48 protein-coding genes, 1 tRNA gene and 1 rRNA gene are annotated in these 57,079 nt (G+C 72.3%); 28 read left to right on the plus strand and 22 right to left on the minus strand.

The features are described from left to right. The 4 genes from rrf to ACFV9H_RS26740 all read left to right on the plus strand — a co-directional run. Positions 1-93, plus strand: a 5S ribosomal RNA gene (rrf, locus tag ACFV9H_RS26725); the annotation flags it as partial. Between the two features lie 5 nt (positions 94-98). Continuing rightward, a tRNA-Thr gene (locus tag ACFV9H_RS26730) sits at positions 99-174 on the plus strand. Positions 175-263: 89 nt separating this feature from the next. Next, positions 264-902 (plus strand): hypothetical protein, encoded by a 639-nt coding sequence (locus tag ACFV9H_RS26735; RefSeq protein ID WP_385402791.1) that lies wholly within the window; start codon positions 264-266, stop codon positions 900-902. Positions 903-1,045: 143 nt separating this feature from the next. Beyond that, on the plus strand, positions 1,046-1,255 hold the full coding sequence (locus tag ACFV9H_RS26740; RefSeq protein ID WP_385402793.1) for a hypothetical protein: 210 nt from the start codon (positions 1,046-1,048) through the stop codon (positions 1,253-1,255). A gap of 22 nt (positions 1,256-1,277) precedes the next feature. On the opposite strand, the gene ACFV9H_RS26745 is transcribed toward ACFV9H_RS26740, so the two are convergent. After that, positions 1,278-3,860 carry a SpoIIE family protein phosphatase gene (locus ACFV9H_RS26745; protein WP_385402796.1) on the minus strand — a complete coding sequence of 861 codons (2,583 nt, stop codon included), beginning with the start codon at positions 3,858-3,860 and terminating at the stop codon, positions 1,278-1,280. 168 nt (positions 3,861-4,028) lie between these two features. Between ACFV9H_RS26745 and ACFV9H_RS26750 the strand changes: the two genes are divergently transcribed. From ACFV9H_RS26750 to ACFV9H_RS26790, 9 genes are all read left to right on the plus strand, one after another. Continuing rightward, positions 4,029-9,551, plus strand: a complete 5,523-nt coding sequence (locus ACFV9H_RS26750) for a HAMP domain-containing protein (RefSeq protein ID WP_385402798.1) — start codon at positions 4,029-4,031, stop codon at positions 9,549-9,551. A 234-nt stretch (positions 9,552-9,785) separates the two neighbouring features. Next, the gene (locus ACFV9H_RS26755; protein ID WP_329378597.1) at positions 9,786-10,460 is read left to right on the plus strand and encodes a response regulator; all 675 of its coding nucleotides are present in this window, start codon (positions 9,786-9,788) and stop codon (positions 10,458-10,460) included. 296 nt (positions 10,461-10,756) lie between these two features. Next, positions 10,757-13,522 (plus strand): DNA translocase FtsK, encoded by a 2,766-nt coding sequence (locus ACFV9H_RS26760; protein WP_385402801.1) that lies wholly within the window; start codon positions 10,757-10,759, stop codon positions 13,520-13,522. A 168-nt stretch (positions 13,523-13,690) separates the two neighbouring features. After that, a complete protein-coding gene (locus ACFV9H_RS26765; protein ID WP_385402804.1) occupies positions 13,691-14,587 on the plus strand; it encodes a helix-turn-helix domain-containing protein in 897 nt (298 codons plus the stop codon). Positions 14,588-14,713: 126 nt separating this feature from the next. Next, positions 14,714-16,201 (plus strand): 30S ribosomal protein S12 methylthiotransferase RimO, encoded by a 1,488-nt coding sequence (gene rimO, locus ACFV9H_RS26770; protein WP_385402807.1) that lies wholly within the window; start codon positions 14,714-14,716, stop codon positions 16,199-16,201. Beyond that, the gene (gene pgsA, locus ACFV9H_RS26775; RefSeq protein WP_385402809.1) at positions 16,198-16,854 is read left to right on the plus strand and encodes a CDP-diacylglycerol--glycerol-3-phosphate 3-phosphatidyltransferase; all 657 of its coding nucleotides are present in this window, start codon (positions 16,198-16,200) and stop codon (positions 16,852-16,854) included. The genes rimO and pgsA overlap by 4 nt, the downstream gene beginning before the upstream one ends. A gap of 41 nt (positions 16,855-16,895) precedes the next feature. Further along, a complete protein-coding gene (locus tag ACFV9H_RS26780; RefSeq protein ID WP_385402811.1) occupies positions 16,896-17,396 on the plus strand; it encodes a CinA family protein in 501 nt (166 codons plus the stop codon). A gap of 109 nt (positions 17,397-17,505) precedes the next feature. Beyond that, a complete protein-coding gene (locus ACFV9H_RS26785; protein ID WP_030012484.1) occupies positions 17,506-17,886 on the plus strand; it encodes a helix-turn-helix domain-containing protein in 381 nt (126 codons plus the stop codon). A 144-nt stretch (positions 17,887-18,030) separates the two neighbouring features. Further along, positions 18,031-18,345, plus strand: coding sequence for a hypothetical protein (locus ACFV9H_RS26790; protein WP_385402813.1), 315 nt, complete (start codon positions 18,031-18,033; stop codon positions 18,343-18,345). On the opposite strand, the gene ACFV9H_RS26795 is transcribed toward ACFV9H_RS26790, so the two are convergent. The 3 genes from ACFV9H_RS26795 to ACFV9H_RS26805 form a co-directional block, all read right to left on the minus strand. After that, complete coding sequence (locus ACFV9H_RS26795) at positions 18,293-19,063, minus strand: SDR family NAD(P)-dependent oxidoreductase (protein ID WP_385402816.1); 771 nt, start codon at positions 19,061-19,063, stop codon at positions 18,293-18,295. The two genes, ACFV9H_RS26790 and ACFV9H_RS26795, sit on opposite strands and share 53 nt — an antisense overlap. A 36-nt stretch (positions 19,064-19,099) precedes the next feature. After that, positions 19,100-19,900, minus strand: a complete 801-nt coding sequence (locus tag ACFV9H_RS26800) for an Fpg/Nei family DNA glycosylase (protein WP_385402818.1) — start codon at positions 19,898-19,900, stop codon at positions 19,100-19,102. 587 nt (positions 19,901-20,487) lie between these two features. After that, positions 20,488-21,078: a TetR/AcrR family transcriptional regulator gene (locus tag ACFV9H_RS26805; RefSeq protein ID WP_385402821.1), complete on the minus strand. Its 591-nt coding sequence runs from the start codon at positions 21,076-21,078 to the stop codon at positions 20,488-20,490. 93 nt (positions 21,079-21,171) lie between these two features. On the opposite strand from ACFV9H_RS26805, the gene ACFV9H_RS26810 reads away from it, so the two are divergent. Together ACFV9H_RS26810 and ACFV9H_RS26815 are read left to right on the plus strand one after the other, a co-directional pair. Beyond that, a complete protein-coding gene (locus ACFV9H_RS26810; RefSeq protein ID WP_385402824.1) occupies positions 21,172-21,573 on the plus strand; it encodes a VOC family protein in 402 nt (133 codons plus the stop codon). Further along, complete coding sequence (locus ACFV9H_RS26815; protein ID WP_385402826.1) at positions 21,570-22,277, plus strand: NADPH-dependent F420 reductase; 708 nt, start codon at positions 21,570-21,572, stop codon at positions 22,275-22,277. Before ACFV9H_RS26810 ends, ACFV9H_RS26815 begins: the two co-directional genes overlap by 4 nt. Before the next feature lie 58 nt (positions 22,278-22,335). Here ACFV9H_RS26815 and ACFV9H_RS26820 read toward each other — a convergent pair whose 3' ends face one another. After that, positions 22,336-22,998 (minus strand): hypothetical protein, encoded by a 663-nt coding sequence (locus tag ACFV9H_RS26820; RefSeq protein WP_385402829.1) that lies wholly within the window; start codon positions 22,996-22,998, stop codon positions 22,336-22,338. A gap of 166 nt (positions 22,999-23,164) precedes the next feature. Beyond that, entirely contained in the window at positions 23,165-27,754 is a 4,590-nt protein-coding gene (locus tag ACFV9H_RS26825; protein WP_385402832.1) for an ATP-dependent helicase, read from the minus strand. Positions 27,755-27,834: 80 nt separating this feature from the next. Between ACFV9H_RS26825 and ACFV9H_RS26830 the strand changes: the two genes are divergently transcribed. The 3 genes from ACFV9H_RS26830 (at position 27,835) to ACFV9H_RS26840 (ending at position 29,807) form a co-directional block, all read left to right on the plus strand. Further along, the gene (locus ACFV9H_RS26830) at positions 27,835-28,758 is read left to right on the plus strand and encodes an AraC family transcriptional regulator (protein ID WP_385402834.1); all 924 of its coding nucleotides are present in this window, start codon (positions 27,835-27,837) and stop codon (positions 28,756-28,758) included. A 90-nt stretch (positions 28,759-28,848) separates the two neighbouring features. Further along, positions 28,849-29,493 (plus strand): AzlC family ABC transporter permease, encoded by a 645-nt coding sequence (locus tag ACFV9H_RS26835; RefSeq protein ID WP_385402894.1) that lies wholly within the window; start codon positions 28,849-28,851, stop codon positions 29,491-29,493. 5 nt (positions 29,494-29,498) lie between these two features. After that, positions 29,499-29,807, plus strand: a complete 309-nt coding sequence (locus ACFV9H_RS26840; RefSeq protein WP_385402897.1) for an AzlD domain-containing protein — start codon at positions 29,499-29,501, stop codon at positions 29,805-29,807. Here the strand turns inward: ACFV9H_RS26840 and ACFV9H_RS26845 are convergent. After that, on the minus strand, positions 29,776-30,744 hold the full coding sequence (locus ACFV9H_RS26845; RefSeq protein ID WP_385402837.1) for a hypothetical protein: 969 nt from the start codon (positions 30,742-30,744) through the stop codon (positions 29,776-29,778). The genes ACFV9H_RS26840 and ACFV9H_RS26845 overlap by 32 nt on opposite strands. Before the next feature lie 81 nt (positions 30,745-30,825). Here ACFV9H_RS26845 and ACFV9H_RS26850 point away from each other — a divergent pair, with 81 nt between their 5' ends. After that, positions 30,826-31,020 (plus strand): DUF3046 domain-containing protein, encoded by a 195-nt coding sequence (locus tag ACFV9H_RS26850; protein ID WP_033217375.1) that lies wholly within the window; start codon positions 30,826-30,828, stop codon positions 31,018-31,020. 559 nt (positions 31,021-31,579) lie between these two features. Further along, entirely contained in the window at positions 31,580-32,671 is a 1,092-nt protein-coding gene (locus ACFV9H_RS26855) for an AI-2E family transporter (protein ID WP_385402899.1), read from the plus strand. Here the strand turns inward: ACFV9H_RS26855 and ACFV9H_RS26860 are convergent. Then, positions 32,622-33,380, minus strand: a complete 759-nt coding sequence (locus ACFV9H_RS26860) for a Clp protease N-terminal domain-containing protein (RefSeq protein ID WP_385402840.1) — start codon at positions 33,378-33,380, stop codon at positions 32,622-32,624. The two genes, ACFV9H_RS26855 and ACFV9H_RS26860, sit on opposite strands and share 50 nt — an antisense overlap. Before the next feature lie 108 nt (positions 33,381-33,488). Next, positions 33,489-34,259, minus strand: coding sequence for a hypothetical protein (locus ACFV9H_RS26865; RefSeq protein WP_385402843.1), 771 nt, complete (start codon positions 34,257-34,259; stop codon positions 33,489-33,491). Between the two features lie 113 nt (positions 34,260-34,372). On the opposite strand from ACFV9H_RS26865, the gene ACFV9H_RS26870 reads away from it, so the two are divergent. Next, positions 34,373-34,996, plus strand: a complete 624-nt coding sequence (locus ACFV9H_RS26870) for a class I SAM-dependent methyltransferase (RefSeq protein ID WP_385402844.1) — start codon at positions 34,373-34,375, stop codon at positions 34,994-34,996. 11 nt (positions 34,997-35,007) lie between these two features. On the opposite strand, the gene ACFV9H_RS26875 is transcribed toward ACFV9H_RS26870, so the two are convergent. Together ACFV9H_RS26875 and ACFV9H_RS26880 are read right to left on the minus strand one after the other, a co-directional pair. Continuing rightward, a complete protein-coding gene (locus ACFV9H_RS26875; protein WP_385402847.1) occupies positions 35,008-35,181 on the minus strand; it encodes a hypothetical protein in 174 nt (57 codons plus the stop codon). A 20-nt stretch (positions 35,182-35,201) separates the two neighbouring features. Beyond that, entirely contained in the window at positions 35,202-36,389 is a 1,188-nt protein-coding gene (locus ACFV9H_RS26880; RefSeq protein ID WP_385402850.1) for a winged helix DNA-binding domain-containing protein, read from the minus strand. A 182-nt stretch (positions 36,390-36,571) separates the two neighbouring features. Between ACFV9H_RS26880 and recA the strand changes: the two genes are divergently transcribed. The 3 genes from recA to ACFV9H_RS26895 all read left to right on the plus strand — a co-directional run bounded on the left by recA (position 36,572) and on the right by ACFV9H_RS26895 (position 40,900). Further along, positions 36,572-37,681 (plus strand): recombinase RecA, encoded by a 1,110-nt coding sequence (gene recA / locus ACFV9H_RS26885; RefSeq protein ID WP_385402852.1) that lies wholly within the window; start codon positions 36,572-36,574, stop codon positions 37,679-37,681. 3 nt (positions 37,682-37,684) lie between these two features. Then, positions 37,685-38,260, plus strand: coding sequence for a recombination regulator RecX (gene recX / locus ACFV9H_RS26890; RefSeq protein WP_385402854.1), 576 nt, complete (start codon positions 37,685-37,687; stop codon positions 38,258-38,260). A gap of 90 nt (positions 38,261-38,350) precedes the next feature. After that, positions 38,351-40,900, plus strand: a complete 2,550-nt coding sequence (locus tag ACFV9H_RS26895; protein ID WP_385402856.1) for an FtsX-like permease family protein — start codon at positions 38,351-38,353, stop codon at positions 40,898-40,900. 276 nt (positions 40,901-41,176) lie between these two features. On the opposite strand, the gene ACFV9H_RS26900 is transcribed toward ACFV9H_RS26895, so the two are convergent. The 8 genes from ACFV9H_RS26900 to ACFV9H_RS26935 all read right to left on the minus strand — a co-directional run bounded on the left by ACFV9H_RS26900 (position 41,177) and on the right by ACFV9H_RS26935 (position 47,450). After that, positions 41,177-41,572, minus strand: a complete 396-nt coding sequence (locus ACFV9H_RS26900) for a rhodanese-like domain-containing protein (RefSeq protein ID WP_385402901.1) — start codon at positions 41,570-41,572, stop codon at positions 41,177-41,179. Next, entirely contained in the window at positions 41,563-42,096 is a 534-nt protein-coding gene (locus ACFV9H_RS26905) for a cysteine dioxygenase (protein WP_385402858.1), read from the minus strand. Before ACFV9H_RS26905 ends, ACFV9H_RS26900 begins: the two co-directional genes overlap by 10 nt. 79 nt (positions 42,097-42,175) lie before the next feature. Next, positions 42,176-42,262 (minus strand): putative leader peptide, encoded by an 87-nt coding sequence (locus tag ACFV9H_RS26910; RefSeq protein ID WP_311318651.1) that lies wholly within the window; start codon positions 42,260-42,262, stop codon positions 42,176-42,178. Between the two features lie 32 nt (positions 42,263-42,294). After that, positions 42,295-43,893: an FAD-dependent monooxygenase gene (locus ACFV9H_RS26915; RefSeq protein WP_385402860.1), complete on the minus strand. Its 1,599-nt coding sequence runs from the start codon at positions 43,891-43,893 to the stop codon at positions 42,295-42,297. A gap of 153 nt (positions 43,894-44,046) precedes the next feature. Then, entirely contained in the window at positions 44,047-44,940 is an 894-nt protein-coding gene (locus ACFV9H_RS26920) for an amino acid ABC transporter permease (protein ID WP_385402861.1), read from the minus strand. Beyond that, positions 44,937-45,611 carry an amino acid ABC transporter permease gene (locus tag ACFV9H_RS26925; RefSeq protein ID WP_385402863.1) on the minus strand — a complete coding sequence of 225 codons (675 nt, stop codon included), beginning with the start codon at positions 45,609-45,611 and terminating at the stop codon, positions 44,937-44,939. The genes ACFV9H_RS26920 and ACFV9H_RS26925 overlap by 4 nt, the downstream gene beginning before the upstream one ends. Positions 45,612-45,694: 83 nt before the next feature. After that, positions 45,695-46,546 (minus strand): glutamate ABC transporter substrate-binding protein, encoded by an 852-nt coding sequence (locus ACFV9H_RS26930; RefSeq protein WP_385402865.1) that lies wholly within the window; start codon positions 46,544-46,546, stop codon positions 45,695-45,697. Positions 46,547-46,664: 118 nt separating this feature from the next. After that, the gene (locus ACFV9H_RS26935) at positions 46,665-47,450 is read right to left on the minus strand and encodes an amino acid ABC transporter ATP-binding protein (protein ID WP_385402867.1); all 786 of its coding nucleotides are present in this window, start codon (positions 47,448-47,450) and stop codon (positions 46,665-46,667) included. Between the two features lie 352 nt (positions 47,451-47,802). Here ACFV9H_RS26935 and ACFV9H_RS26940 point away from each other — a divergent pair, with 352 nt between their 5' ends. Both ACFV9H_RS26940 and ACFV9H_RS26945 read left to right on the plus strand, forming a co-directional pair. After that, positions 47,803-48,501 (plus strand): response regulator transcription factor, encoded by a 699-nt coding sequence (locus ACFV9H_RS26940; protein ID WP_385402869.1) that lies wholly within the window; start codon positions 47,803-47,805, stop codon positions 48,499-48,501. A 12-nt stretch (positions 48,502-48,513) separates the two neighbouring features. Then, positions 48,514-49,926, plus strand: coding sequence for an ATP-binding protein (locus tag ACFV9H_RS26945; protein ID WP_385402872.1), 1,413 nt, complete (start codon positions 48,514-48,516; stop codon positions 49,924-49,926). Positions 49,927-49,941: 15 nt separating this feature from the next. On the opposite strand, the gene ACFV9H_RS26950 is transcribed toward ACFV9H_RS26945, so the two are convergent. Beyond that, complete coding sequence (locus ACFV9H_RS26950) at positions 49,942-52,080, minus strand: endo-beta-N-acetylglucosaminidase (protein ID WP_385402875.1); 2,139 nt, start codon at positions 52,078-52,080, stop codon at positions 49,942-49,944. A 132-nt stretch (positions 52,081-52,212) separates the two neighbouring features. Next, positions 52,213-53,490 (minus strand): glycosyl hydrolase, encoded by a 1,278-nt coding sequence (locus ACFV9H_RS26955; RefSeq protein WP_385402878.1) that lies wholly within the window; start codon positions 53,488-53,490, stop codon positions 52,213-52,215. 240 nt (positions 53,491-53,730) lie between these two features. On the opposite strand from ACFV9H_RS26955, the gene ACFV9H_RS26960 reads away from it, so the two are divergent. Both ACFV9H_RS26960 and ACFV9H_RS26965 read left to right on the plus strand, forming a co-directional pair. Next, positions 53,731-54,834, plus strand: a complete 1,104-nt coding sequence (locus ACFV9H_RS26960) for a LacI family DNA-binding transcriptional regulator (RefSeq protein WP_385402881.1) — start codon at positions 53,731-53,733, stop codon at positions 54,832-54,834. Between the two features lie 21 nt (positions 54,835-54,855). After that, positions 54,856-55,845, plus strand: a complete 990-nt coding sequence (locus ACFV9H_RS26965; protein ID WP_385402884.1) for an ROK family protein — start codon at positions 54,856-54,858, stop codon at positions 55,843-55,845. On the opposite strand, the gene ACFV9H_RS26970 is transcribed toward ACFV9H_RS26965, so the two are convergent. Then, a complete protein-coding gene (locus ACFV9H_RS26970) occupies positions 55,835-56,830 on the minus strand; it encodes a TAXI family TRAP transporter solute-binding subunit (protein WP_385402886.1) in 996 nt (331 codons plus the stop codon). The two genes, ACFV9H_RS26965 and ACFV9H_RS26970, sit on opposite strands and share 11 nt — an antisense overlap. Positions 56,831-57,079: the final 249 nt, after the last annotated feature.

Here is a 57,079-nt window from a genome sequence, read left to right on the forward strand (position 1 = left end):
ACGCCCGGTTACATTCCGAACCCGGAAGCTAAGCCTTTCAGCGCCGATGGTACTGCAGGGGGGACCCTGTGGGAGAGTAGGACGCCGCCGAACAACCCGCCCTTTTAGCTCAGTCGGTAGAGCGTCTCCATGGTAAGGAGAAGGTCAACGGTTCGATTCCGTTAAAGGGCTCCAATGAAAAGGCCCCCGCCTCATGGCGGGGGCCTTTTTGCGTTTTAGGGCTTGTGTATCCTCAAAATGATCTTTGGGGAGGAAGCGTCGTGATGACGGAAAAGGTAGAGGCCGCCCAGACCGAGTTCGAGAAGGCGTGGGGCGACGCGCGGTACACCCGCGCGGAGCTGCCTCCGGTGGACGTCAATCGCATCCTCCAGGAGCGGTACGTCAGCGAGGAGCCGGTGGTTCTGACCCGGGCCATGCTCTGGGACATGGAAGTGCGGAAGGCCGGCAACCCCGGAGCGTTCATTCCGTACGTCGTCAAAGAAGGCACTGCCTCGGCCTGGGTTCCCGGGCAGGCGGGTGGCGAGCTGGGGGACGAGTTCGTACGGCAGTCGCAGCAGAGGCTGTGGCTGGAGCCCGAGCAGTACGGGCTCGTGCTCGAAGAGGTGTGGCTCGACCACGAACGGCAGGTGGTCACCTTCCTGGGCCGGGCACGGTTCTCCGACGCGCAGGGCGATCCCCTGACCGCGGACACCGGTCAGCCGCTGTTCCACGTGCAGCACGGAGTCGCGGGCACTGATGAGAGCCCGACCAACACCTGGCGGATCGTCCTGCTGACCGACGAGCCGGACGAGCGGATCGTGCAGGTCTTCGACGGGATGGCGGAGAGTCCGTGGCTTCCCGGCTTCGTCGAGAACTACGTCCGTGACGTGCTCGGTATTGGGCTGAGCCGTCGGGACGTCTGACGGACGAGTGACAAGAGGCCCCTGCCGACCGGCGGGGGCCTCTTGTCAAGTCCCGACATTCCGGGCCATGACCAGGGCCGCGGCTCGAGGCGCAATGGGATTCACGAAAGCCCCAGCTCCTCGATTCGCGGAGGGACCCTCTCATGAACATCACAAGGATCCGACGCTTCTTCCTCATGATCGTGACGGCCCTGGAGGGCGAGCGCCTCCCCGCCTCGTCGCCGGTGTCCGTCGAGCGGCGCGTCCCACTGGAGAGCGCCGACCCCGAGGCGGGTGTCGCCAGGATTCCCTGGACCACGGAGATGGCATCGCCATCATTCATGATCTTGTCGGCGCGACCGCCCCTGCGCTAGGGGGCAAGGGACGCCGGCCCGCTCAGTCGCCCGTGCGCTGGTGGGGAACGCGGAAGGCCAGGATGGCCATGTCGTCCGAGGCGGGTTCGGCCGCGAAGCGTTCCACCGCGCGCAGGACCCGGGAGGCTACCGCGCCCGCGGTGAGGCCGGTGCAGGTGGTGAGGACCTCGGCGAGGCCGTCGTCGCCGAGCATGCGGGTGCCCTCGCGGCGTTCCGTCACTCCGTCCGTGACGCAGAGCAGGACGTCGCCGGGGTCGAGGGTCATCGTCTGCTCGTAGAGGTCGAGGTCGTCGATCACGCCCAGCAGCGGCTGCGGGTCCGCGGCCGCGAGTACCTCGCCGTTCGGGCGTAGGCGCAGCGGGAGCGGGTGGCCCGCGCAGACCACCTTCATCAGGGCGCCGCCGTCGGGCTGGGGGTGCAGTTCGCCGTAGAGGAGGGTCAGGAAGCGGCTACGGGCGCCCTCGTCGAGGATGGCCGCGTTGAGGCGCTCGAGGACGGCCGGGCCGCCGAGGCCTTCGCGGGCCAGGAGGCGCAGGGCGTGCCGGGCGAGGCCGGTGACGGCGGCGGCCTCGGGGCCGGTGCCGCAGACGTCGCCGATGGCGAAGCCGTACACGCCGTCGCGGATCGGGAAGACGTCGTAGAAGTCGCCGCCCACCTCGTTGCCCTCGCCCGCCGCGCGGTAGATGACCTCGACCTCCATGCCGGGGACGGCGGGGGAGCCGGGAGGCAGCAGGCTGCGCTGGAGGGAGCGGCTGATCGCGGTGCGCTCCGAGTAGAGGCGGGCGTTGTCCAGGGCGAGGGCGGCCCGGCGGGAGAGGTCCTCCGCGAGTTCGAGGATTTCCTGGCGGAAGTGCTCCTCGGACGGCTTGCCGAGGGTGAGCAGCCCGATGACGCGGTTGCGGGCGAGGAGGGGCAGGACGACGGTTTCCCCGCCGACCGCCAGGGCAGTCTCGGGCCAGGGGCGGGCACCGGCCTCGCGGACCGGTTCGGGCGGGCTGACCCGGGAGAGCAGGGCCTTGAGGCCGTCGATGCGTTCCTCGTCCTCGTGGAGTACGTACGAGAGGTACGGGTCGGAGGTCTGGTCGGCGATCGTGTAGACGGCGCACCAGGTGGCGAGGGTCGGGACGGTCATCTGGGCCATCAGGGCCAAGGTCTGGTCCCGGTCGAGGGTGCCGGCCAGCAGGTCGGAGGCTTCGACGAGGAAGGACAGGGAGCCGCGGCGCAGGCGTTCCAACTCGCCGAGGCGGGCGGATTCGACGGCGAGGGCGATGCGGTCGGCGGCGAACTGGAGGCGCAGGGCCTCTTCGTTGGTGTAACGGCCCGGGGTTTCGGCGGCGACGCCGAGGGAGCCGGTGAGCCGGCCTTCGACCTTGAGGGGGACGGTGACCACGGAGCGCATGCCGGTGGACTCCAGGAGCGGCACGGCTCCGGGGACCACGGCGAGGTCGTCGTGGACGGCCGGCATGCGGGCGGAACCGTAGCGGTTGGTGCCGGCTTCGACGGGGACGCGGGCGAAGCGCTGGCGGGTGGAGGGCAGGCCGGTGGTGGCGCGGACTTCGAGTTCCGTTTCGTCGTCCGTGGCCAGGAGGAGGAAGGCGGAGTCGGCGTCGAGGAGGTCGCGGGCCCGTTCGACGGTGCGCTGGAGGAGGCTGTCGAGGTCGTCGGGGGCGGGGGAGCCGATGAAGACCTCGAAGGGGTCCGCGGGTCGGGGCTCGGTGAGGTGGGCGCTGTCGGTGGGGACCCGTACCGGGGTCTGGAGCAGGGCGCGCTCGTCGTCGTGGACGAGGAGGCAGACGATGGACGGCTCGCCGTGGGCGTCGCGGACCCGCAGGTGGGAGGCGTAGACGGGGATGACGCGGCCGTCGGCGCCGCGGAGCCCGTAGCTGCCCTCCCAGCGGGACAGCCGCAGGGCCTCGGCGATACCGGTGCCGGTGCCGGGGGTCTGCGGCCAGGCGGCGAGCTCGGCGAGCGGGCGGCCCACGACCTTCTCCGCGGTGTAGCCGAAGATGTGCTCGGCGTCCTCGTTCCAGGCGCTGATGCTGTCGGCGGAGTCGATCTGGAGCACGGCGACGCGGACCCGGCTGTCGGCGAGCGGAAGCAGCCGGTCGGGGACGACGGGGCCCGCGGAGCGGGTACCGACCGGCCGGTCCGGAAGGTCGAGGCGGAACCACACGTGTTTGTGCGTGGCGGTGTACTCGACGCCCCAGCGGGTGGCGAGGGCGGCGCAGAGCATCAGGCCGCGGCCGTTCTCCCGGTCGGGGTCGGCGTACGGGCGCTCGCCGGGGTGCTGGAGCGGGAGCTCGCGTTCCGGGTAGCGGTCGGCGACCTCGACGCGTACGCCGTCTCCGGCGCGCAGGCAGAGGACCTCGGCCTGGGTTCCGGCGTGGACCACGGCGTTGGTGACGAGCTCGCTGGTGAGGACCACCGCGTCGTCGACGATGTCCGCGAAGCCCCATCCCTGCAGGGTGTCGCGGACGAAAGCGCGGGCGGCGGCGACGGAGCGCCCCTGGGGGTTGAAGCTGGCAGCCGCCCGAGCCGTGATCACGAGTCTCCTTCGACGCGGTTGGACATCGGGTGCCAGGTTACTTACCTTCGCGGTCGGCATGGTGCCGTCGTTCGGGAATCCACCCGGAGGGTACGGCGGGTGTGCGATGGTGCCGAAGTGTTATGGCCGGGTTCGGCCAGGGTGAAACACTGGGCAGGCTTGCGGAACGGGCTCGTGAAGAGTCAGGTGTCCGGTGGAACAGTGGTCGACCCCTTCGGGAGGGACACGGTGGAGTCTGGCGCAGCGGTGCGGCGTACAGGGACGCGGCCGAAGGGCGGGCGTCCGCGGCGCGGTGGCACGACCGAGGTCGATACCGCCGCTCTGAACCGGCTGCTCACGGCCCTGGTGTCGATGCGGGACGGGAACTTCCGCAAGCGGCTGACGGTGTCCGGCGAGGGCGTGATGGCGGAGATCGCCGCCGTCTACAACGAGGTCGCCGACCGTAATCTGCACCTGACGGGGGAGCTCTCACGGGTCCGGCGGATGGTGGGCCGCGAGGGCAAGCTGAGCGAGCGGCTGGAGACGGGTGCCTGCGAGGGCTCCTGGGCGGCCGCGATCGACGCCTCGAACCAGCTGGTGGACGACCTGGCGCGACCGGTGTCCGAGGTGGGTCGGGTGCTGTCGGCGGTGGCCGAGGGCGACCTGGACCAGCGGATGGACCTGCGGACCCAGGCCGTGGAGGGGGCGGGGCACCCGCTGCGCGGGGAGTTCCTGAAGGTCGGGCGTACGGTCAACAACCTGGTCGACCAGCTGTCCGCGTTCACCGACGAGGTGACGCGCGTCGCGCTGGAGGTGGGTACCGAGGGCAAGCTCGGCGGTCAGGCGCAGGTGCGCGGAATGTCCGGTTCCTGGAAGGATCTGACCGACTCCGTCAACACGATGGCGTACCGGCTCACCGCTCAGGTGCGTGATATCGCTCTCGTCACGACGGCTGTGGCCAAGGGTGATCTGTCGCGCAAGGTCACGGTGCACGTGGCCGGCGAGATGCTCCAGCTGAAGAACACCGTCAACACGATGGTGGACCAGCTGTCCTCCTTCTCCTCCGAGGTGACCCGCGTCGCCCGCGAGGTGGGTACGGAGGGCGAGCTGGGCGGCCAGGCGAAGGTGCCCGGGGTCGCGGGTGTGTGGAAGGACCTGACCGACTCCGTCAACACCATGGCCGGCAATCTGACGGCCCAGGTGCGCGGGATCGCGCAGGTGACGACGGCGGTCGCGAACGGCGATCTGTCGCAGAAGGTCCGGGTGAGCGCGCGGGGCGAGGTCGCGCAGCTGGCCGAAACGATCAATCAGATGACGGAGACCCTGCGGACCTTCGCGGACGAGGTCACGCGCGTGGCCAGCGAGGTCGGGGCCAAGGGAACACTCGGTGGCCAGGCACAGGTGCCGGGGGCCGCGGGGACGTGGAAGGACCTCACCGATTCGGTGAACACGGTCTTCCGCAACCTCACCACGCAGGTGCGGGACATCGCGACGGTGACGACCGCCGTGGCCAACGGCGACCTGTCGCAGAAGGTCACGGTCAACGTGGCCGGCGAGATGCTGGAGTTGAAGAACACCGTCAACACGATGGTGGACCAGCTCCAGTCCTTCGGTGCGGAAGTGACGCGTGTGGCCCGTGAGGTCGGCGTCGAGGGCGAGCTGGGCGGTCAGGCGCAGGTGCCGGGGGCCGCCGGTACGTGGAAGGACCTCACCGACTCGGTGAACACCGCCTTCCGCAACCTCACCGGGCAGGTCCGCAACATCGCCCAGGTGACGACGGCGGTGGCCAACGGCGACCTGTCGCAGAAGGTCACCGTGGACGTCTCCGGCGAGATGCTCCAGCTGAAGAACACCGTGAACACGATGGTGGACCAGCTGTCCTCCTTCGCCGACCAGGTCACGCGGATGGCGCGCGACGTGGGCACGGAGGGCCGGCTCGGCGGCCAGGCCCGGGTGGAGGGGGTGTCCGGCACCTGGAAGGAGCTCACCGACTCCGTCAACTTCATGGCCGGCAACCTGACCTCCCAGGTGCGGCAGATCGCCCAGGTGACCACGGCGGTGGCACGCGGTGACCTGTCGCAGAAGATCGACGTGGACGCCCGGGGCGAGATCCTGGAGCTGAAGAACACCATCAACACGATGGTCGACCAGCTCTCGGCCTTCGCCGAGCAGGTGACGCGGGTCGCCCGGGACGTGGGTACGGAGGGCCGACTCGGCGGTCAGGCGCAGGTGCCCGGTGTGGCCGGCGTCTGGCGCGACCTGACGGACTCGGTGAACGGCATGGCCGGGAACCTGACCTCGCAGGTGCGCAACATCGCGCAGGTCGCCACGGCGGTGGCGCGCGGTGACCTGTCGCAGAAGATCGACGTGGACGCGCGCGGCGAGATCCTGGAGCTGAAGAACACCCTCAACACGATGGTGGACCAGCTCTCGAGCTTCGCGGAGCAGGTGACGAGGGTGGCCCGCGAGGTGGGTACCGAGGGCATCCTCGGCGGCCAGGCGGAGGTCAAGGGGGTCTCCGGTACCTGGAAGGACCTCACCCAGTCCGTCAACTTCATGGCGAACAACCTGACCTCGCAGGTGCGCAACATCGCCGAGGTGACGACTGCCGTCGCCACGGGCGACCTCTCGAAGAAGATCACCGTCGACGCCAAGGGCGAGATCCTGGAGCTGGTGACCACCGTCAACACGATGGTCGACCAGCTGTCCTCCTTCGCGGAGCAGGTGACGAGGGTGGCCCGCGAGGTGGGCTCCGAGGGCATCCTGGGCGGTCAGGCCCGCGTGCGCGGCGTGACCGGCATCTGGAAGGACCTGACCGACAACGTCAACCTGATGGCCAACAACCTGACCTCCCAGGTGCGCAACATCTCGCAGGTCTCCTCGGCGGTGGCCAACGGCGACCTGACGAAGAAGGTCACGGTCGAGGCGCGCGGCGAGGTCGCCCAGCTCGCGGACACCGTCAACACGATGGTGAAGACCCTGTCCTCCTTCGCGGACGAGGTCACGCGCGTGGCCCGCGAGGTGGGTACCGAGGGCATCCTCGGCGGCCAGGCGCACGTCCCGGGCGTCTCGGGGACCTGGAAGGACCTCACCGACTCGGTGAACTTCATGGCCTCCAACCTCACCGGCCAGGTGCGGCAGATCGCCATGGTCACGACCGCCATCGCCAAGGGCGACATGACCAAGAAGATCGACATCGACGCCCGCGGGGAGATCCTGGAGCTCAAGACCACCATCAACACGATGGTCGACCAGCTGTCCTCCTTCGCCGACCAGGTGACGCGGGTCGCCCGCGAGGTGGGTACGGAGGGCATCCTGGGCGGCCAGGCCCGCGTACGGGACGTCGACGGCACCTGGCGGGACCTGACCGAGTCCGTGAACGAGATGGCAGGGAACCTGACCCGGCAGGTGCGCGCCATCGCGGCCGTGGCCACCGCGGTGACCCGCGGCGACCTGAGCCTGAAGGTGGACGTGGACGCGGCGGGCGAGATCCAGGTCCTCCAGGACAACATCAACACGATGATCGTCAACCTGCGCGACACCACCTTGGCCAACAAGGAGCAGGACTGGCTCAAGGGCAACCTCGCCCGGATCTCCGCCCTGATGCAGGGCCGCCGGGAACTCGACGACGTGGCCTCGCTGATCATGAGCGAGCTGACCCCGGTGGTCTCCGCGCAGCACGGCGCCTTCTTCCTGGCGCTGCCGGCCGGCGGGACCACCGAGATCGGGACGGAGGGCGGCGCGGACGGTTCGTACGAGCTGCGGATGCGCGGGAGTTACGCGTACGCCGGAGGGCAGATGCCCACCTCCTTCCGGCCGGGGGAGGGGCTGATCGGGACGGTCGCGGAGGAGAAGCGGACGATCCTGGTGGAGAACACCCCGCCCGGCTACCTGAAGATCTCCTCGGGGCTCGGCGAGGCGCCGCCGGCGCACGTGATCGTGCTGCCGGTGCTCTTCGAGGGGAAGCTGCTCGGCGTCATCGAGTTGGCGTCCTTCACCCCGTTCACGCAGATCCAGAAGGACTTCCTCAGCCAGATCGCCGAGATGATCGGTACGAGCGTCAACACCATCAGCGTCAACTCCAAGACGGAGATGCTGCTCAAGCAGTCCCAGGAGATGACCGAGCAGCTGCGCGAGCGCTCCGACGAGCTGGAGAACCGGCAGAAGGCCCTCCAGGCCGCCAACGCGGAGCTGGAGGAGAAGGCCGAGCTGCTGGCCCGGCAGAACCGGGACATCGAGGTGAAGAACACCGAGATCGAGGAGGCCCGGCAGGTCCTGGAGGAGCGCGCCGAGCAGCTCGCGGTGTCGATGCGGTACAAGTCCGAGTTCCTGGCGAACATGTCGCACGAGCTGCGGACCCCGCTCAACTCGCTGCTGATCCTGGCCAAGCTGCTCGCCGACAACGCGGACGAGAACCTCTCGCCGAAGCAGGTGGAGTTCGCCGAGACCATCCACGGCGCGGGCTCCGACCTGCTCCAGCTGATCAACGACATCCTCGACCTGTCGAAGGTCGAGGCCGGGAAGATGGACGTCTCGCCGACCCGGATCGCGCTCGTGCAGCTGGTGGACTACGTGGAGGCGACCTTCCGGCCGCTGACGGCGGAGAAGGGGCTGGACTTCTCGGTCCGGGTGTCCCCGGAACTGCCGGCGACCCTGCACACCGACGAGCAGCGGCTGTTGCAGGTGTTGCGCAACCTGCTGTCGAACGCGGTGAAGTTCACCGACACCGGGGCGGTGGAGCTGGTGATCCGGCCGGCCGGCGCCGACGTGCCGACGGCGATCCGCGAACAGCTGCTGGAGGCCGGTTCGCTGCGCGAGGCGGACGCGGACCTGATCGCCTTCTCGGTGACCGACACCGGGATCGGGATCGCGGCGAGCAAGATGCTGGTGATCTTCGAGGCGTTCAAGCAGGCCGACGGGACGACGAGCCGCAAGTACGGCGGCACCGGCCTGGGGCTGTCCATCAGCCGGGAGATCGCCCGGCTGCTCGGCGGGGAGATCCACGCGGCCAGCGAGCCCGGCCGCGGGTCCACCTTCACGCTCTACCTGCCGCTGCACCCGAGCGAGCTGCCCCCGCAGGGGTACGCGCCGCCCACTCCCGGCGGCGGCCGCGGCGAGCTGTACCGCAGGGCGGTCGACGGGGCGGCGCGGCCCGCGCTGCCGCAGGCCCCGGCCGCGTCCGTGACCGTACCGGCGGTGCAGGTCCAGCAGGGCCGGCAGGCCCGGCCGGGGCTGCCGGCCGCCGAGCCGGCCGGGCAGGGCTCCTCGGCGCTGTTCCGTCGGCGCCGCAAGAGCCTGGGCGATCCGCTGCCGCGGGTGGAGGTGCCGGGCCAGCCGGAGGCCGACGCGTGGGGCGTGGAGGAGGCGCTGCCGGTCTCGCCGCGGACGTACGACTTCCGGGGCGAGCGGGTGCTCATCGTGGACGACGACGTGCGCAACGTCTTCGCGCTGACGAGCGTGCTGGAGCAGCACGGGCTGGCGGTGCTCTACGCCGAGAACGGCCGGGAGGGCATCGAGGTCCTGGAACAGCACGACGACGTCGCCGTGGTCCTGATGGACATCATGATGCCGGAGATGGACGGATACGCGACGACGGCCGCGATCCGGCAGATGCCGCAGTTCGAAGGGCTGCCCATCATCGCGCTCACCGCGAAGGCGATGAAGGGCGACCGGGAGAAGGCCATCGAGTCCGGTGCGTCCGACTATGTCACCAAGCCGGTCGAGCCCGATTACCTACTGTCGGTCATGGAGGGGCACATGCGCGCAAAGTGATCAACGGGCGGGCGTGATCGGGAGACGCAGAGGGAACCTTCTGCCCTCCCACCACGTTTCCGCATCGTGCACAGTGACATCTCGGTGACAGGGTGTGGCGATCTCGGGACTGGGGCTACGATGACCGGCACAAGGACGGACGGCGCAAGGATGCCGTCCTCTGGGGCGGGGCCCGGCGCACAGGCCGGAGCCTGGAGCCGGGGAGGCCCCATGCCGGGGCGAGGAGGACAGGGCATGGTGCAGAAGGCCAAGATCCTCCTGGTCGATGACCGGCCGGAGAATCTGCTGGCGTTGGAGGCCATCCTCTCCGCGCTCGATCAGACACTGGTCCGGGCGTCGTCCGGGGAGGAAGCGCTCAAGGCGCTGCTGACGGACGATTTCGCGGTCATCCTGCTGGATGTGCAGATGCCCGGGATGGACGGTTTCGAGACGGCCGCGCACATCAAGCGGCGGGAGCGGACCCGGGACATCCCGATCATCTTCCTCACCGCGATCAACCACGGTCCGCACCACACGTTCCGCGGCTACGCGGCCGGTGCGGTGGACTACATCTCCAAGCCCTTCGACCCGTGGGTACTGCGGGCCAAGGTCTCGGTGTTCGTGGAGTTGTACACCAAGAACTGCAAGCTGCGGGAGCAGGCGGCGCTGCTGCGGCTCCAGTTGGAGGGCGGCGGTTCCAACGGCGACGGCAGCAAGGAGACGGCCGGGCTGCTGGCCGAGCTCTCCGCGCGGCTCGCGGCGGTCGAGGAGCAGGCCGAGGCGCTGACCAAGCAGCTCGGCGAGGATTCGGCCGATGCGGGCGTGGTGGCGACCGCGGCGCACCTGGAGCGCAAACTCACCGGACTGCGGCGGGCCCTGGACGCGCTGGAGCCCGGTACCGGAGGAGCGGTGTTGCCCGCGCAGGGCTGAGCCGGTTCGCCGGCGCCGAGCCGAGCGGGCCCGTTCGCGACCGCGCCTCGAACTCCCCCGGCTACCGCTGGGTGGGGGTGCCCCCGGACGGAGTCTGGGGGAGTGCCCCCTGGCGAGGCTGGAATTCCAGCCTCGCCGGCGACCGGCTCCGCGCAGCGGAGGTCCTGGTTTCCAGCGGCGGCTGGTGGGGCGTCAGGTCTGGTGGGGCGTCAAAGCCGGGGCCGAGCCGGCGACACGAACGGGTGAAGGGGTGGGCACGCGTGTCCACCGGGGCGTGCACCGGTAACCTCGGGCGCATGGCCTCAAGTACGTCCGGCAAGGGTTCCCAGAGCACCGCGGGCACCGCGAAGGGCCGCACCGGCCGTACGACGGCGCCGGCGAAGAAGGCGGCGCCCGCGCGCAAGCCTCCCGCGAAGAAGGCCGCGGCGGCCAAGCGCGCCCCGGTCAAGAAGGTCGCGGCCAAGCCCGCGCCGTCCCCGACGGGGGGTGTGGTGCGGCTCGTGCGCGCCGTGTGGCTCGGCTGCGCGCACGCGGTCGGCGCGGTCTTCCGCGGCATCGGCCACGGGGCCAGGAACCTCGACCCCGCCCACCGCAAGGACGGCGTCGCGCTGCTGCTGCTCGCGCTCGCGTTGATCGTCGCCGCCGGGACCTGGTCGAATCTGAGCGGTCCCGTCGGGGATCTGGTCACCATGCTGGTCACCGGTGCCTTCGGACGACTGGATCTGCTCGTGCCGATCCTGCTCGGCGTGATGGCGGTACGTTTCATCCGCCACCCCGAGCAGACCGACGCCAACGGCCGCATCGGCGTCGGGCTCTCCGCCCTCGTCATCGGGGTGCTGGGCCTGGTCCACATCGCCTGCGGAGCTCCCGGCCGCGACGAGGGCACCACCGCGATGCAGAACGCGGGCGGGCTCATCGGCTGGGGCGCCTCGAAGCCGCTGATCTTCACCATGGGCGCTCCGCTGGCCGTGCCGATGCTGGTGCTGCTCACCGTCTTCGGGCTGCTCGTGGTCACCGCGACCCCGGTCAACGCGATCCCGCAGCGGCTGCGCCGGCTCGGGATCAGGCTCGGGGTCATCGCCCCGAACGAGTACGACGAGGGGTACGGGGAGCAGGAGGACGGTGCCCCGGCCGACCGACAGGACCGGCATGATGCCGCTCAGTGGCGGGCCCGCAGCGGCGCCGCCCCCGGCCCGGGATCGGGCGATCCGGCGGACGTCGCCGAGGAGGAGGCACTGGCCCGGCGCCGGCGCCCGCGCAGGGCCCGGACGACCATGGACCGGGAGATGGACGCCGTGGACGTGGCCGCGGCGGCCGCCGCGGCGCTGGACGGGGTCGTCTACGGCGGGATGCCGCCCTCGCCCCTCGTCGCCGACCTCACCCAGGGGATCGGTGTCGAGCGGGAGGGTGTGGAGATCACCGCTCCCGTGCCGCCCGCCCGCGAGGAGCGCCCCGTACCGGCCGCCGAGCAGCCGCACGCCACCACCGCCGCGGCCTCCGGGACGCTGTCGGTGCCCGATCTGACCAAGCCCCCGCCGGAGACCCAGCCGCTGCCGCCGCGCGCCGAGCAGCTCCAGCTGCGCGGGGACATCACGTACAGCCTGCCGTCGCTGGACCTGCTGGAGCGGGGCGGTCCGGGCAAGACCCGCAGTGCCGCGAACGACGCGGTGGTCGCCTCGCTGACGAACGTCTTCATGGAGTTCAAGGTCGACGCGAAGGTCACCGGCTTCACCCGGGGCCCGACGGTCACCCGGTACGAGGTGGAGCTGGGGCCCGCGGTCAAGGTCGAGCGGATCACGGCGCTGGCGAAGAACATCGCCTACGCGGTGGCCTCGCCGGACGTGCGGATCATCAGCCCGATCCCGGGCAAGTCGGCGGTCGGCATCGAGATCCCGAACACCGACCGGGAGATGGTCAACCTCGGTGACGTACTGCGCCTCGCGGACGCGGCCGAGGACGACCACCCGATGCTGGTGGCGCTGGGCAAGGACGTCGAGGGCGGCTACGTCATGGCCAACCTCGCGAAGATGCCGCACGTGCTGGTGGCCGGAGCCACCGGCTCCGGCAAGTCCTCCTGCATCAACTGCCTGATCACCTCGGTCATGGTCCGGGCCACCCCGGAGGACGTGCGGATGGTGCTCGTCGACCCCAAGCGGGTGGAGCTGACGGCGTACGAGGGCATCCCGCACCTCATCACGCCGATCATCACCAACCCCAAGCGGGCCGCCGAGGCGCTGCAGTGGGTCGTACGCGAGATGGACCTGCGCTACGACGACCTGGCCGCCTTCGGCTACCGGCACATCGACGACTTCAACCAGGCGATCCGGGACGGCAAGATCAAGCTGCCCCCGGGCAGCGAGCGGGAGCTCAGCCCCTACCCGTACCTGCTGGTGATCGTCGACGAGCTCGCCGACCTGATGATGGTGGCCCCGCGCGACGTCGAGGACTCGATCGTCCGCATCACCCAGCTGGCCCGCGCGGCCGGCATCCACCTGGTGCTCGCGACGCAGCGGCCCTCGGTGGACGTCGTGACCGGTCTGATCAAGGCGAACGTGCCCTCGCGGCTCGCCTTCGCGACCTCCTCGCTGGCCGACAGCCGGGTCATCCTCGACCAGCCGGGTGCGGAGAAGCTCATCGGCAAGGGCGACGGGCTGTTCCTGCCGATGGGCGCCAACAAGCCCGTCCGCCTGCAGGGCGCCTTCGTCACCGAGGACGAGATCGCCGGGATCGTGCAGCACTGCAAGGACCAGATGGCGCCCGTCTTCCGGGACGACGTCACCGTCGGGCAGAAACAGAAGAAGGAGATCGACGAGGACATCGGCGACGACCTGGACCTGCTGTGCCAGGCGGCGGAGCTGGTGGTCTCGACCCAGTTCGGTTCCACCTCGATGCTCCAGCGCAAGCTGCGGGTGGGCTTCGCCAAGGCCGGTCGGCTCATGGACCTGATGGAGTCGCGCGGAATCGTCGGCCCGAGCGAGGGGTCGAAGGCGCGCGACGTCCTGCTGAAGGCGGACGATCTGGACGCCGTGCTCGCCGTCATCCGCGGCGAGACCGGACCGTAAGGAAACGCCGGGCAACCGTTTCCGTTGGGCCCGCGTCCAGTTGAACGGAGGGGAACTTCCCTCGCCATTCGGATGGCGTAGGAAGTGCACCCTCCGGTTGCTCCACCCTTTCGTCACCCCCCTAGACTGGACATCCAGCAGGTGGCTACACGCTCGAAAGGCGCCCTCGTGTCCATCGGCAACTCCAACTCCCCCGAAGAAGAGCGGCCTTCGACCGACGACCGGTCCGAGGACCGCATCGTCGAACGTTCCGTCGAAGAACCGTCCATCGGGACGGCCCTCAAGAAGGCCCGGATCGCCGCCGGGCTCACAGTCGACGAGGTCAGTTCCACCACCCGCGTGCGCATCCCGATCGTGCACGCGATCGAAGAGGACGACTTCACGCGGTGCGGCGGCGACGTCTACGCCCGCGGTCACATCCGTACGCTCGCCCGCGCCGTGCACCTCGATCCGGCACCCCTGATCGAGAGCTACGACGCGGCCCACGGCGGCCGGCCGGCACCCACCCCCGCCGCGCCGATGTTCGAAGCCGAGCGGATCCGCCCCGAGCGGCAGCGGCCCAACTGGACCGCCGCCATGGTCGCCGCCATCGTCGCCGTGATCGGCTTCGTCGGCTTCACCGCCTTCAGCGGTGGCGACGAGAAGGGGAAGCGGCCGGTGGCGGAAGGTTCCGCCGCGCCGAAGCCCGCACCCAAGCAGAGCGGCGGAAAGCCCGCCGCGCAGCCCCAGCAGACCCCCCAGGCGCCCAAGCCGGAGCCTTCGGACAGCGCCATCGCCGCGGCGCCCAAGGATCTCGTCACGGTCGTCCTGACGGCCGAAACGGGCGAGAGCTGGATCTCCGCGAAGGACCACAGCGGCCGGCTGCTCTTCGACGGCACCCTCACCCAGGGCGAGTCCAAGACCTTCACGGACAAGGAGTCCGTCGACCTCGTGCTCGGCGACGCCGGGGCCGTGAAGCTGTTCGTGAACGGCAAGGAGATCAAGGACGACTTCCAGCCGGGACAGGTGGAACGTCTCACATACACCAAGGCAGACCCGCTCCAGAATCAGCCCCAGGCGGGCTGAGACTGGGCGGCCCTAGGGCGGAATGCTCGAATCCGGATCCCCGGGGTGCTCTTCCGCACCCCGGGGATCTTGATGTAAGGGGACTTGGGGCCGGGGCCGGCGTCGGGACGAAGTAGTCTTGAGTCCATGCCCGAACGCCGTACCGTCGCCCTTGTCACTCTTGGCTGCGCCCGTAACGAGGTGGACTCGGAGGAGCTCGCAGGCCGCTTGGCGGCGGATGGCTGGGAGCTCGTCGAGGACGCCGCCGATGCGGACGTAGCCGTCGTCAACACCTGCGGCTTCGTCGAAGCCGCCAAGAAGGACTCCGTAGACGCCCTGCTGGAAGCCAACGATCTCAAGGATCACGGCAAGACCCAGGCCGTCGTCGCCGTCGGCTGTATGGCCGAGCGCTACGGCAAGGAACTCGCCGAAGCGCTCCCCGAGGCCGACGGAGTCCTCGGTTTCGACGACTACGCCGACATCTCCGACCGCCTCCAGACCATCCTCAACGGCGGCATCCACGCCTCCCACACCCCGCGCGACCGGCGCAAGCTGCTGCCGATCAGCCCGGCGGAGCGCCAGGACGCCGCGGTGGCCCTGCCCGGCCACGCGCAGGAGCCCGAGGCTTCCCCCGCGGACCTTCCCGAGGGCCTCGCGCCCGCCTCCGGGCCGCGCGCGCCGCTGCGCCGTCGCCTCGACAAGAGCCCCGTGGCCTCGGTCAAGCTGGCCTCCGGCTGCGACCGGCGCTGCTCCTTCTGCGCCATCCCGTCCTTCCGCGGCTCCTTCATCTCCCGCCGCCCCAGTGACGTGCTGGGCGAGACCCGCTGGCTCGCCGAGCAGGGCGTCAAGGAGATCATGCTGGTCTCCGAGAACAACACCTCGTACGGCAAGGACCTCGGCGACATCCGCCTGCTGGAGACCCTGCTGCCCGAGCTCGCCGAGGTGGACGGCATCGAGCGCGTCCGCGTCAGCTACCTCCAGCCGGCCGAGATGCGCCCGGGCCTGATCGACGTACTCACCTCGACCCCCAAGGTCGTGCCGTACTTCGACCTGTCCTTCCAGCACTCCGCCCCCGACGTGCTGCGCGCCATGCGCCGCTTCGGTGACACCGACCGCTTCCTGGAGCTGCTGGACACCATCCGCTCCAAGGCCCCGCAGGCCGGTGTGCGGTCCAACTTCATCGTCGGTTTCCCCGGCGAGAAGGAGTCGGACTTCGCCGAGCTGGAGCGTTTCCTCACCCACGCCCGCCTCGACGCCATCGGCGTCTTCGGCTACTCGGACGAGGACGGCACCGAGGCCGTCGGCTACGAGGGCAAGCTGGACGAGGACACGATCGCCGAGCGCCTCGCGCACATGCAGCGACTCGCCGAGGAGCTCACTTCGCAGCGCGCGGAAGAGCGGATCGGGGAGACCCTGGAAGTACTCGTCGAGTCCGTCGAGGCGGTCGACGAGGACGGCGACGGTGCCTACGGGCGCGCGGCCCACCAGGCGCCCGAGACGGACGGCCAGGTCGTCTTCACGGACAGCACGGGCCTGGTCCCCGGGCGTATCGTCACGGCCAAGGTGGTCGGCACCCTGGGTGTGGACCTGGTGGCCGAGCCCCTGGGTGCGGATCTTGAGGAGGCGGCCGGATGACCGGAGTCCCGGCATCTGCGGCGGGCGGGACCGGCCGCCGGCCCGCGCCCGGCGCGAAGCTGGGAGCGGCGGCGGTCAATCAGGCCAGCCTGTGGAACATCGCCAACATCCTGACGATGATCCGGCTCGTGCTGGTGCCGGGGTTCGTGTTCCTGCTGCTGGCAGAGGGCGGGTACGACCCGGCCTGGCGGGCCTGGGCGTGGGCCGCGTTCGCCGTCGCCATGATCACGGACATCTTCGACGGGCATCTGGCCCGGACGTACAACCTGGTCACGGACTTCGGCAAGATCGCCGACCCGATCGCCGACAAGGCGATCATGGGGTCCGCGCTGATCTGCCTGTCCTGGCTGGGCGACCTGCCCTGGTGGGTTACCGGGGTGATCCTGGGCCGGGAGCTCGGGATCACGCTGCTGCGCTTCTGGGTGATCCGCTACGGAGTGATTCCGGCCAGCCGGGGCGGCAAGATGAAGACCCTGGCCCAGGGTACGGCCGTGGGCATGTACGTGCTCGCGCTGACCGGGCCGCTGGCGACCTTGCGCTTCTGGGTGATGGCGCTCGCCGTGGTGCTGACCGTCCTCACCGGTTTGGACTACATCCGGCAGGCGGTCGTCCTGCGCCGCAAGGGTCTCGCCGCGGAGCGGGCCTCGACGTGACGGATTCTGCGGGGGCGGAAGACGGCGCCGGTGTCGTGGGGGTGGCGACGGAGGTGTTGCGCCTGCTCGCGGAGAGTGACGAAACCCTCGCGGTGGCCGAGTCGCTGACCGGCGGCATGGTGGCCGCGGAGCTCACGGCCGTTCCCGGTGCCTCGCGGTCGTTCCGAGGCTCGGTCACGGCGTACGCCACCGAACTCAAGCACCGGGTCCTGGGAGTGGACGCCGAGCTGCTCGCGGCCGAAGGCGCGGTGAACGCGCAGGTCGCGGGGGAGATGGCGGCCGGCGTGCGGCGGGTCCTGGGCTCCTCGTGGGGGATCGCGACCACCGGGGTGGCCGGTCCGGACCCGCAGGACGGGCAGCCGGTGGGCACCGTCTTCGTCTCGGTGGACGGTCCGGTGGGCAGGAAAACGGCTCGGCTGAGGTTGAACGGCTCCCGTGCGGAAATCCGTAGGGAGAGTGCACGGACAGTGCTCGAACTTCTCTCAAGCCAACTCCGTGAGAATGCGCGGAGGCAGGATACGGAACAGAACGGGGGGATTTGATGTTTGCAGCCCTGAGTGAACACGACATCGCTCCCCGCACGGCCGCGGCGCGAGGCGGTACGGTGGGGCGTGAAGGATGCGGCTACACGGTCAGAGGAGGGAGCCACCGATGATTCTGCTCCGTCGCCTGCTGGGTGACGTGCTGCGTCGGCAGCGCCAGCGCCAGGGCCGTACTCTGCGCGAAGTCTCCTCGTCGGCCCGAGTTTCGCTCGGCTATCTCTCCGAGGTGGAGCGGGGGCAGAAGGAGGCATCCTCCGAGCTGCTCTCCGCGATCTGCGACGCGTTGGACGTACGGATGTCCGAGCTGATGCGCGAAGTCAGCGATGAACTGTCGCTGGCCGAGCTGGCACAGTCGGCCGCGGCAAGCGAACCGGTGAGTGTGCCGGTACGCCCGATGCTCAATTCGGTCTCCATGGCTTCGGTCACGGGTGGACCGGAGCGGGTGACCATCAAGGCGCCTGCGGAAGCGGTGAATGTCGTAGCCGCGTGAGCGTGCACGTCAGTGTGTGAGTGTGGCCGGAGCCCCGGCCGGTGCGTCAGGCACCGGCCGGGGCTCCCGGCCGTTCTGGGTGCGGGGTCGCGGGGGGTGCGGGAGGATGGGGCCGTCCGGGTCCAGGCCCTCAGGGAGGTAGCCGTGCGGCGGTTACTGCGCATTCCCGTGGCGTTGGCCCTCGCGGCGGGGGTGCTGTGGTGGTGGGCCGTACTGCGGCTGGTGCTCGAACCGGCGCAGGCCGGGCCCGTGGAGGGTGCGGTGGCCGTGGGCGGCTGGGGACTGGGGCTGCTGCCGGTGCACTGTGTGCCGCGCCCGGTGCGGAGGGCTCGGCGGGGGGTGGCCGGTGGGTCTGCCCAATCGGCCCGTGGGCCTGTCGCATCGGCCGGTGGGTCCGTCGAGGCCGTTACCAGGGCATCGACACTCCGCCGTTCGGGCGAAGGATCTGACCCGTCATGAACGACGAGGCGTCCGAGGCCAGGTAGAGCACGGCCTGAGCGATGTCCTCGGGCTCCCCGACCCGGCGCAGCGGGGACATGCGGACCATCATCGCCTCCGTCTGTTCCTGCACCTCGGGGCTGTGCCGGCCGGTCATCGGGGTGCGGATCCAGCCGGGCGCGACCGCGTTGACCCGGATGCCGTGCGGGCCCGCCTCGGTGGCGAGTGTCTTGGTCAGCTGGACCACGGCCGCCTTGGCGGCGCTGTAGCAGAGCAGACCGGGCTGGGCTGCGTCCACGGCGCCGGAGGCCATCGTGACGATGGAGCCGGGCCGGCCCGCCGCGATCATGGCGCGGGCGGCCTCCTGACAGGTGCGCAGGACCCCCTTGAAGTTGATGTCCAGGACCCGGTCGAGGTCCTCGTCGGTGGTCTCCAGGACGCTGCTGCTGTGCATGATCCCGGCGATCGCGGCGGTCACGTCGAGCGGGCCGGCCGCGGTGACGGCAGCACGGAGGGCGGCCCGGTCGGTGACGTCGAGGGGGTGGACGGTGGCGGCGCCGCCGCCCTTGACGATGAGGGCGGCCGTTTCGGCGAGGCCCTGTTCGTCGCGGTCCGCGCAGTGCACGTGCGCGCCCGCTTCGGCGAGGAGGACGGCGGTGGCCCGGCCTATGCCGCTGGCGGCGCCGGTGACCAGGGCGGTGCGGCCGGTGAGGTCGTACGAGGCTGTGGGTGTGGGCATGTCGGGACCGTACGAGCGGATCTGACGGTGCGTCAACTAGGCGGTCGGGCCCGATTGGCAGCGCGGGCACCAGTACGTGGGACGGCCGTCCTGCGGGGCCTCGCGGACGGGCGTGCCGCAGCGCAGGCAGGGGGCGTGCGTGCGTCCGTACACGAACAGGTCCTGGCCCGGGCGGTGGCTGCCGGTGGTGTTGCGGCGCCGGTGCGTGTCGCCGACGTTGGCGGCGAGCAGCCGGTGGGCGGCGGCGGTCAGCCGGGGCAGTGTGGTCTGCGGATCGGGGAGCTCGCCGACCGGGGTCCAGGGGGTGACCTGGGCGAGGAAGCAGAGCTCGGCCTTGTAGATGTTGCCGATCCCGGCCAGGTTGCGCTGGTCCAGGAGCGCCTCGCCGAGGGGGCGGCCGGGGTCGGAGAGGAGATTGCCGGCGGCGAGGTCGGGGTCCCAGTCCGGGCCGAGGAGGTCGGGGCCCAGGTGGCCGACGGCGCGGTCCTCGTCGGCGGTGCGGATCAGTTCCAGGACGGGGAGGCGGTAGCCGACGGCGGTGTGGTCGGCGGCGGCGAGGATCGCCCGGATCTCGTGGGCGGGGCCGCCGTGCCAGGTCGCTCCCGCGGGGAACACGTACCAGGCGCCGTCCATGCGGAGGTGGCTGTGCAGGGTGAGGCCGCCCTCGAAGCGGGCGAGGAGGTGCTTGCCGCGGGGCGTGACGTCGAGGGTGACGCGGCCGGTGAGGTCGGCGGTGGCGAAGCGGGGGACCCGCAGGTCGCTGCGGGTGAGGGGCTTGCCGGCGAGGGCCGCGTGCAGGCGGGTCGCCGCACGGCGGATGCTGTCTCCTTCGGGCATGCCCTCATTGTGCGTCGGGCGCGGTGACGGCGGGCTGCGGTGGGGGGTGCGTGCCGGGTCTGCGGGCCTGGTGTGCGCGTGGCCCTGATGTGCGGCTCTGGTGTGCTCGTGGCCCTGCGGTGCGCGGCTCTGGTGTGCTTGTGGCCCTGCGGTGCGCGGCTCTGGTGTGCTCGTGGCCGGTGTATGTGCCGGGCCGGGGGTGGGGTGCGGCGGCTGCGTCGGGTGGAGCCTGTGGGGGTGGTTGGGCGCCGCAGCGCGTCTCAGGCCCCGCCCCGGCACCACCGAGCCCCTTTGGCCCTGCCGGGGCGGAGCCCCGGGGCTTTGAGGTGCGCCCGCGCAAAACCCAGCCCCGCCGGCGTTTGAGGCGCGGGGTTCGGGGCGGAGCCCCGGTTTTTGAGGCGCGCCTGCCCACCCGGCCGCACCGGCTGAGCCGGACTCGGCTGGTTCCGCCGGGGCCGGGGCCGCGACGGGGCGTCTCCTCGGGCGCCGAACGGTTCCAGGGGTCGGAGGGCCGAGGGCGGCCCAGTTCGGCGCCCTGCGGGGACGCCCCGGCACACCCCCGTCCCCGTCGGAACCCGCGGGGCGGGTCAGAGTGCCGGGCGGAGGGCGTGGGTGAGGATCGTCAGGACTTCTTCGCGGGTCGGGGGGACGGGGGCCGTCATCGCGTGCAGGCAGAGGCCGGTCATCAGGGGCGGGATCGTCGCGGCGACGACCGGGCCGAGGAGCGGGGTCATGGCCTCGATGCTGGTCTGGGCCGACAGGCTGGCGGCCTCGCGCAGCTCGGGGCGGCGCAGGGCGGCCACGTGGAGCTCGTACTCGACGACCGCGGCCGTGCGGCCCTCGCCGAGGCAGGCCATGACGCTGTCGGCCAGTGCCTCGGCGACCGCTTCGGGGGTGGCGCCGGTGTGGTCGGAGGCCCACTGGCGCACGAAGGCGGCGAAGCGATCGGCGGCCCGCTCGAGGGCGGCGCGGATGAGCGCCTCACGGTCGGCGAAGTGGTACGTGGTCGAGCTGAGCGACACGTCCGCCCGCTCGGCGACGGCGCGGTGGGTCAGGCCCTCCAGGCCGCGCTCGGCGATCAGCTCCTCGGCCACCTGGGCGATCCGCTCGCGTCGGTTCGGGTCGTGCCTGCGCGTCCGTCGCCGGGGGGTGGCTTCCTCGTGAGTCTCTGCGTGCATGGGATCAGCCTCGCACAAGATTATTGGTACGGACGTCCGTACTGATGTTATGGTGGAGATGTCGCCAGGGGGGTCGCGAAACGAGGAGAGAGCATGGCCAGCGCACACCCGCTGAACCTGGTGGACGTCACCGTCCCGCAGGACGCGCACGACGAAGCCCGGCGCTTCTACACCCAGACCTTCGGTTGGACCGTGGAAGTGGACATTCCGGGTTACCCGATCATGGGGACCGGTGAGGGCGGCAGCCAGGTCGGGCTGATGTGGGAGGGGAACCCGCAGTCCGGTGATCTGTCGAAGTTCTGGAAGACCGGGAAGGCGGTCCCGTTCCTGGGGACCGAGGACATCGAGGCCACCCTCGCGGAGGTCGAGCGGCAGGGCGGCAAGGTCGCCGCTCCCGCGCGGCAGACCGGGCCGGTCAAGGTCGCGGTCTTCGAAGACCCCTGGGGCAATGAGTGGTTCCTGTGCGAGTCCGACAAGAGCGGAGCATCGGCATGAAGGTCGCAGTCCTCGGCACCGGCGGCGGAGGTCGCGCGCACGCGGCCCGCCTGCTGGAACTCGGTCACGAGGTGTACGTCGGCACCCGGGACTCCCAGGTCACCCTCGGCCGCACCGAACCCGACTTCATGGGCATCGATCCCTTCGGGCAGTGGGCCGCCGACTATCCGGGCATCAAGCTCAGGAACTTCGACGAGGCCGCGGCGGCGGCGGACTTCGTCATCAACGGGATCGACGGTGCCAACGCCGTGCGCGTGCTCAGCGGGATCGGTGAGCACCTGGCCGGCAAGACCCTGATGGACTACGCCGTTCCGTTCGTCTACAACCCCGAGCAGGCCCACCCATGGCCCACCCCCTGGGGGGTGATGCCCGCTCTGGACCCGGTGGACCACGACAGTCTGGGGGAGCGGATCCAACGCGCCCTCCCGCAGGCCAAGGTGGTGAAGGCGTGCGTCACGCAGGAGCAGGAGACGGCCGTCAACCCGAAGGCCGTGGCCGGCGGCGACCACACGATGTTCGTCGCGGGCGACCACGACGACGCCAAGGCGGAGGTCACCGCCCTGCTGCGGTCCTACGGCTGGCAGGACGTCCTCGACCTCGGTCCGCTCGTCTGCTCGCGCGGCATGGAGATGTACTCCCACATGCACAGCGCGATCCAGTTCGCGCTCGGCGGCGCCCGCTTCGGCGTCAAGGTGATGCGCTGACGGAAAGGCGGGAGCCCCTGCGACGGGCGGGCTTCGCAGGGGCTCCGTGGTGGGAACGTCACTTCCAGACGAGGCCCTTGGAGTTGGTCGAGATGTTGTACGGGTTGCCCCAGTACTCGGCCGCGGCGACCTTCGTCTGAGCCGACGGGGCGAGGGCCACCGCGCAACCGGTCTGCGTCTGGCCGTTGATGAACCCCTTCGGCAGCGACTCGTGCGGGCACTTCTCGAACTTGCCGATGATCGACAGGCCTTGGGCCTCGGTGCCGTCCCCGAGCAGGCCCTTGATGTGGCCGACCGAGGAGTACGACAGGTCGGTGGTGCCGATGTTCTTGATCGTGTACCGGATGTAGTACGGGACCTTGCCGTTCACCTTGTCGCCGAGCTTCAGCGGGTCCAGGTCGGCGGGGTTGCCCTGCTCGATCGCGATGACGGTGAGCGCGATCTCGCCCTTCGTGTCCTTGGTGTACTCGAACGGGATCTGCGCGCTCTCGCCGATCTTGAAGGTCTGGCCGGACTTCGCCATGCCGGGCGCTCCGGCGGGAGCCTCGCTGCCGGCGGCCGAGGGGCTCGCCGGGGCACTGGGGCTGCCCGTGGCGGACGCGGTCGGCTGGGCCGGGGCCGGGTCCTCGTTGCCGTTCTTGCAGCCGGTCAGGACCATGGTGCCGACGACCGCCAGGCCGACCGTGGCAAGGGTGGTCCTGCGCATGCCGATGCTGCTCACTCTTCTTCTCCCCCATGACGGTGCATCGCCGATCCGATGCGTGTGAGGATCTTGATAAGGGATGAGTAAGCGCGTGTTCCAGCTCAGAGGCGGTCGACGACGGTCCTGTGACATGCCCAGGACATGCGCGGAACAGTCGGTACCCGTTCGGCGCAGTCGCAACCCGTCATGAGCGCAGGCGCAGGCCCCTCGGGGTGGCGTGGAAACCGGCCGACTCCAGAGCGGGGCCGAGCGGTGACGTCAGCGACGCCGCCGCGTTGATCCGCTCGACCGTGAGCGCCGGGAGGGTGCCCGCGCGGGAGGCCGCGGCGAGGGCCGCCACGGCCGCCGCCAGGCGGGGATCGGCAGCCTCCGGCCAGGCCAGGAGGGTCTTGCCGCCGCGCTCCAGATACAGGGTCAGCTCGCCGTCGACCAGGACCACCAGGGAGCCCGCCTTGCGACCCGGCTTGTGCGTGGCCCCGGCCGGCGGCTCCGGCCAGGGCAGCGCCGCACCGTACGCGTTCGCCGGGTCGGCCGCGGCCAGGACCACCGCCGCCAGCGGGGGCGGGGTGCGCTCGGCGGCCCGGAGCCGGTCCACCGCGCCGTCCATCGCGAACTGGGCCGCGCCCAGCCCCTCGACCACATAGCCCCGCCGGGCCTGCCCGCTGTCCTCGAAGGCCGACAGGATGCGGTAGACCGCGCTGAAGCCCCCTTCGACGCCTTCCGCCGCCACCGCGCCCCGGGTCACCACCCCGTGGCGGTCCAGCAGGGTACGGGCCAGGGCGTGGGCGCGGTGCGTGGGGTCGGGAGCGTGGGACGGCAGCAGTGACCAGCGGCCCGAGACCGTGGGCGGGCCCGTACGGGACACCGTCGCGCTCAGCGTGCCGTACCGGCCGCGGGGCACCGTCCGCCGCGCTCGGTGGGCGGTCGAGCCCGCGGTGCGACCCGAGCCCAGCAGGGAACGCAGCGGGGCCAGGGTGTCGTTGGTGAGCCGGCCCGACCAGGCCAGGTCCCAGACGGCCGAGGAGAGCTCCAGGTCCGAGGCCTCGGGATGGCCGGCGCGGACGGCCTGCGTGAGCTGACGGAAGAACAGCCCGTACCCGCCGGCCAGGGCGTCCAGAACCGCCTGGTGCAGGGGGCCCAACTCCAGCGGGTGCGGCGGCGGCAGGAGCATCGGGGCCGCGTCCGCCAGGTAGAGCGAGATCCAGCCGTCCTTGCCGGGGAGGGCCCCGGCGCCCGCCCAGACCACCTCGCCGGTGGTGGTCAACTCGTCCAGCAGGCCCGGCGAGTACCCGGCCACCCGCGACGGGAGGATCAGGCGCTCCAGTGCGGACGCCGGAACCGGGGCGCCCTGGAGCTGCTCGACCGCCCGGGCCAGGCCGTCGATGCCGCGCAGGGCTCCGCCCAGGTGCTGCCACTGCGGAAGGAAAGTGGCCAGCGAGGTCGGCGGGACGGGCTCCACCTCCTGCCGCAGCGCGGCCAGCGAGCGGCGCCGCAGCCTGCGCAGCACCGTCGCATCGCACCACTCCTGGCCGATGCCCGCCGGATGGAACTCGCCCTGCACCACCCGGCCGGCGGCCGCGAGCCGGTTCAGGGCGCCCTCGGTCACCGCCGGGCCCAGGCCGAAGCGGGCGGCGACGGCGGCCGTGGTGAACGGGCCGTGGGTGCGCGCGTACCGCGCCAGGAGGTCGCCCAGCGGATCCTTGACCGGCTCGGTGAAGGCCTCCGGGACGCCCACCGGCAGCGCCGTGCCCAACGCGTCCCGCAGTCGGCCCGCGTCCTCGATGGCCGCCCAGTGGTCGGCGCCGCCGATCCGGACCCGGATCGCGCGGCGGGCCGAGGCCAGGCCCGGGGCCCAGCCCGGATCCGCGCCGCGCTCGGCCAGCTCGACGTCCGTCAGCGGGCCCAGCAACCGCAGCAGGTCGGCCACCGACTCGGCGTCCTTGGCCCGCCGCTCCTCGGTGAGCCACTGGAGCTCCCGCTCCAGCTCCTCCAGCACCTGTTCGTCGAGCAGCTCGCGCAGCTCCGCCTGGCCGAGGAGCTCGGCCAGCAGCCGGGAATCAAGCGACAGCGCCGCCGCCCTGCGCTCGGCGAGGGGCGAGTCTCCCTCGTAGAGGAACTGGGCGACGTACCCGAAGAGCAGGGAACGGGCGAAGGGAGAGGGCTCCGGGGTGGTGACCTCCACCAGCCGGACCCGGCGCGCCTCGATGTCACCCATCAGCTCGGTCAGGCCGGGGACGTCGAAAACGTCCTGGAGGCATTCGCGTACGGCTTCCAGCACGATCGGGAACGAGCCGAACTCCGAGGCCACCTGAAGCAGTTGGGACGCGCGCTGGCGCTGCTGCCACAAGGGCGTGCGCTTGCCGGGACTGCGGCGCGGCAACAGCAGGGCGCGCGCCGCGCACTCACGGAAGCGGGAGGCGAACAGGGCGGAACCGCCCACCTGGTCGGTGACGATCTGGTTGACCTCGCCGTGGTCGAAGGCGACGTCGGCGGCGCCCAGCGGGGCCTGCTCGTCATCGAACTCGAAGGCGGGCGCCTTCGTCGGATCGTGATCCAGGAGGTCCATCGACAGCAGGTCCGCGTCCGGGAGGCGGAGCACGATGCCGTCGTCGGCGTGCATCACCTGCGCGTCCATGCCGTACTTCTCGGCGAGGCGGGCGCCCAGCGCCAGCGCCCAGGGGGCGTGCACCTGCGCGCCGAAGGGGGAGTGGACGACGACCCGCCAGTCGCCGAGCTCGTCGCGGAAGCGCTCCACCACGATGGTCCGGTCGTCCGGCACGTGCCCGCAGGCCTCGCGCTGCTCGGTCAGATACGCCAACACGTTCTCCGCGGCCCAGGCGTCCAGGCCGGCCGCCAGCAGGCGCAGCCTCGCGTCCTCGTCGGTCAGGCCCCCGAGCTCGCGCAGGAACGCGCCGACCGCGCGGCCCAGTTCGAGCGGGCGGCCCAGCTGGTCGCCCTTCCAGAACGGCAGCCGGCCCGGCACGCCGGGGGCGGGGGTGACCAGGACCCGGTCACGGGTGATGTCCTCGATCCGCCAGGAGGTGGTGCCCAGGGTGAAGACGTCCCCGACGCGGGACTCGTACACCATCTCCTCATCGAGCTCGCCGACCCGGCCGCCGCCCTTCTTCGGGTCCGAGCCCGCGAGGAAGACCCCGAAGAGCCCCCGGTCCGGGATGGTGCCGCCGGACGTGACCGCGAGGCGCTGGGCCCCCGGCCGGCCGGTGATCGTCCCCGCGACCCGGTCCCACACCACGCGGGGTCTGAGCTCGGCGAAAGCGTCCGACGGATAGCGGCCCGCCAGCATGTCCAACACGGCCGTGAACGCCGATTCCGGCAGCGCCGCGAAGGGAGCGGCCCGGCGCACCAGGGCGAGCAGGTCGTCCAGCTGCCAGGTGTCCATCGCGGTCATCGCGACCAACTGCTGGGCGAGGACGTCGAGCGGATTGGAAGGGATGCGCAGGGATTCGATCGAGCCGGTACGCATCCGCTCGGTGACCACGGCAGCCTGGACGAGATCGCCCCGGTACTTGGGGAAGACGACGCCGGTGGAGACCGCGCCCACCTGGTGCCCGGCCCGGCCCACCCGCTGGAGCCCGGAGGCCACCGACGGCGGGGACTCCACCTGCACCACCAGGTCCACCGCGCCCATGTCGATGCCCAGCTCGAGACTGGAGGTGGCGACGACGGCGGGCAGCCGGCCCGCCTTGAGGTCCTCCTCCACCAGCGCCCGCTGCTCCTTGGACACCGAGCCGTGGTGCGCCCGGGCCAGCAGCGGCGGCGCGCCCTGCGCGGCGCCCGACTGCGCCATGATCTCGGCCGGGGGCCGCCCCTCGGGAAGGCGCTCGCCCACGGCGCGCTCGTACGCGATCTCGTTGAGCCGGTTGCACAGCCGCTCGGCGAGGCGGCGGGAGTTCGCGAACACGATCGTCGACCGGTGCGCCTGCACAAGGTCCGCGATGCGCTCCTCCACATGCGGCCAGATCGACGGCTTGTCCCCACCCTCCTTGCCCTCACTCGCGGGAGAGCCGCCCAACTCGCCCATGTCCTGCACCGGAACGACCACCGACAGGTCGAACTCCTTGGTGGACGGCGGCTGGACGATCCCGACCTTGCCGCGCGGCGCGAGGTACCGGGCCACCTCGTCCACCGGCCGGACCGTCGCTGACAGCCCGATCCGGCGGGCCGGACGCGGCAGCAGCTCGTCGAGCCGCTCCAGGGAGAGCGCGAGGTGCGCCCCGCGCTTCGTCCCGGCGACGGCGTGGACCTCGTCCAGGATCACCGTCTCGATCCCGGCGAGGGCCTCGCGCGCCGCCGAGGTCAGCATCAGGAACAGCGACTCGGGCGTGGTGATCAGGATGTCCGGCGGGCGGGTCGCCAGTGCCCGGCGCTCGGCGGGCGGGGTGTCGCCGGAGCGGATCCCGACCCGGATCTCCGGCTCGGGCAGGCCGAGGCGTACCGACTCCTGGCGGATCCCGGTCAGCGGACTGCGCAGATTCCGCTCCACGTCCACGGCCAGGGCCTTCAGCGGGGACACGTACAGGACGCGGCAGCGCTTCCTCGGCTCCGCGGGCGGCGGGGTCGAGGCGAGCTGGTCCAGGGCCGCCAGGAAGGCGGCCAGGGTCTTGCCGGAGCCGGTGGGCGCGACGACGAGCACGTCCGAACCCTCCGAGATGGCCCGCCAGGCGCCCTCCTGGGCGGAGGTGGGCGTGACGAAGGCCCCCGTGAACCAGGAACGGGTCGCGGGGGAGAACGAATCGAGCGCGGAGCCGGCCATGCCCCCATCGTGCACCCCGCCACTGACAACGGGCCGGACCTGGGCAAACGAGGGTCGGCGACGGGGCGCAGAATGGGGAGATGGGGACGGACGAGGGGCGCCGGGAGTGGGCCAGGCACTGGCGGTACCCGGAGCTGCCCGGGCTGGACCTGCTGCGCGCCCACTACGTACGCCACACCTTCCCGCGCCACGCGCACGACGGGTACGTCATCGCGGCCGTCACCGGCGGCATCGAGGAGATCGGCCTCCCGGGCGGCGTCGTGCGCGCCGGGCCGGGCAGCGTCGTCCTGATCAATCCCGAGGTGCCGCACACCGCGCGCGCGGGGGTGCCCGAAGGCTGGGCGTACGCCACCCTCTACCCCTCCCGCGAGCTGATCACCGAGGTCGCCGCCGAGATCGGCAGCCTGCGCGGGACCCCCGGCTTCACCGCCGACATGGTCGCCGACGAGCAGGGCGCGCGGGCGATCACCGAGGTGCACCGGGCGGCCGAGGCCGGGAACGCGCTGGCCGCCGACACCCTGCTGCGCGGCGTGGTGGCCCGGATGCTGACCCGGCACGCCGGACCGCTGCCCGCCCGTACGGTCCGCGGCGCGGGAGGCGCCGACGCGGCCGCGGCCCGTGCCGTGCTGGAGGAGCGGATGGCCGATCCGCCGTCGCTCGAGCAGCTCGCGGCGGAACTGGGCACGAGCCCGTTCGCCCTCCTGCGGGCCTTCCGAGAGCGGTACGGGATGCCGCCGCACACCTGGCTCACCGACGCCCGGGTCCGCCGGGCCCGCCGGCTCCTCGACACGGGCACCCCGCCGGCGGATGCGGCCGTCGCGGTCGGCTTCACCGACCAGCCACACCTGAACAGGCACTTCACCCGGATCGTGGGGGTCCCACCGGGGGCCTACCGCCGGGAACGGGCCGAGCCGGCCGGGCTGCTCGGCGACCCCGTGCCCCGGCGGAACCGACCCCCCGCGCGCGCAAGAACGTACAAGACGGCCCGACCGGGCCCCGCATAGTTTCGGGGCGTGGGAAAGCAGCGGACGGTCACGGAGCCGGAGACACGAGAAACACCAGCGCCCGACGGGCGGCGGCCGCGCGCGGCCGTCATCAGGGACTCGCTCGGGGTCGGGGTGGCCGTCGGGCTCTCCGGGTTCGCCTTCGGGGTGACCGCCGCCGGGGCCGGGATCAGCACCCTCCAGGCCTGCGCGCTGAGCCTGCTCGTCTTCACCGGGGCCTCCCAGTTCGCGCTGGTCGGAGCACTGGCCGCGGGCGGGAACCCGTTCACCGCCGCCGCCGGGGCCTTCTTCCTCGGGACCCGGAACGCCTTCTACGGGCTGCGCCTCTCGCAGCTGCTCGCGCTGCCCCGGGCCGTACGGCCCTTCGCCGCGCACTGGGTGATCGACGAGACCACCGCCGTCGCACTCGCCCAGGACGGCCGAAAGTCCGCCCGGCTCGGGTTCGCCGTCACCGGCATCACCCTCTACGTGCTGTGGAACCTCACCACCCTGCTCGGCGCGCTCGGCGCCGAGGCCATCGGGGACACCGAGGCGTGGGGGCTGGACGCCGCCGGGCCCGCCGTGTTCCTGGCCCTGCTCGCGCCGATGCTGAAGACCGCCACCGAGCGGGCCGTCGCCGCCCTCGCGCTCGTCCTGGGGCTGGGATTCCTGCCCGTGCTGCCCGCCGGGGTGCCCGTGCTGATCGCGGCCCTGGCCGCGCCCGTCGTGCTGTGGATGAAGGGACGCCGCTCGTGAACGGCATGAACGTCTGGATCGCCATCGGGGTCACCGTCGTCGGCTGCTACGCGGTCAAGCTCGCCGGGCTCCTCGTCCCCGCCGGGGCCCTGGAGCGGCCCCTGGTGCGCCGGCTCTCCGCGCTGCTGCCGGTCGCGCTGCTCGCCGCGCTCACCGCCCAGCAGACCTTCAGCACCGGGCACGAGCTCGTCCTCGACGCGCGGGCCGCCGGGCTCGCCGCCGCCGGGGTCGCACTCCTGCTGCGGGCCCCGTTCCTCCTCGTCGTCGCGGCCGCGGTCGTCGTCACCGCGGGCGTACGGGCCCTGGGCGGGTAGCTCCGGGCGCGGCCAGGCGGCCGTACGCCCGCAGCGTGAGCAGGGCCTCCAGGGTGGCGATCGGCCGCCGCTCCAGCGAGCTGCCCGGCGCCCAGGCCCTGCGGTGCACCGGCCACCCCCCGTCCGGCTGCTGCTCGGCCGCCAGGAAGTCCAGCGAGCGGCGCATCTCCTCGTCGGTGAACCAGCTCCGGGCCAGGGACTCCGGCCGCCGCGCGTAATCGTGCGGGAACAGCTGCTCGCCGGGCGCGTAGCCGGGCGCGGGCGGGTACTCCTCGCGCCGACCCGGGTCGAGCACGGCGAGCCGCCGCTCGCGCACCAGCCGCCCGAGCCGGTCGGCGGCCGCCGCCGCGCGGGACCGGTCGGGAGCACCGTCGAGGAAGGCCACCGCGCCCTGGACCTCGTACGGATGCGCTTGGCGCAGGCTCTCGACCCGGTCCCAGCAGAAGTCCGTGGCCCGGAACAGCCAGGCGTGCCAGACCCGGTTGCGGTGCAGTACCCCGACCACCGGCCCCGTGGTCAGCAGCTCGCCGGGCGGATCGTCGTGCATCGGGTGGTAGGGGGCCGCGGGGTAGCCGCGCGGGGTCGGGAAGACCACCGGAAGCGCGCCGTCCGGGGTGGAGACCCGGGTCAGGTGGCGGCACAGCCGCTCGATGCGCTGGCCGGCGCAGCGGCCCAGGCCGTCCAGCACCCGCAGCGCGTGTGCGGTGTGCAGGGGCTGGCTGAGCGGGCCGCGCAGATCGGGGTCGAGCGCGTGGCCGTAGCCGCCGTCACCGTTCAGGTACGAGCCGAGTGCGGTGTCCACCGCGTCGGCGTCCCCGCCGAGGAAGTGGAACGCGAACCGCCGCTGCTCCAGGACCCGGGCCGTGAGCCAGATGAACTGCTCGGCGCGGGCGAGTGAGGTCGGCGAGATCAGCGGGGAAGCTTCGTCTCCGGGCATGCGTGCAACGTAGGACGCACTACGGGGCGGAGGAGGGCCGAACACGGGCGGTGCACTCTCCCGGGGCGGGATACTGGGGGCATGCGGTTGACGATTTTCTGGGAGCGGATGGCGGAGCACTTCGGTGCGGGCTACGCCGACTCCTTCGCGCGGGACCACGTCATGACGGAGCTGGGCGGGCGCACCGTCCACCAGGCGCTGGACGCGGGCTGGGAGACCAAGGACGTGTGGCGCGCGGTGTGTTCGGCGATGGACGTACCGGCGTCGCTGCGGTAACGCGGCGCGACTCGGCCGGGTGCGCCCGCGCTGTCCGCCGCGCGGGCCGGGGTCCTGCCGGCTACTGCTTGCGCCGTGACGCCGGGCCGGGTGCGGCCGGGCCCTGCCCACTGACCCGGCAGGTGCCGGTCGTCGTCGGCGCGGCCCGGCGCATGGGCGCGGGCCCGGCGCGCGGGCGCGGGACGCCGCTCCGGGGCCCGGGCACGTGGCCGCGGGCAGGCCTCGGGCACCGCTTCGCGGTACGGGGCGCCGGTGGGACAGACTTGGCGGCGTGGCAGCCAGTGATGAGACGACGACCGACCCGACCACCGATGCCCGGGACGCGCCGCCGGGCGGACGATCGACGGGTCCGGATCCCGATCCGGCCGGCGCCACCCCCTCCACGGGGTCCCCGAGCCCCGGCGGCGACGGCCCGGTCCGCGTAGGGCCTCAGCGTGGGCCCGGCGGGGCCGGGAGCCCCGGTGGCGTCGAGGACCCGGCCGGTGTCGGCCCGCAGGGTGGGCCCGGCGGCACCGGGAGTCCGCCGGCCGCTGCCACCCCCGCCGGAGGCGACACGCGGATGCCGCGTTGGCTGCCGCGCGCGGTGGTCCTCGTACTGGCCCTCGTCGCCTGTTTCCAGCTCGGCAGTTGGGCCTTCCACCAGCTGATCGGGCTGCTCGTCAACATCCTGATCGCGTTCTTCCTCGCGCTCGCGATCGAACCCGCCGTGTCCCGGATGGCGGCCCGCGGCATGCGCCGCGGGTTCGCCACCTTCCTGGTGTTCCTCGGGGTGCTCGTCGCGACCGCGGGATTCCTCACGCTGCTCGGCTCGATGCTCGCCGGGCAGATCATCGAGATGGTGGAGGGCTTCCCGCGCTACCTCGACTCGGTGATCGACTCGATCAACTCCACCTTCCGCACCGAGTTCTCCCGGCTGGAGATCCAGGAGAGCCTGCTGCGCTCCGACTGGCTGCGCAAGTACGTGCAGAACAGCGCGACCGGCGTGCTCGACGTGTCCGCCACCGTGCTCGGCGGACTGTTCAAGCTGCTGACGATCGGGCTGTTCTCCTTCTACTTCGCCGCCGACGGACCCCGGCTACGGCACGCGCTGTGTTCCGTACTGCCGCCCGCGAAGCAGTCCGAGGTGCTGCGCGCCTGGGAGATCGCCGTCGCCAAGACCGGCGGCTACCTCTACTCGCGCGGGCTGATGGCGCTGATCTCCGGTGTCGCGCACTACGTCGTGCTCGTGTTCCTCGGGGTGCCGTACGCGCCCGCGCTCGCCGTGTGGGTGGGGCTGGTCTCCCAGTTCATCCCCACCATCGGCACCTATCTCGCGGGCGCGCTGCCGATGCTGATCGCCTTCACCGTCAACCCCTGGTACGCGCTGTACGTCCTGGGATTCGTGGTGATCTACCAGCAGTTCGAGAACTACGTCCTCCAGCCGAAGCTGACCTCGAAGACCGTGGACATCCATCCGGCGGTGGCCTTCGGATCGGTCATCGCCGGCACCGCCCTGCTGGGCGCGGTGGGGGCGCTCATCGCGATCCCGGCGGTCGCCACGCTGCAGGCCTTCCTCGGCGCGTACGTGAAGAGGTACGAGCTGACGGAGGACGCGGCCGCCTCTACTGCCCGTCCGGGGCGCCGCCGAGTACGGATGCCAAGGCTTCGCTGACGGTCGACTCGACGGCGTCCTTGTCCACGCCGAGGCCGCTGAGCAGGCCCTCGCCGTTCTCCTGCTCCAGGAGCGCGAGCAGGACGTGCTCGGTGCCGACGTACGAGTGACCCAGCCGCAGGGCCTCCCGGAAGGTGAGCTCCAGCGCCTTCTTCGCGGACGCGTCGAACGGGATGAGCTCGGGGACCTCCGCCTGGGCCGGGGGCAGTACGGCCGTCACGGCGGCGCGTACGTCATCCGCCGCGATGCCCTGGGCACGCAGGGCGAAGGACGCGAGCCCCTCGGGCTCGGCCAGCAGGCCCAGGACCAGGTGCTCGGTGCGGATCTCGACGCCGCCGGCGGCGCGGGCCTCGTTCTGGGCCGTCATGACGACGTTGCGGGCGCGGGGGGTGAACCGGCCGAAGCCCGCGTTCGGGTCGAGGCCGCCGTCGCCCTCCTTGTCGGGCTTGGGGACGAAGCGCTTCTGGGCGGCCTGGCGGGTGACGCCCATGCTGCGGCCGATGTCGGTCCAGGAGGCCCCGGAGCGGCGGGCCTGGTCGACGAAGTGACCGATGAGGTGATCGGCCACGTCACCGAGGTGCTCGGCGGCGACGACGGCGTCGCTGAGCTGCTCCAGGGTGTCCGTGTGGACCTTCTTGACGGCCTCGATCAGGTCGTCGAGGCGTACCGGATTGGTCATGCGAACGGGTTCCACCGAAGGGTTCGTCATGGATGCAACCGTAGGTTGACAGTCAAATGACTGTCAACCCTTGGTTGTCACCCGGTGGTGTCGACCTCCGTGCCGTGTATCTCCACCCACGCGCCGATCCGGTGGCCGCTACGAGCCCGCGCCCCCGGCCTTCGAGAACTTCTCCCACTGGGCCGTCACCACTTCATCCGGCACCCCGCCGAAGTCCTTCGTGTCGATGACGTCCGACCGGAAGGAGAGGGTCACCGATCCGGAGCGGATCACCGTCAGGTAGTCGTAGAGCTTGATCTCCTTGTCCTTCACGTCCTGCGTCACGATGCGGAAGGCGAGCGCCTCGTCGCCGAGCGCGGGAGCCTTGACCGGCTCCACCGTGAGGACCTTCGCCGACACGGCCAGGCGCTCCTCGGTGTATCCACCCGCGCACTGCCGGCCCGCCTCGGCCAGGCTCTTCATCGCCGAGGCCGCGCCGCCGTCCTTGTAGGAGCGGAGCAGGATCTCGGTATCGACCGCCTGCCACTCACCGGGCACCCCGGTCTTGGCGTACGCCTGGGCCGTGTGGCCGGCCTTGTGAAGGCTGGTCAGCGGCCCGCACACCGCGGGCTCGACGTCGTAGAGGTCGCTCATCGGCTCGTCCAGGATCGGTTCCTCGGCCTCGAACCGCCCCGCCTTCTCGCCCGCGGCGAGCGCCATCGCCTTGAGCCGCTCGACGCTCGGCCCCGCGGGACCGCCCGAGGAAGCGCTCGCGCTCGGGCTCGCGGAGGTCGGCGCCTTGCCGTCCTTGCCGTCCTTGTTCGCCTGGCCGCCCGCGCCGCCGCATGCCGCGGCGCCCGCCAGCACCGCCGCCACGCCGAGCGCGACCGCCGCCGTACGGCGCGTCCTTCCGTCCCCCACCCTGTTCACGTACTGCCGTCCCCTCGAGATCGTGTCGAATCCACGATTGTGCGGGACGCGCGGCGGCGGCGGGCATCCGGGGCCCCGCGGTGCCATGCTGAGAGCGAGACACGGAGGTCGAGATGGGGTTCTACACCGACCGGATCGTGCCGCGGATCGTGAACCTCGCCTGCGGGGCCAAGGTGGCCAAACCGTTGCGGCGCCGGGTCTGCGAGGGTCTGCGGGGCGAGGTCGTCGAGATCGGCTTCGGCACGGGGCACAACGTCCCCTTCTACCCGCCGGAGGTCACGAGCGTGGCCGCGATCGAGCCCTCCGACCTCGGGTGGAAGCTCGCCGCCGACCGCGTGAGAGCCTCACCCGTCCCGGTGCGACGGGCCGGCCTGGACGGCCAGTCGCTGCCCTTCGAGGACGACAGCTTCGACGCGGCCCTCTCTACCTGGACCCTGTGCACCATCCCGGACCCGGGAGCCGCCCTGCGGGAGCTGCGACGCGTACTGAAGCCCGGGGGGACCCTGCACTTCGTCGAACACGGCCTCGCCCCGGAAGGCGACTGGAGCGTGCGCCGCCGCCAGCGACGGCTCGAACCGCTCAACAAGCGGCTCTTCGGCGGGTGTCACCTCACCCGGCAGCCCGCCGACATGCTGACGGCGGCGGGATTCACGATCACGGCGCTCGACGTCTTCTACGAGAAGGGCGCGCCGAAGTTCCTGGCCGCGGACTCCCTCGGCACCGCGATCTCCCTCTGACCGCCGCCGGCTCAGTAGGTGACGAAGATCCGGCGCGCCGGGCCGTCCACCCGGACGCGCCCCCCGACGGGGACCACGAGTTGCGGGTCGGCCGGGGGAAGAGGGCGGGGCAGGCCGGCGGAGGGCGACAGCGCGGCGATCCGGTCCCCGGGGCGGGGCTTGGTCGGGTGAAGGGGATCCGTCATCCGATGATCGTATGTACGGGTCACAGCATCCGTACCTCGGACGCCGGGAGCTTTGCCCACCAATGGTGGTAGCGGCTGTAGACCGCCGTCTCGCGGCCCCCGAGGAAGGCCGTCAGGGACCGCGCCTCCTCGGCGAGTCCGTCCCAGACGGAGGGCCGGAGCGGGTGGAACGCCGTGGCCTCGACGCCGTCTTCCGTCGGGCGCCACACGCCGGCGACGTGCCCGTCCACCAGCAGGGTCGGCAGTACGTCGCCGTTGCGCCGGATCACCAGGGGGCGGTAGGCCGGGGGTATCACCCGGCTGCGGTCGGCGTAGGCCAGCAGGACGCTGTCCCACATGGCCATGAGCCGGGGCGGGGCGGGGGTCTCGGCGGGCGGCCGGGAGGCGCCCGGAAGGTCGTACAGCGTGTCGCCGTCCGGCCCCCGCAGCTCCTCGACGGCGCCGTCCAGGGCGCGCAGCGCCGTGCGGACGGGGGCTCGCTGCACCATGGCGAACTGGGCCACGTCCGCGACGGAGGCGGGGCCGAACCCCGCCAGATACCGCAGGATCAGGGCGCGCAGGGCGTGCGGGTCCACCGTCCGGGCCGCCGGCACGGCGCCGGTTCCGGCGGTTGCGGCGGTTGCGGGGGTGCCGGGGGTGCCGACCGCCGCTTCGGGTCCGGCCGCGATGAAGGACGGTCGGGGACCGAATGACCACGGCGCGTCCGTCGGGGCGTGGTGCAGCGCGGCGTACCCCTTCAGCCCCCACCACGCCGCGTCCTTCTTCTCGGCGCCGACCCGTTCCTCGGCCCAGGCCTGCATCTCCGCCGAGGTCCGGGGCCGGCGGGCGAAGGCCAGCAGGTCCGGCACGAGCGCGTGGGCGTCCGCCGGGGTCAGCCCCGCGGCCGCGAAGCGGCCGCCGAGCCGGGCACCGTACAGCGTGGGCTGCACCGCCGCGCGGAAATCCGGGTAGTCCCCGGCGTGCACGGCGTGCAGCGTGATCCGCATCAGGGTCGCCTTGACCACCGACCGCCCGGCGAAGGCGGCGTCGAGCCCGGCCGGATCGAATCCGGCGAGCCTGTTCCACAGGGCGACGTACGGCGAGGCGGGGTGTTGAGCCTGGAGGGCGACCACGCGCCGCAGCCCGTCGGGGACGGTCAGCGGCTCACGTTCCAGCAGCAGCTGGCGGCTGAGGGTGGCTCGGTTGAGTTCGCGCGCGCTGATGATCACAGGCCTGGATTCTGCCCTGTGGCGCCGTTCGGCGGTGCGGGCGTGGCGCGCTTGACAGGGAAATCGAACATCCATTCTGATGGGTTATCCACAGCCGAACCGGTCGTGGAGGCGCATTGTCAGTGGCAGGCATTAGCGTCAATGGCGTGAAGCGATCGACTCAAGCAAACCGGGTGGAACCCATGGCAGGCACCGACCGCGAGAAGGCTCTCGACGCCGCGCTCGCACAGATTGAACGGCAATTCGGCAAGGGTGCGGTCATGCGCCTCGGCGACAAGCCGAACGACCCCATCGAGGTCATCCCGACCGGGTCGACCGCGCTGGACATCGCGCTCGGCGTCGGCGGGCTGCCCCGCGGCCGCGTGATCGAGGTGTACGGGCCGGAGTCCTCCGGTAAGACGACCCTGACCCTGCACGCCGTGGCCAACGCGCAGAAGGCCGGCGGCACCGTCGCCTTCGTGGACGCCGAGCACGCGCTCGACCCCGAGTACGCGAAGGCCCTCGGCGTCGACACCGACAACCTCATCCTGTCGCAGCCGGACACCGGCGAGCAGGCGCTGGAGATCGTGGACATGCTCGTCCGCTCCGGCGCCCTCGACCTCATCGTCATCGACTCCGTGGCGGCCCTCGTGCCGCGCGCGGAGATCGAGGGTGAGATGGGCGACTCGCACGTGGGTCTCCAGGCCCGTCTGATGAGCCAGGCCCTCCGCAAGATCACCGGTGCGCTCAACCAGTCCAAGACCACCGCGATCTTCATCAACCAGCTCCGCGAGAAGATCGGTGTGATGTTCGGCTCGCCGGAGACCACCACCGGTGGCCGCGCGCTGAAGTTCTACGCCTCCGTGCGTCTCGACATCCGCCGCATCGAGACCCTGAAGGACGGCACGGACGCGGTCGGCAACCGCACCCGCGTCAAGGTCGTCAAGAACAAGGTCGCGCCGCCGTTCAAGCAGGCCGAGTTCGACATCCTCTACGGCCAGGGCATCAGCCGTGAGGGCGGCCTGATCGACATGGGCGTGGAGCACGGCTTCGTGCGCAAGGCCGGTGCCTGGTACACGTACGAGGGCGACCAGCTGGGCCAGGGCAAGGAGAACGCCCGCAACTTCCTGAAGGACAACCCGGATCTCGCCAACGAGATCGAGCGGAAGATCAAGGAGAAGCTGGGCGTGGGCGTACGCAAGGACGCCGCGGCCGACGAGTCGGCGGCAGCGCCGGCCGACGCCGCGGCAGCCGTGCCCGCGCCCGCGACGAAGGCCAAGACGACGGCCAAGGCCGCCGCGTCCAAGAGCTGACCCGTGCGGGAGCAGGAAAGGGGCGGCGGGAGCCGAGGCGGCCGTGAAGGCCGTCAGGAACTGCCGCCCCAGAGCCCCGAGGAGCAGGCGCGGGCCATCTGCCTGCGCCTGCTCACCGGGAGCCCGCGCACCCGCCGCCAGCTCGCGGACGCCCTGCACAAGCGGGGCATCCCCGAGGAGGTGTCACAGCAGGTCCTCTCCCGGTACGAGGAGGTGGGCCTGATCGACGACGCCGCCTTCGCCGGGGCTTGGGTCGAATCCAGGCACCGCGGCCGGGGCCTGGCCCGCCGGGCGCTCGCCCAGGAGCTCCGGACCAAGGGGGTGCACGCCACCCTCGTGGAGGAGGCCCTGGAGCTGCTGGACTCCGAGCAGGAAGAGGAGACCGCCCGGGAGCTCGTGGAGCGCAAGCTCCGCGCCACCCGGGGGCTGGAGCGCGACAAGCGGATCCGGCGCCTCGCCGGGATGCTCGCCCGCAAGGGATACCCGGAGGGCATGGCCCTGCGGGTGGTCCGCCGTGCGCTGGAGGCGGAAGGCCAGGACGCCGACGACGCCGACGAACCGGGGTACCCGGGGGAGTGAGCCGGGGCGCCCGGGGTGGGGGTAGCCCCCGGGTGCGGACGCCGGGGTACGCCAATGTCAGGAGGCGGGCCCGGCGGCAGAGTTGACGGCATGATGCTGCGTTACGCCCTTCAGACCATCAGGGACCGCAAAGCCGGTTTCCTCGGTGCCTTCGTCGCGCTCCTGTGTGCGGCCGCCCTCGTCACCGCCTGCGGCACCCTCCTGGAAACGGGACTCCGCGGGAAGATCGGCACCGAGCGCTACGCGGCCACGCCGGTCCTCGTCTCCGCCGACCAGAACGTCCACGAGACCACGGTCAAGGAGAAGAAGGGCAAGACGAAGACGAAGCACAAGGCCAAGCCCGTCGCCGAACGGGCCTGGCTGCTGGCCGGCACCGTGGACACGGTCCGCGCCGTGCCCGGAGTCGAGCGGGCCGTGCCCGAGCTCACCTTCCAGGCCGTCCCACTGGTTGGAGCCCCGGGCGAGCCGAAGCCCTCGTACGGGCACGCCTGGACCTCCGCCGCGCTCACCCCCTTCACGCTCGCGGAGGGCCGCGCCCCGCAGAGCGGCGGTGAGGTCGTCGTCGACCGTGCGCTGGCCGCCCGCGCCGGGCTGAAGCCCGGCTCCGAGCTCACGGTGCAGTCCACCGGCGAGCCGAAGACGTACCAGGTCAGCGGGATCGCGACCAGTGCCCACGGGGACCTCGGCCGGCAGAGCGCGCTCTTCTTCAGCGACGCCGAGGCACAGCGGCTCGCCGCCCGCGACGGACAGGTCAGCGCGATCGGGGTACTGCCCGCGCCCGGCGTCAACGCCGGTGAGCTGGCCGGACGGGTCGAGCAGGCCCTGCGGGGTACCGGAGCGCAGGTCAGCACCGGGGACGAGCGCGGTCCCGTGGAGTTCCTCGACGCGGCCGGAGCCCGGATCAAGCTGGTTTCCATGGGCGGCGCGATGGGCGGCACCTCGCTCCTCGTCGCGATCCTCGTGGTCGTCGGCACCTTCTCCCTCTCCGTCCAGCAGCGCTACCGCGAGCTCGCCCTGCTGCGGGCCATCGCCGCCACGCCCCGCCAACTGCGGCAGCTGATCGGACGCGAGGCCCTGCTCGTCGGTCTGGCCGCCGGGATCGCCGGTGCCTTCGCCGGATTGCCGCTCGCCGCCTGGCTGTACGGCCGGTTCGTCGACAGCGGGGTCGTCCCCGCCACCCTGGAGCGCACCGCCGGAATCTTCCCGATGTTCGCCGCCGTCGGGGCGAGCCTGCTCGGCGCCTGGGCCGCCGCGCGCATCACCGGACGGCGCATCGCCAGGATCCGCCCCGCCGAAGCGCTCGCCGAAGCCGCCGTCGAGCAGGGGCGACCGCGCCGGCTCCGGACCGCCTTCGGCCTGCTCCTGCTGGCCGGCGGCGCGGTGCTGGTCGTCGTGCTCGGCTCGCTGCGCACCGAGCCGGCCTCGACCCCGGTGACCTTCCTGGCCGTGGTGGTCCTGGCCGGGGCGGTCTCCCTGCTCGGGCCGCTGCTCGTACGAGGTGCCACCGCGCTGCTCGCCGGTCCGCTGCGGCTGGCCGGCGCCGGCGGCCACCTGGCCACCGCGAACCTGCGCGGCAACGCCACCCGGATGGCCTCCGCCGTCACACCGCTCGCCCTGCTGGTCGGCATGACCTGCACCGTGCTCTTCATCACCCCGACCCTCGGGGACGCGGCCCGGACGCAGGCCCGCGAAGGGGTCCGGGCCGAGTGGGTGCTGGCCGCGCGGGGGCCGGGCATCACGCCGGAGACAGCCGCGGCGGTCCGGCGTACGCCCGGGGTCGCGGCGGCCACCGAGATCGTGCACACCTCCGTACGGGTCGGCCTGGCGAAGTACGCCGCACAGGGCGTGACCCCGGACGGCCTGACCCGCACCTGGGACCCCCGGGTCACCGGCGGCAGCCTGGCCGGCTTCGGCGAGGGCGACGCGGCGGTGAGTGAACTCGCCGCCGATCAGCTCGGCCTGAAGCCGGGCAGCCCGCTGAAGCTGACGCTGGGCGACGGGACCCCGGTCACGCTGAAGGTCACCGCCGTGTACGGGCGGGGGCTCGGCTTCGGGGACCTGACGCTGCCGCACGGGTTGGTGGCCGCGCACGTGGACAACCCGCTCGCGAGCAGCGTGCTGGTGGCGACGGAGCCGGGGGCGGGGGCCGGAGCCGAGCGGCTCGCCGCGGCGGTGCAAGGGTTCCCCGGGGTACAGGTGCTGTCCGCGGCGGCCGCCGACGAGGTACGGGCCGAGCGGCAGGACGCCGGGGCGGAGATCAACCTGCTGGCGATGGGGCTGGTGCTGGCCTTCACGGCGATCGCGGTGGCCAACACGCTGGCGATGTCGACCGCCGAACGGGTGAGGGAGTTCGCGATGCTGCGGCTCGCGGGAGCGAAGCGCCGCCAAGTGCTGCGGATGCTGCGGGCGGAGGCGGTCGCGGTGGTCCTGATCGGGGCGGTGCTGGGATCGGGGATCGCGCTGGCCGTGCTCACCGCGTTCAGCGTGGGCATGACGGGGGTGGCGGCGCCGGCCGTGCTGCCGGTGGCGTACGCGGTGGTCGTGGGCGTGGCCGGGCTGCTGGCCCTGGCGGCCACTGCCCTCCCGGGCCGGGTGGCGCTCCGGGTGCGACCGGTGGACGTGGCCACGTCCAAGGCGTAGGCCCCCGGGCCCCCGCGCCTCAAACGCCGGCGGGGCTGGATTTGGCCGATGCCGTCCGCCTACGGAGGCTGGGTTGCCGCGCAGCGGCAATTCCAGCCTCGCCGGCGTTTGAGGCGCGGGTTCGGGCGGAGCCCGGGGAACGGTGGAAGGGCGGGTAGGGGACCGGCTCCGCGCAGCGGCACCCGCACCCGTTCCCGCACCCGCACCCGTTCCCGCACCCGCACCCGTTCCCGCACCCGCCCCCGAGCGTCGGCCACCGGCCGCCCGGCGCCGCCGTCAGGACGGGGAGACGGGGAGGCCCGCGGAGCGCCAGGCCTGGAAGCCGCCCGTGAGGTCGGTCGCCCGGTGGAGGCCGAGGGCGTGGAGGGAGGCCGCCGCGAGGCTGGACGCGTAGCCCTCGTTGCAGATCACCACCACCTGGAGGTCGTGGCTCGTGGCCTCGGCCGCGCGGTGGCTGCCCCGGGGATCCAGGCGCCACTCCAGTTCGTTGCGCTCCACCACCAGTGCGCCCGGGATCAGTCCGTCGCGCTCGCGCAGGGCCTGGTAGCGGATGTCCACCAGGAGGGCCCCGGCCAGCGAGGCCGCGTACGCCTCCTGCGGGTCGATCCGGGTGTAGCCCGCGCGGACCCGCTCAAGCAGCTCGTCGATGCCGACCGGGGCGCTCACTGCCAGTCCGCCGGGCGCTCGACGTGCTCCAGGTGCAGCACCGGGCCGCTGCGGCTGTAGCGGCGGATCAGCGGGAGCGGCGGGTAGTACGCGTGCACGGAGACCGCGTGCTCGGTCGTGGACTCGTTGAGAACCTCGTGTACATGGTGCTCCCCGAACGCCCGTCCGGCGCCCGTGCCCAGCCGGCGGCTGCGGTCCACGCCGGGGGCGAGCTCCAGCGACCGCCAGCCCTCCGAGGGCAGCCGTACGGACAGGGAGTGCTCGGTGAGCCGGCCCCGGGCGGTGGCGAACGCGCCCCGCGATTCGGCGTGGTCGTGCCAGCCGGTGCCGGTGCCCGGCGGCCAGCCGATCAGCCAGGCCTCGCTGCCGCCCGGCCCTTCGAGCCGGATCCAGGTGCGGCCTTCCGGGTCGAGGGGGAGCGAGGCGACGACCTCGGGGTCGGCCGCGGTGCGGAGGGCGAATGCGAGGAGTTCGGCGGCCGTGGGGCCGGCCACGCCCACGAGGGCAGGGGAGTACGCGGGTGCAGACATGAAGGTGGACCGTTCCTGGGTTCGCGGAGGTGCGCGCAGGCCGGAGGACGGCACGGGGCGCGCAGGGGTGTGGGGCGAATCAGCAGGAAGGGCGACACACGCAGCCCGCGTAGCGGAGCAGGTCCATATGGACCCTCCGCCACAGGCGTACGTCGTTGCCGGTCATTCCGCGAGTGAACCACGGAGGCCCGGACACGGTCAATCGATCACCACGGTCGGTGTGGTGGCAGGGGTCGGTGAGGCGGGAGGTGCGATCCGGGCCGCGGGCGCGCCCGCCCGGACCGAGTCCGCCGCCTCGTACAGCTCGGCCGGGCGGACGCCCGCGAACGTCGCGGCCAGGTGCCCGTCCGGTCGTACGAGCAGCACGGTGTGCGCCGGCGCCCCCGGGTAGCCGTCCGCGACCAACAGGTCGGTGCGGACCGGCAGGGCGCTGACCGCCGCCGCGAGGCGGGGCATCAGCCCGGCGCCCAGCCAATGGCGGCGGTCCCAGACCCCGGTGCCGGGGGCGACCAGGACCACCAGCAGCCTGCCCTGCCCCAGCAGGTCGCGCAGCGGCACCGTCGACCCGTCGGGCGCGGTCACCGGGACGTTCGCCACCGCGCCGCCCGGTTCCGTGGCCGTCGGGACCTCCCGTACGGCCATCGGGGGGGCGTACGTCGGCTCCGCGCCCAGCGGGCCCCGCCCCAGGTGGCCGTCGGTGAGCAGGGTTTCGGCGGAACGCGCGGCTCCGGGCAGGTAGGTGCGCAGTGTGCCCCCGGCCCGCAGCGTGGGCATCGCCTGGTCGGCGGCGCGCAACCGGGCCGCGACCGCGGTGCGCCGCTCGCCCTCGTAGCTGTCGAGCAGGGCCTCGGAGGCCCCCTGGTGCCAGGCCAGGGACAGCTTCCACGCCAGGTTCTCGGTGTCCCTCAGCCCCTCCTCGACCCCCTGGGTGCCGAGCGCGCCCAGCAGGTGCGCGGCGTCCCCGGCGAGGAAGGCGCGGCCGTCGCGCCACCGCCGGGCGAGGCGGTGGTGCAGGGTGTGGACGCCGGTGTCGAGGAGGTCGTACGGGGGAGTCGTGCCCTCGCACCACACGGCGAGGGTGTCCCGGATCAGGGTCACGAGCGCGTCCGGGGTGACGAGGTCGCCGCGGGCCGGGAGCAGCCAGTCCAGCCGCCACACCCCGTCGGGCAGCGGTCGGGAGGTGACCTCGACGGGCCCGGACGGCGGGTTGCGGTGCAGCAAGGCCTCGCCGGGCCAGGGCAGTTCGGTGCGCAGCGCGGCCACGGCGTGGCGTTCCACGGCGGTACGGCCCGGGAAGCGGATGCCGAGCAGCTTGCGCACGGTGGAGCGGGCGCCGTCGCAGCCGACCAGGTAACTCCCGCGCCACCACGTGGTCTCGGCGCCCCGGGTGTGCGCGGTGACTCCCCGGTCGTCCTGCTCCAGGGAATCCAGCTTGCTGTCCGTGACCAGCTGGACGAGCGGGTGCGCGGCAGCGGAGTCGCGCAGTCCGCGGGTCAGGGCGTGCTGCGGGACGTGCAGTGGGGCCGGGTGCTCCTCGAAGGTGATCCGCTGGGCCGGCCGGCGGCCGCGCACGGTGCGCCAGGCGGCGAAGTACGCCCCTTCGTCACGCAGCGTCGTACAGCCCAGGCGGTGGGCCATGGCAGCCGTGTCGGAGTGCAGGACGACGGTGCGGGCCGGGCGGATCTCCTCCTTGCCGGGCCCTTCGTCGAGCACGACGGAGGGCACGCCCTGGCCGGCCAGGGCAAGGGCCAGGGACAGCCCGACGGGCCCCGCGCCGACGACGATCACCGGGTCCATGATGTGGCTCCCGGTGTCCGGTATGTGATCACAGAACGTATGCAACCCACTGGAGGTGCCTGCGTCAAGTGACACAGGTCGGGACAACGCCGTGTGGTGCGGCGGATGAGTCCCGCCGCACCACACTTGTCACGCCAGTGTACTGACCAGGTGTCAGGGAGCCTCGCCCACGCCGGCGGCGCCGCCCGCGTCGACCTCGGCCACGTCGCCGGCGACGACCGCGCCGGTGCTCTTGGTCGACTTCCGCTGCCGGCCCTCCAGCCAGGAGGCGAGAGTGGTGAGGGCGAAGTTCACCACGATGTAGAGCAGTGCGATGACGAACAGGGTCGCGATGGTGTTGCTGTAGTTCGCCGAGATCTGCCGGGCCGTCGAGAGCAGTTCACCGAGCCCGAGCAGGGCACCGGCGAGCGCCGTGTCCTTGAGGATCACCACGAGCTGGCTGACGAGCGCCGGCAGCATCGCGGTGACGGCCTGCGGGAGCAGCACGTGGACCATGGCCTGGCCCTTGCGCATGCCGATCGCCTTGGCCGCGTCGGTCTGGCCGCGGGGCAGGGACAGCACACCGGCCCGGACGATCTCGGCGATGACCGACGCGTTGTACAGGACGAGGCCGGTGACCGCCGCGTACAGCGGCCGGACGTCGGAGGGGACGGCGGTGTACCGCGAGTACAGGGCGAAGCCGAAGAGCATCAGCATCAGCACCGGGATGGCGCGGAAGAACTCCACGACCGCGCCGACCGGAATCCGCACCCAGGCATGGTCGGACAGCCGCCCGATACCGAGCAGCGCGCCCAGCGGGAGGGCGATCACCATGGCGATCGCACCGGCCTTTAGGGTCTCCAGCAGGCCGGGGATCAGGAACGTCGTCCAGACCTGGCTGTCGGTGACGAAGGGGGTCCACTTGTCGGCGTCGAGCTGGCCCTTCTCGGCCATGAGGGACAGCGCCCACCACAGGGCGAGCCCCACCAGCACGACGAAGATCCCGCTGTAGATCCAGTTGCGCGCCTTGGCCTTGGGGCCCGGAGCGTCGTACAGCACGGAGGTCATCGCTTCACCGCCACTCGCTTGGCAACCCAGCCCAGCAGCAGGCCGGTGGGCAGGGTCAGCACGACGAAGCCGAGGGCGAAGACCCCGAAGACTGCGAAGAGTGCCTGCGGCTCGTTCTCGATCATTTCCTTCATCAGCAGGGCCGCTTCGGCCACGCCGATGGCCGCCGCCACCGTGGTGTTCTTGGTGAGGGCGATCAGTACGTTGGTGAGCGGCGCGATGACCGCCCGGAAGGCCTGGGGGAGCACGATCAGGGTGAGCACCTGGAAGAAGCTCAGGCCCAGTGCGCGGGCAGCCTCGGCCTGGCCGACGGGCACCGTGTTGATGCCCGAGCGGATCGCCTCGCAGACGAAGGTGCCGGTGTAGGCCGTGAGGCCCAGGACCGCGAGCCGGAAACCGGTCTCCTTGAAGGTGTCGCCGCCGAGTGCGATGCCGAGCGTCTGGCTCAGGCCCAGCGAGCAGGCGAGGATCAGCACGGTCAGCGGCGTGTTGCGCACCACGTTGACGTACGCGGTGCCGAAGCCCCGCATCAGCGGGACGGGGCTGACCCGCATCCCGGCCAGGATGGTGCCCCAGACCAGGGATCCGGCCGCCGAGTAGAGGGTGAGCTGAACCGTCACCCAGAAGGCTCCGAGCACGTCGTACTGCCCGGACTCAAGAAAATCGAACACGATGCCCTGCGCTCTCCCCAGAATGGCCGGCGAGGTGCGCCGCCGCCCGTGACAGGCGGGCGGCGACGCTCCTCACCGATGAATCAGCTGCCTTCGGTGATCTGCGGGGCGGGCTCGGCCTTGTAGCCGGCCGGGCCGAAGTTCGCGTCCACGGCCTTCTGCCAGGCGCCGTCCGCGACCATCTTCTTGAGAGCGGCGTTGACCTTGGTCTGCAGCTCGGTGTCGCCCTTCTTCAGGCCGATGCCGTAGGGCTCGTTGCTGAGCTTCAGGCCGGTCAGCTTGAACTTGCCCTTGTTCTTCTCCTGCGCGGCGTAGCCGGCCAGGATCGAGTCGTCCGTGGTCAGGGCGTCGACGGCCTTGTTCTCCAGGCCGGTGAGGCACTCGGAGTAGCCGGGGAACTCCTGCAGGTCGGCCTCGGGAGCCAGCTTGGTCTTGACGTTCTGCGCCGAGGTGGAGCCGGTGACCGAGCAGAGCTTCTTCTTGTTGAGGTCCTCGGCCTTGGTGATCGAGGTGTCGTCGGCGCGGACCAGCAGGTCCTGGTGGGCCAGGAAGTACGGGCCGGCGAAGTCGACCTTCGCCTTGCGCTTCTCGTTGATCGTGTAGGTCGCGACGACCAGCTTCACGTCACCGTTGGAGATCAGGTTCTCGCGCTCGGCGCTGACGGCCTGCTTGAACTCGATCTGCTCGGGCTCGTAGCCGAGCTCCTTGGCCACGTACTTCGCCACGTCGACGTCGAAGCCCGAGAACTTGCCGTCCGGGGTCTTGAGGCCCAGACCCGGCTGGTCGAACTTGATGCCGATGACGATCTTGTCCTTCTTGTCGCCACCGGTCGCACCGCCGTCACTGCCCGTGTCGCCGTTGCCGCCGCAGGCGGTCGCGGTCAGGGCGAGTGCTACGGCGGCGGCCGCGGCCGCAACAGCCTTGGAGATCTTCATGTGAACTTCCCTCGGATGAGACGTTGTTGAACGAAGAGCGACGCGTACGACGCATGCACGGCCGGTCAGGATCCGATCCGGCAGTGATCCGCCTAGGGATGCCTACCAGACAAGACCCTCAGTGGTGCAGGATCTTGGACAGGAAGTCCTTGGCCCGGTCACTTCGCGGGTTGCTGAAGAACTGCTCGGGCGTGGCCTCTTCGACGATCTTTCCGTCCGCCATGAAGACGACCCGGTTGGCCGCGGAGCGGGCGAAGCCCATCTCGTGCGTGACGACGACCATCGTCATCCCCTCCCGGGCGAGCTGCTGCATGACCTCCAGCACCTCGTTGATCATCTCCGGGTCGAGCGCCGAGGTCGGCTCGTCGAACAGCATCACCTTCGGCTCCATGGCCAGCGCGCGGGCGATCGCCACGCGCTGCTGCTGGCCACCCGAGAGCTGCGCCGGGTACTTGTCGGCCTGAGAGCCGACACCCACACGGTCCAGCAGGGCCCGAGCCTTCTTCTCGGCCGGGGCCTCGTCCGTCTTGCGGACCTTTTGCTGGCCGAGCATGACGTTCTGCAGGACCGTCTTGTGCGCGAAGAGGTTGAACGACTGGAAGACCATGCCGACGTCGGCGCGCAACCCGGCCAGCTTCTTGCCCTCCGAGGGCAGTTCCTTGCCGTCGAGCGTGATGGTGCCCGAGTCGATCGTCTCCAGGCGGTTGATGGTCCGGCACAGCGTGGACTTGCCCGATCCCGAAGGACCGATCACGACGACGACCTCACCGCGGGCAATGCTCAGATTGATGTCCTGAAGCACGTGCAGCGCGCCGAAGTGCTTGTTGACGTTGCTCAGTACGACCAGGTCGTCTGCGGCACCGGCCGCGTCCTGCACGTCCTTGGTCACTGATACTCCGCTCATCGGCTTCTTGCTCCGTCCTCCTCGGTTGGGAGGACAGTAGTGACGTCCCGCGCACACCGTCATCACATCTGAGGGAGAATTGAGCATAACGATCCGGCCTCGCCCGGATACGCTCCGTGTGCCGCGTCGGCGTGGTCGACGATGTGCTCGTACCGGGTGCATAACGGAAGGCGCGCCGGAGCGGAACCCACTTGACGTGGGACTCCGCATCCGCGTGGATGCATGGTGGCCTTGCGTGAGGACACGCGGGGCGCGTGCACGGGACGCTCACGCGATGTGCACAGAACGTGCACACGCTGATGGTGGTGCGCGCCGCGAGCCGGGATACGAGAAGAACGGAGAGGGGGACGACATGAGACTGCTGCTCGTCGAGGACGACGACCACGTCGCCGCCGCCCTGTCCGCGATCCTCGCCCGGCACGGCTTCAAGGTCACCCACGCCCGCAACGGCGAGGAGGCCCTGCAGGCGCTGCTGCCCGCCGGAGCCCCGCCCTTCGGCGTCGTGCTGCTCGACCTGGGTCTGCCCGACCAGGACGGTTACGAGGTCTGCGGCAAGATCCGCAAGCGCACCTCCACGCCCGTCATCATGGTCACCGCGCGGGCCGACGTGCGCTCCCGCATCCACGGCCTGAACATGGGCGCCGACGACTACGTGGTCAAGCCCTACGACACCGGCGAACTCCTCGCCCGCATCCACGCCGTTGCCCGGCGCACCGGCGCCTCCGAGGAGGCCGCCGCCTCCGGCACGCCCGGGCTCGTCCGCCTCGGGCCCGTCAGCATCGAGCTGCCCACCCGCCGGGTCAGCGTGGACGGCGCCGACGTACCGCTCACCCGCAAGGAGTTCGACCTGCTGGCCCTGCTCGCCCAGCGGCCCGGGGTCGTCTTCCGCCGCGAACAGATCATCAGCGAGGTGTGGCGCACCAGCTGGGAGGGGACCGGGCGCACCCTGGAGGTCCACGTGGCCTCGCTGCGCTCCAAGCTGCGCATGCCCGCACTCATCGAGACCGTCCGCGGGGTGGGCTACCGGCTCGTCACCCCGGCCGCCCCCTAGCGGGACCCCTCCGTGCGCGCCCGGCTGCTCCCGCTGCTCGTCATCCTCATGGCGGGCGTACTGCTCGCGCTCGGCCTGCCGCTCGCCGTGAGCCTGGCCGCCGCGCAGCAGCAGCGGGTGGTCGTCGACCGCATCGACGACAGCGCCCGATTCGCCGCCCTGGCCCAGTTCGTCATCGACGCCGAGGGCTCCGGGGCCAGCGGCGCCGACGAGCGTCGCCAGACCCTCCAGCTCGAACTGGCCCGCTACCAGGAGCTCTACGGCATCCGGGTCGGCATCTTCTACCGCGACGACAACGCCATGGCCCGGGCCCCCGGCTGGTGGGAGCTCCCCGAGGGGGGCGAGGGCCGCGAAGCCTTCAAGGAGGCACTGGCCGGGCGGCGCAGCCACGATCCGCCCCAGGTGTGGCCCTGGCAGACCCAGGGGAAGCTGCTCGTCGTTTCCCCGGTCGTCCTCGACGGGGACGTGGTCGCCGTCGTCGCCACCGAATCGCCCACCGACCTGATGCGCGGCCGGATCCTGAAGGGCTGGCTGCTCATCTCGGCCGGGCTCGCCGCCGCCATGCTCGTCGCCTTCGGCGCCGCCCTGCGGCTCACCAGCTGGGTCCTCAAGCCCGTCGGGACCCTGGACGCGGCCGCCCACGGCATCGCCACCGGACGGATGCACTCCAGGGTCGCGGCCGCCGGCGGGCCGCCGGAACTCCAACGCCTGGCCCGTTCGTTCAACGAGATGGCGGACAACGTCGAAGAAGTACTGGAGCAGCAGCGGGCGTTCGTCGCCGACGCTTCCCACCAGCTGCGCAACCCGCTCGCGGCGCTGCTCCTGCGGATCGAGCTGCTCGCCCTCGAACTGCCCGAGGGGAACGAGGAGATCGCCTCCGTGCGCGCCGAGGGCAAGCGCCTGACCCGGGTCCTGGACGACCTGCTGGACCTGGCGCTGGCCGAGCACGCCTCCGCCGAGATCAGCCTCACCGACATCGGCGGCCTCACCGCCGAACGGGTGATCGCGTGGCGACCGTACGCCGAGGAGAAGGGTGTCCGGCTCACCGGGACGGGCCGCAGCGCCGTCACGGGCTGGGCCGATCCCGTCGCCCTGTCCAGTGCCCTCGACGCCGTCATCGACAACGCCCTCAAGTTCACCCCCTCGGGTGAGGAGGTCGAGGTTTCGGTCTCCGTGGCCGGGAGCGCGGTCCAGGTGGTCGTCGCCGACCGGGGGCCGGGCCTCACCGAGGAGGAGCTGCTCCGCGTCGGCGACCGGTTCTGGCGCAGCGGCCGCCACCAGAACGTCAAGGGCTCCGGCCTCGGCCTGTCCATCTCCCGCGCGCTCCTCGCCGCGGGCGGCGGGTCCCTCTCGTACGAGACGAACCCGCCGCACGGGCTGCGGGTGACGGTGAGCGTCCCGCGCACCGACCCCCACGGCGGCTGAGCCGGCCGGGTACGGCTACCAGCGCAGGGTCGTGCGAACCGGCGCGGAGAACTCGTACAGCTCGTCCACGGCCCGCACCTCGAAGGCGGCCGCCCGCTCCGAGCCCGCGCGCACGACCGCCGGGAGGTACAGGGCGGTGCCGCAGGTACCGCCGAGGAAGCGGCGGGTGCCGTCGGGCAGCAGACGGGACACCTCGTAGTGGCGTACCGGCCCCGGCGCCCGGCGCCACGACAGCCGCACCGAGGCCCCGCACCCGTGGACGGCCGAGGCGTCCACGGTCGGCGCGGCCGGGGCCGCAGGGCGGCGGGCGGCTGCGGCGTCGCGCACCGTCAGGGCCCCGAGCCGCCACGACAGGGGCCGCTTCCCGAGCCCCGTGATCCGTACGGCCAGCGCGTACGCCGTCCCGCCGGCCAGTGCCGCGAGCCCGACCCGCGTCGTGCGCCAGCCCCGCCCGCCGGTCGGCGTCCCGGCCTCCAACCAGGTGTACGGGACCGGCTCGCCGGGGCCGGACGGCTCGCGCACGGCCACGCCCACCTCCACCGAGACGGGCCCCGACCCGGTGGCGTGCACCAGCTCCAGCACCGCCGAACGGGTCAGCGGCAACCGCGTGGCGTGCAGCCCCACGGTGACGGGGGCGGACGGCGCGCCGGCGCCGGTGACCAGCAGGCTGGAGCCGCCGCGCCAGGCCCGCGCGAAGTCCAGGGCGACGGAGGGCCGTTCCCCGGCGCTCTCCACCACCCAGCGGCGGCCCGGCAGCCGGTCCTGGAGCCCGAGGTGGTTCCAGGGGGTGTCCGAGACGACCCGGCCCTGCTCGTACCAGCGCTCCCCGTGCCCGGTGTTGAAGGTGCACCCGAACGGCAGCGCGTCGACCGTGGACCGGTCGGCGACTGCCGTGGCGGGAGCGCGCCAGGAGGAGTCGGGCGCGGGCCGGGAGGGATCCAGCGACTCGCCCGTCCAGAACCGGTCGTCGGCACGGTGGAAGGCGGCCGGGGAGCGGTCGGTGAGGTGGTTCCGCGTCCACTCGGGCCGGTAGAAGCCGTAGCTGACGACGTGGTCCCGGTCGCGCGGAATGATCGCGTCCCAGCGGACCTCGGAGTTCCAGCCGTGGGACTCCGTGTCCACGGCCGCCCACAGTTCGTGGCGGGAGCGGCCCAGCCGGTCGGCGAGGGCGCCGGAGGCGGCGAGGGAGTCCGGGGTCCAGCGGAAGTCCACGAACATCGTGTCCGCGACCTTCCCGGCCCGGTCCTCGAAGAACTCCTGGTTGAGCTCGTTCAGCGCGCCCTGCCAGCCGACCCTGCCGGTGGAGTTCAGGGCGTCGTACCAGGTGATGCGCAGGCCGTGGGGCTCGCCGGCCGCCCGCAGGGCGCGCAGGAACTCGTGCGTGCGGGCGGCGAGCGAGCTGTCGCCGCCCTCGGTCTCGGCGTTGACGAACCAGCCGTCGAAGCCGTACGCCCGCGCCACCTGTACGAGCTTCTCGGCGATCGGGAAGCGGCCCAGGGGGTCCCGCTGGACCAGGTCACGCGTCCACTGGAGGTCGCCGCCGTAGGGAACGGGCGGCAGGAACACGTTGCCCATCACGGGGACCCCGTTGCGGTGGGCGGCGTCGACCACCGGCGCGTTCGGGGCGAGCACGATGCCCTCGCCGGCGGAGCCGCCCCAGAAGACCAGCTCGTCGATGTACGCCCAGTGCGTGAGCGCGTAGTGGTCGGCGGTCGCCGAGCCCTGGGACGGGTTCCCGGCGGTGCTCCCGAAGGAGACCAGCGAGGCGATCCGGGCCTGCCCGGCGCGGGCGAGCCGGTTCGCCGGGACGGGGGTGAACCGCTCCGCGAGGGGCACGGTCGCGGCGTTGAAGGCGAGGTCCCGGTCGCACTCGGGGGTCCACTCCCTGAGGGAGCGCCAGGTGATCCCGGGGCCGGGGCTGCCCTTCGGCAGCGAGTCGGGGAACCAGTACGAGGCGTACGGGGCCAGGTCCGGGCCGGCGCTCCCGGGGGCGGGCGCCGCCGCCCGCGCCGCGGTGGCGGCTCCGCCCAGCAGGGCGACCGCCCCGGCTCCGGCTCCGGCCCCGGCCCCGGCCGCGAGCACCGTGCGGCGGGACGGTCGGCGTAACGGGGGGTGCGGGGTACGAGCGTCGACGCCGTCGTCGGTCTCGGACATGCGGGGCTCCTCCGGAGGGGAAGGCGGGCGATGGGCGGTCGGTCCGTCAGGGGCGGGGCGGCGCAGGGCGGTTCAGGACAGGGCGGTTCGGGTCAGGGCGGTTCAGATCAAGGCGGTTCAGACCAAGGCGGTTCAGGTCAGTTCCCGGATGTGGAGCACCTCGGTGATGCCGCGGGCGGACAGGTGTGCCGGGTCCTCCGCCAGTTCGGCGAGGACCACCGCGGGCCGGACCCCGTCCGCGGTCAGCGCCGCCCAGGCCTCGAAGAACGTGCCGCCGGGCGCGCACACCGAGCGCCGCGGTGCCTCCAGGGCCCCACCGACGTCGACCGCGAGCGCGGTGGCCCGTACGGGGGGCCGGTGCTCGCGCCCCCGCCACTCCCGCGCGATCCGGGCGATCGTGGCGCCGGCCGGTTTGGTGCGGCGGTCGTTGGTGAGCAGCCCGAGGCCGTACTCCAGTTCAGGGAAGTCCGCGAGCTCCCGGGACACGTCGTGCGAGCACCACCAGGTCACCCCCCACAGGTCCGGGCAGTCCAGGGCGTTCGCCACGGTGGCCTCCGTGAACCGCGCGGCGTGCTCCGGCCGGATCAGCGGCGCCGGGGCGCCGACCTCCTGGAGCCACACCGGGCGGTGCGGGTCCAGGGCCCAGGCCTTGGAGAGCTCGATCAGGTACGCGGCATGGTGCTCGGTCGCCGTCCCGGTCGGGCCGTGGCGCTGCGCGGTGCCGTTGAACACCCAGGAGTGCACGGCGGTGGCCGCGCCCAGCCGGGCCGCCTGGGCCACGGTGAAGGGATGCCCGTCCCGGTACCAGGCCGCGTCGTACTCGGCGTGCAGGTGGAACCGGCCCGGCGCCCCCTGCTCGCAGGCGGCCAGCATCCGCTCCAGCCAGCGGTCCGCCTGATCCCGCGTGATCCGGTCGGGGTCGGGGTGCGGGGCGTCGGAGAACTGGTTGATCTCGTTGCCGACCGTCATGCCCAGGAAGTTCGGCCGGTCCGCGAGGGCCGCGGCCAGCGTGCGCAAGTACTCCTCCTGCGCGGCGACCACCTCCGGGTCGCTGAAGATGCCCCGCCGGTGCCAGGTCCCCGTCCAGGCGGGCAGGAAGTCGAAGCTCGACAAGTGCCCTTGCAGACCGTCCACGTTGACGTCGAGCCCGCGCTCGGCGGCCGCGTCGGCGAGCGCGACGAGCTGCTCGACGGCGCGCGGCCGGATCAAGGTCCGGTTCGGCTGGAAGACCGGCCACAGCGGGAAGACCCGGACGTGGTCCAGCCCGAGCCCGGCGATCGAGTCCAGGTCGGCCCTGACCTCGTCGAGGTCGAAGTCGAGCCAGTGGTGGAACCAGCCGCGGGTCGGCGTGTAGTTGGCACCGAAGCGGAGCGTTCGGGGGGCATGGCGCATTCGGAGGGCGAGGCGCATGAAAGGTCCCGGAGTTCAGGGGAATCCGCCGGACGGGCCATAACCTGCCGCGCCCCGCACGGGAAAGTCAACAGGGCCTCGCGAGCCTCGGTACTTATGCGCTTCAGTCCCGCCGGCACAAGGGTGGTGGGTGCCGAGGCCGTTCTGGCTAATGCGGTTTAGTCGCGATCGACGTACGAGGCGGCGTGTGGAAATGAAAAGCGGTACGGTCCGGCCATTGGCGTCCGTATCGAAGGATGAATGAGGCAGGCCGTGGCCCGCAGACCCACCATCAAGGACATCGCCCGCCGGGCCGGGGTTTCGGAGAGCGCCGTGTCGTTCGCGCTCAACGACCGGCCGGGCGTCTCGCAGGAAACCCGGGCCCGGATCCGCCGCCTGGCCGAGGAACTCGGATGGCAGCCCAACAGCGCCGCCCGCGCCCTGTCCGGCGAACGCTCCGGGGCCGTGGGGCTGGTCCTCGCCCGGCCCGCGCACACCCTCGGCGTCGAATCCTTCTTCCTCCAGCTGGTCTCCGGCATCCAGGAGGCCCTCTCGGCCGCCCGGACCGCCCTGCTGTTCCAGGTCGTCGAGGACGTCGACGCCGAATGCGCGGTGTACCGGCGGTGGTGGGCCGAGCGACGGGTGGACGGGGTCCTCGTCGTCGATCCGCGGACGCACGACCCGCGCCCGGAGCTCCTGGGCCGGCTGGGCCTGCCGGCGGTGACCGTCGGCGAGTGCGCACCGGAAGCCGCAGCGGAAGCCGCACCGGAATCCGGACCGGAATCCGCACCGGAATCCGGACCGATCCTCTCGTCCGTGTCGGCCGACGACGCCCGGGCCATGCTCCAGGTACTGGACCACCTCCACGGGCTGGGCCACCGCCGGATCGTCCACGTCGCCGGACTCCCCGACCTCGCCCACACGGCCCGCCGGATCGCGTCCCTGCGCACCGAGGCGGCCCGGTTGGGGCTCGGCCCGGACCGGGTGCGTTCGGTGGTCACCGACTACTCCGACACCGAGGGCGCGGCGGCCACCCGCCGGGTCCTCGCCGAGCCCGAGCCGCCCACCGCGCTGGTCTACGACAACGACGTGATGGCCGTCGCCGGCAGCGCGGTCGCCGCCGAGCTCGGCATCCCCGTGCCGGGCCGGCTCTCGATCGTGGCCTGGGACGACTCGGCGCTCTGCCGGGTCACCCACCCCCGGCTCACCGCCCTCGTGCGGGACACCGCCGGATTCGGTCGACTCGCGGCCGAGGAGCTCCTGGCCCTGCTCGAAGGGAACCCGCCCCGGGTCCGGACGAGCGAGCAACCGCGGCTGGAGCCGCGCGAGAGCACCGCGCCGCCCCCGGCGCATACTGAATCCTGACCCCTTCCTGGAGCCGCCACCGTGATCACCCCCACCGCCCCGTTCCCCGTACCGCGAGCCGCCGCGGCGGTCTCCGGCCTGACGGTGGCCATCGACATCGGCGGCACGAAGATCGCCGGTGCGTTCGTGCACCCCGACGGCACCATGACGGCCACGACCCGCCGCCCGACCCCGCGCGGGGCCGACGCGGACGAGGTCATGGCGGCGGTGGCCGAGGTCGTCGCCGAGCTGTCCGACTCGCCGCTGTGGCCCTCGGCGGTCCGCTGCGGGATCGGCAGCGCCGGCCCCGTGGACGCCTCGCGGGGGACGGTCAGCCCGGTCAACATCGGAGCTTGGCGGGAGTTCCCCGTCCAAGCCCGGGTCGAGGCGGAACTCGCGGCGCGCGGGGCCGTGCTGCCGACGGTACTGGCCGGGGACGGCGTGGCGATGACCGCGGCCGAGCACTGGCTGGGCGCGGCCCGGGGGCACGCGAACGCGCTGTGCATGGTGGTGTCGACGGGCGTGGGCGGCGGCCTCATCCTGAACAACCAGCTCCATCCCGGCCCCACGGGCAACGCGGGCCACATCGGCCACATCAGCGTGGCCTTCGACGGGGAGCCGTGCGCCTGCGGCGGCCACGGCTGCGTCGAGTCCATCGCCTCCGGCACGGCGATCGCCCGCTGGGCCCTGGCCCAGGGCTGGACCCCGGCGGACGACGCCTCCGCGGCGGGCGTGGCCGCTGCCGCGGAAGCCGGCGATCCGGTCGCGCTGGCGGCCTTCGACCGCGCGGGCCGCGCCCTGGCCGCCGCCATCGCGGCCACCGCCACCCTCGTCGAGACCGACATCGCGGTCATCGGCGGCGGGGTCGCCGCCAGCGGAGACACCCTCTTCGCACCGATCCGGCGGCACCTGGTCTCGTACGCGACGCTGTCCTTCGTCCAGGAGCTCCAGGTGGTGCCGGCGGCCCTCGGCACCCACGCGGGCCTGATCGGCGCGGCCGCGGCGGCGACGATGCTGCTGCCTAGGGCTTGACCGACCGGTAGTAGCGGCCCGCGCCCTCGTGCAGGTCCAGCGGATCGGTGTAGATCGCCGTACGGAGGTCCACCAGCTGCGCCGCGTGCACCTCGTGCCCGATGCCGTCACGGCTGGCGATCACCGTGCGGGTGAACTGCTCCGTCAGCTCGGGGTCCGTCCCCTCGGTGGTGACCAGCAGGTTCGGCACGGCCAGGGTCGCCACCGCGCTGGTGTTGCGCGCCAGGGCGTACGCGTCCTGCGGCATCACCGCCGCCCGGTAGTACCGCGCCGGGCTGCTGCCGCCCTGCAACTGCTCCACCAGGTCGCCGAGCTGTACGAGCCGGATCTCGAAGCGCTCCGACAGCTCGCGCACCGCGTTGGTCGGCAGGCCGCCGGACCAGAAGAACGCGTCGATCCGACCGGCCTCCAGCTCGGCCGGCATGGTGTCGATGCCGATCGACACGGTGGTGAGGTCGCGGGCCGGATCGAGCTTGGCCGCCGCCAGCAGCCGCTCCGAGATCAGCCGCACGCCGGAACCGGGCTGGCCCACCGCGACCCGCTTGCCGCGCAGATCCCGCGCCGACAGCACCGGGGACCCGGCCGGCACCACGAGCTGCACGTAGTCGTCGTAGAGCCGGGCGCACCCGCGCAGCCGGGCCGCGCCGGGCTTCCCGTCGAGCCGGTACTTGGCGACCGCGTCGGCCGTCGCCACGGTGAAGTCGGCTTCGCCGGAGGCCAGCCGCGCGAGGTTCTGCTGCGAGCCCTCGCTGGGCTCCAGCCGCACCTTCACGCCGGGCATGTCCTGCTTGAGCTGCCGCTCCAGCAGCTCCCCGTAGAGGTGGTAGACCCCGGTCCGGACACCGGTGCTGAAGGTCAGCTCGCCCTTGAGCTCGGGCTCCCCGAAGGGTCGCAGCCACCACACCAACGCCCCGAGCACGGCGAGCACGGCCACCAGGGCCCGCAGGGCATGGCGCCTGCTGATCCGGGGCGGTACGAGAGGCATGCGAGCGATCCTGCCACCCACCCGCCGTCCTGTCACGAAGCACCCGTCCGGGGCCGCTCTCCGTGGGCCCGCCTTCCCAGGCCGACCTTCCCGAGCCCGCCCCCCGCGGGCCGGCCTTCCTTGGCCCGCGTCCCGGAGCCGGCCCTTCCCGGGCCGGCCTCCCGGAGCGCGCCCCTGCGGGCTGGCCTTCCTGGGCCCGTGTCGCGGAGCCGCCCTTCCGGGTTGGCCTTCCCGGGCCTGCTCTCCCGG

Origin of the sequence: Streptomyces sp. NPDC059874 (assembly GCF_042731135.1) — a bacterium.
Lineage (GTDB): Bacteria > Actinomycetota > Actinomycetes > Streptomycetales > Streptomycetaceae > Streptomyces.

Coding starts and splice junctions, on each gene's coding strand:
- ACFV9H_RS26735 (WP_385402791.1), top strand. CDS start 264: ATGACGGAAAAGGTAGAGGCCGCCCAGACCGAGTTCGAGAAGGCGTGG.
- ACFV9H_RS26740 (WP_385402793.1), top strand. CDS start 1,046: ATGAACATCACAAGGATCCGACGCTTCTTCCTCATGATCGTGACGGCC.
- ACFV9H_RS26745 (WP_385402796.1), bottom strand. CDS start 3,860: ATGCCGACCGCGAAGGTAAGTAACCTGGCACCCGATGTCCAACCGCGT.
- ACFV9H_RS26755 (WP_329378597.1), top strand. CDS start 9,786: ATGGTGCAGAAGGCCAAGATCCTCCTGGTCGATGACCGGCCGGAGAAT.
- ACFV9H_RS26760 (WP_385402801.1), top strand. CDS start 10,757: ATGGCCTCAAGTACGTCCGGCAAGGGTTCCCAGAGCACCGCGGGCACC.
- rimO (WP_385402807.1), top strand. CDS start 14,714: ATGCCCGAACGCCGTACCGTCGCCCTTGTCACTCTTGGCTGCGCCCGT.
- pgsA (WP_385402809.1), top strand. CDS start 16,198: ATGACCGGAGTCCCGGCATCTGCGGCGGGCGGGACCGGCCGCCGGCCC.
- ACFV9H_RS26785 (WP_030012484.1), top strand. CDS start 17,506: ATGATTCTGCTCCGTCGCCTGCTGGGTGACGTGCTGCGTCGGCAGCGC.
- ACFV9H_RS26795 (WP_385402816.1), bottom strand. CDS start 19,063: ATGCCCACACCCACAGCCTCGTACGACCTCACCGGCCGCACCGCCCTG.
- ACFV9H_RS26800 (WP_385402818.1), bottom strand. CDS start 19,900: ATGCCCGAAGGAGACAGCATCCGCCGTGCGGCGACCCGCCTGCACGCG.
- ACFV9H_RS26805 (WP_385402821.1), bottom strand. CDS start 21,078: ATGCACGCAGAGACTCACGAGGAAGCCACCCCCCGGCGACGGACGCGC.
- ACFV9H_RS26810 (WP_385402824.1), top strand. CDS start 21,172: ATGGCCAGCGCACACCCGCTGAACCTGGTGGACGTCACCGTCCCGCAG.
- ACFV9H_RS26815 (WP_385402826.1), top strand. CDS start 21,570: ATGAAGGTCGCAGTCCTCGGCACCGGCGGCGGAGGTCGCGCGCACGCG.
- ACFV9H_RS26825 (WP_385402832.1), bottom strand. CDS start 27,754: ATGGCCGGCTCCGCGCTCGATTCGTTCTCCCCCGCGACCCGTTCCTGG.
- ACFV9H_RS26830 (WP_385402834.1), top strand. CDS start 27,835: ATGGGGACGGACGAGGGGCGCCGGGAGTGGGCCAGGCACTGGCGGTAC.
- ACFV9H_RS26840 (WP_385402897.1), top strand. CDS start 29,499: ATGAACGTCTGGATCGCCATCGGGGTCACCGTCGTCGGCTGCTACGCG.
- ACFV9H_RS26845 (WP_385402837.1), bottom strand. CDS start 30,744: ATGCCCGGAGACGAAGCTTCCCCGCTGATCTCGCCGACCTCACTCGCC.
- ACFV9H_RS26850 (WP_033217375.1), top strand. CDS start 30,826: ATGCGGTTGACGATTTTCTGGGAGCGGATGGCGGAGCACTTCGGTGCG.
- ACFV9H_RS26855 (WP_385402899.1), top strand. CDS start 31,580: ATGCCGCGTTGGCTGCCGCGCGCGGTGGTCCTCGTACTGGCCCTCGTC.
- ACFV9H_RS26860 (WP_385402840.1), bottom strand. CDS start 33,380: ATGACGAACCCTTCGGTGGAACCCGTTCGCATGACCAATCCGGTACGC.
- ACFV9H_RS26870 (WP_385402844.1), top strand. CDS start 34,373: ATGGGGTTCTACACCGACCGGATCGTGCCGCGGATCGTGAACCTCGCC.
- ACFV9H_RS26875 (WP_385402847.1), bottom strand. CDS start 35,181: ATGACGGATCCCCTTCACCCGACCAAGCCCCGCCCCGGGGACCGGATC.
- recA (WP_385402852.1), top strand. CDS start 36,572: ATGGCAGGCACCGACCGCGAGAAGGCTCTCGACGCCGCGCTCGCACAG.
- ACFV9H_RS26895 (WP_385402856.1), top strand. CDS start 38,351: ATGATGCTGCGTTACGCCCTTCAGACCATCAGGGACCGCAAAGCCGGT.
- ACFV9H_RS26905 (WP_385402858.1), bottom strand. CDS start 42,096: ATGTCTGCACCCGCGTACTCCCCTGCCCTCGTGGGCGTGGCCGGCCCC.
- ACFV9H_RS26910 (WP_311318651.1), bottom strand. CDS start 42,262: ATGACCGGCAACGACGTACGCCTGTGGCGGAGGGTCCATATGGACCTG.
- ACFV9H_RS26915 (WP_385402860.1), bottom strand. CDS start 43,893: ATGGACCCGGTGATCGTCGTCGGCGCGGGGCCCGTCGGGCTGTCCCTG.
- ACFV9H_RS26920 (WP_385402861.1), bottom strand. CDS start 44,940: ATGACCTCCGTGCTGTACGACGCTCCGGGCCCCAAGGCCAAGGCGCGC.
- ACFV9H_RS26930 (WP_385402865.1), bottom strand. CDS start 46,546: ATGAAGATCTCCAAGGCTGTTGCGGCCGCGGCCGCCGCCGTAGCACTC.
- ACFV9H_RS26935 (WP_385402867.1), bottom strand. CDS start 47,450: ATGAGCGGAGTATCAGTGACCAAGGACGTGCAGGACGCGGCCGGTGCC.
- ACFV9H_RS26940 (WP_385402869.1), top strand. CDS start 47,803: ATGAGACTGCTGCTCGTCGAGGACGACGACCACGTCGCCGCCGCCCTG.
- ACFV9H_RS26950 (WP_385402875.1), bottom strand. CDS start 52,080: ATGTCCGAGACCGACGACGGCGTCGACGCTCGTACCCCGCACCCCCCG.
- ACFV9H_RS26955 (WP_385402878.1), bottom strand. CDS start 53,490: ATGCGCCTCGCCCTCCGAATGCGCCATGCCCCCCGAACGCTCCGCTTC.
- ACFV9H_RS26960 (WP_385402881.1), top strand. CDS start 53,731: ATGAGGCAGGCCGTGGCCCGCAGACCCACCATCAAGGACATCGCCCGC.
- ACFV9H_RS26970 (WP_385402886.1), bottom strand. CDS start 56,830: ATGCCTCTCGTACCGCCCCGGATCAGCAGGCGCCATGCCCTGCGGGCC.